Genomic DNA, 55227 nt, shown 5'->3' on the forward strand with positions numbered 1-55227 from the left:
GAACACGGAACACGGAACACGGAACACGGAACACGGAACACGGAACACGGAACACGGAACACGGAACACGGAACACGGAACACGGAACACGGAACGCCGCGTCCTCCCACGCTACTTGAGATTGAACTCCATGCCGTAGCTCACCTGCAGGGGGCAGGGCACCTCCTTCGGTGGCCTCGGCAGGGGCTGGGCCTTCAGCACAGCCTCCTCGGCGGCCTTCTGCAGCACGCCGTGGCCGCCGGCCACCTTCACGCCGCGCACACCACCGCCGCACTCGAGGGTGAAGGTGACCTGGATCACCCCCTCCAGTCCGCGGCGGCGGGCCAGGGTGGGATAGAACTTGTGCGCCTCGATGCGGCCCAGGAGCCGGCTGAGATACTGCTCCCGGAGCTGACTTACGCGGGCCGGATCCGGCAGTCCCGCCATTGTCTGCTCCGCCGCCACGGGCGCCTGGGACGGCTGTTGCGCGGGCGGGGGAGGCGTCGGTCTCGGCCTTGGCTTCGGTATTGGCTTCGGTTCGGGCTTGGGTTCGGGCTTCCGCTTCGGTTTCGGCGGCTCAGGCTCCGGTTCGGGCGCCGGTGGTTCCGGATCGGGTTCCGGGACCTCTTCCGGCACCGGCGCCGGCGGGGTTGGAAAGGTGAGGGTCACCCGGGTCTGCTGGGCGAGTATCGGCGCACGCGCCGCCGGCCGCATCACCGAGTCGGCGACCCAGAGCAGAACCCCGGCGTGAGCGAGGGCGGAGATGCCCACCGCCAGCAGGCGCGGCCAACCCTCCCGCCGCCTCATGGCTGCTCGGTGAGGATATCCAGTGACTGGGCGCCCGCCTTGCGGGCCGCGTCGATGACCGAGACGGCGTGTCCGAACCGGGCGGTGGTGTCGCCCCGCAGCCGCACCGATTTACGACCGGGGGCGTGGAGTGCGCCGCGCAGCGTCTCCTCCAGACGCTCGGGCGGAACCACCCGTCCGTCCACCCGCAACTCGCCCTCCGGCGACAGGATGACTTCCACCAGGGACTTGTCCTCGTCCATTGCAGCGGACTCCGCCTCCGGCAGCTCGATGTCGAGGCTCTCTTCCTGCACGAAGTGGGCGGTGAGCATGAAGAAGATCAGCAGCAGGAAGACAATGTCGATGAGCGGCGTCAGGTTCAACCCGGCGCGGGAGCGGCGGCGGTAGTCAGACCGCATTCGATGCCGCCTCCCGCTGCCGCGGGAGCTCCTCCGGGTTCTCCTGGCCGCCGTTGGCATGGTGATGGCCATTGCCGTTGCGCCCGGCCTGTTCCAACACCAGCGACACGCAGCGCTGCATGGCGTGGGCGCGGCGCTCGGCGGTGTTCTCCAGGAAGTGGAGCAGGATCAAAAGGGGAATGGCAACCGCCAGCCCGGCCCCCGTGGTGATCATCGCCTCCCAGATGCCGCCGGCCAGGGCCTGGGCATCCACCTTGCCCCCCGCCTGCTCGATGACCATGAAGGCCTTGATCATGCCGGTGATGGTGCCGAACAGCCCCAGCAAGGGGGCGGTGTTGCCGAGGATGGCCAGGGTGGCGAACCCCCCTTCCAGCCGGCGCAGCTCAACCGCCCGCTCCCGCAGCCCCACGTGGGTCAGGTCCTTGACCCCATCGGCGCGGGCCGCCAGCATCGCCCGCACTACCGCCACCTCCGGCCCCCGAACGCTTTCGAGGGCGCGCTCGTCACCGGCGATGGCGGTGTGGATGCGGGCCTCCAGGTCCGGTGGTGTCCGGCCCATGCGCAGGTAGTGGAAACAGCGTTCCAGGACGATGGCCAGGCCCAGCACCGAGTAGGCCGCCAGGACCCAGACCACAGGCCCCCCACGGAAGAAGAGATCGAAGATTGTCATGGTGCTGTCCAGTCCGTGGATTGACTTGTCGCCTCCAGTGGCGGTCAGCGTACCGGTCCTGCGGGCGAGATGCGAGTTGAACGTCTGCCGTGCCTATTTCAGGTTGAACTCCATGCCGTAGTTGACCTGCAGCGGACAGGCCACTTCCGGAGGCGGGGGCGGCATGGGCACGGCCTTCCTGAGCGCCTCTTCGGCCGCCTTCCGCAGCAGCTTGTGCCCACCGTTCACCTGCAGGCCGTTGATGGAGCCGTCCCGGCTCAGGTTGAAAGAGATATGGACCACGCCCACCAGCCCCCGCCGGCGGGCGACGGTGGGATAGAACTTGTGCGACTCGATGTGCCCCAGCAACTGACCCAGGTAGAGATCCCGGATCTTCAGGACCTTGGCCGGGCCCGGCTTGACGATCCCCGAAGCGGGAATCTGTGTCTTCGGGCCCGTGACCGGGCCGGCGGCGACCGGTGCCGGGCGCGGCTTGGCGGCGGGGCGCGGCTTGGGTTTCGGCTTCGGCTCGGGTTTCGGCTTCGGTGGATCGGGTACCACGACCGGCTCGGGCTCCGGTTCGGGCTCGGGCTCGGGTTCCGGTTCCGGTTCGGGCTCGGGCTCGGGCTCGGGCTCGGGTTCCGGTTCGGGCACCGGCTCTGGCTCAGCCTCCGGCTCGGGGGGGACCACAACCGGTACGGGTGCATAGACCTCGAACATGGCCAGCTCGAGGGGCACCAGTTCCAGTCCCGGGGCGGAGGCGGGAAGGGCCCTCGTCACGAAAAACGCCGCTGCGATGCCCATATGCAACAGGGCGGACGCGGTCAGGCCAAGGAAATTGCAATGGCTGCACTTCATTGGGGGCGCTGGGTGACGATGGACAGGCGTTCGAGTTTCTGGGTCTTCAGGATGTCCACGACGGAAACAAACCCGGCAAAAGGCACGGCCTCGTCCACCCGCATGACAATGGAGGTTTCCTTGTCGAGCCCGGACAGGCGCAACGACAGATCCTCCAGGGTCACGGCCTCATCGTTGTAGTAGGCGGCGCCATCCCGGTCGATGGAGAGGGTGATGGGAGGATCCTGGGGTGGTGCGGCCTCCTGGTTCGCCTTCGGAAGATTGATGTCGATCTTGCCCTGGGCGATGAAGGTGGCCGTGGTGAGCACGATGGCCAGCAGCACCAGCATGATGTCGATGAACGGGATGACGTTGATTGAATCAAACCGCTTCATAGCCATGGATTTTCTTCCATTCCGCGACAAGGACCTCGACGCGACGCAACAGGCCGTTGTAGAAGAGGATGGCCGGTATGGCCACGACCAGTCCGAGGGCGGTGGCCTTCAGCGCCAGCGCCAGTCCCACCATGATGGTCTTGACGTCGATATTTCCGCCCTGGCCGATCTCGTAGAAGGTGAGCAGGATGCCGAGCACGGTTCCGAGCAGGCCGACGTAGGGGGCGCTCGAACCGATGGAGGAGAGCTCGGTCAGATTCCGGGTGAGGGCCACGTTGAGTTCGTCGAGATGATCGAAGCCGCGTACGTCCACGCGGCGCAGGTAGAGATATCTTTCCACGGCGAACCAGACCATGAGAAAGCTCATGAATCCCAGTATGCCGATGATGCCGTAGTCGAGGTTGGACTTCAGAAGGTCCATCAGTGATTCCATCGTGTTCTCCGATACTATCCAGCCGATATCCGTATTGCCGCGGTTGTCAGGGTTGTATCCACCCCAGCGCCGTGGCGGTGCCGAGCCCGGCGATCATGAGGGCCGATACCCGGGTGAGGGTGGTTTCCCACGAGGCCAGATGCTCCCGCAGCTGCGCACCGAGGTGCGCCACGCCGAGGCCGAAGATCACTGCCGGCATCGCCACGGCGCCAATTCCGAATCCGAAGCCCAGCCAGGCGCCCGAGACGGCGCTGGCGGCAGCCGCCGCCGCCAGCATGATGGTGCTCAGGGGGGCACAGGGATTGAGCGCCATCCCCATACCCATCAGGTAGAGACCACCCGGCACCAGGCGCTTGTCCGGGCCGGGTTTGGCCCGCCGCTGCAGCCGCATCTCCACGGCGATCGGCTGTCCGTCCGGTTTGCGGCCCGGGCCGGTGGCAGCGCAATGTCCTTTCCGCCCGGTGGCGGATGAGCGCAGCAGCAGCCCGGCGGCCACCAGCAGCGTGGCGCCTCCCAGCACCCAGCGCACCACCGGGGATTCCAGCCAGCCCTGGGCGATGCCGCCGGCCAGCCCCGCCACCAGCCCCACCCCCGCGTAGCCGGTCAGCCGGCCGAGGGAGAAGGGCAGGAGGACCCGCCAGGCCTGCCGGACCCCGCCGCCACCGGCCACGAAGACCGGTCCGAGGAAGGGCAGGCAGGCGATGTTGCAGGGCCCGGCGCCGAAGCCGAGCCCCAGCAGCAGGGCCGCGCCGAAGCTGAGGCTGACTGCCGCGCCGTCCATCATGCCCGCTCCGTGGCCGGCGACCGGCGGCGACTCCACCAGCCGCGCAGGGTCCAGGACTCCCAGCGCTTCTGGGCCTGCTTGCGCTGCTTGAAGTAGCGGGGGCTGGCCGAGAAGACGGGGAAGGTGGCGTACTTCAGCTGCAGGACATCCTGGTCCGGGCAGAACTCCACGCAGCGGCCGCACAGGGTGCAGTCGGCGAAGGTGATGTCGCCCTGCTTCTCCGTGGTGTGGATCTCGCGGATGTCCATGGGGCAGGCCTTGGCGCACAGGCCGCACTTGCCGCAGCGGGGCGAAGGGTTCTTCACCAGCCGCGCCAGGCCCACCTTGCGGAAGGCGGCGTGCAGGGCCAGCAGCGGGCAGATGCGGCAGAAGGGCTGGCGGGTGGTCAGGCCCAGGGCCACCATGGCGCCGAACAGGAAGTCGGCGCTCACCGAGAGCACCATCACCGTCGGGTTGGCGCTGTCGAAGTAGAGCTGGGAGGTGTCGCCCACCGCCAGGGTGGTCATGATCCGGCTGGGACAGATGGCGCAGTAGGCGCCCACCAGGTCATGACTGGCGAAACCCAGGCCCGAGAGCAGCGGCAGGCTGAAGACCAGCACGCCGAGCATGAGCCACTTCACCGGACGCAGCCGGTCCACGATGCCCGGCGCCAGCGACTCCCGCTGCTGCAGGCCGAGCTTCTGGCCGATGACGCCGAGCAGCTCCTGGAAGAAGCCCAGCGGGCAGATCCAGCCGCAGAAGGCCTTGTTGAGCAGGACGAACAGCAGCAGGAAGGTGCCCAGGGTGGTCACCACCGGCAGCAGGCCCATGAGCAGCGATGTGCCGTTGCTGATCGACTCGCCCACCCGGTGGGCCATCTGGTGCTGGAAGGGAATCAGGGTGCAGTAGTCGGCCGAGCGCATGTCGTAGGCGCAGGTGAGCGCCGGGAAGGCGACGCTCAGCTTGTCGGCGGTGTAGTAGCCCACCACCACCGAGCCGTAGACGAGAAAGGCGAAGGCGGCCACCTGTACGAGCCTGCGGATGACGCTGAGATTGGTAAGCGGATTCATGGTTCAGGCGCTCCCGCGCTTCTTGTTGTCATGCCTGCGGCGGAAGCCGACCAGGCCGCCGACGAGAAAGCCGGCCCCGGCGATGGCCACGCCGGTGGGAAAGGACTGCCAGTGGGCCGGGTCGGCGTGGTAGGGAGCGGTGAGAACCGTCACGAACTCCAGCCCGTCCTCCCGGTGGCTGGCGGTGACGCTGAGCTCGGCCGGCGTGTTGTTCTCCCGTCCGGCCTCGACTTCAGGGAAGTCGTCGGGGAGGCGGAAGGTGACCCTGCCCGCGGCGTCGGTCACCGCTTCCAGCCGGCTGCCCTGGCTGGTCGCCAGCAGCACCGGCGTGCCGGCGAGCGGCTGGCCCTGGTAGCGGACCAGGAACGACCAGCGGTCGGCGGCCATGTAGCGGTAGTGCTCCCGCGGGATGGGGTCGGGCACCACCTCCAGCTCCGTCTTCACCGCCGCGGTCAGCTCGGCCGGGCTGTGGCCGCTGGGCTTGCCGAAGCTGTATTCGTAGCGGATGAGGGTGTCTTTCTCCGGGCCCCAGTCCTGTTCCACGACCAGGGCGTGGTAGTTGTCCATGCCCGTGGGCGGCAGGGTCAGGTGCCCATGCTCGGCGCTCAGCTCCATGCGGGTCAGATCGGGCTTCCAGTAGGTGATGCGGGCGCCGTCGGCGTTGGCCAGCATCAGCATCTTCGCGCGCCGGCCGCCACCGTGCCCGGCATGGCCGCCGGCGGGCTTCTGACCCGTTTCGGCTGCCGGCGCGGCGGCGTCGCCGTGGGCAGGCGGCTGGGCGAGGGCGACGGACACGCAGCAGCCGCTGGCGAGGAGTCCGGCTAGCAGGGTTTTCATTCGCATCGGTGTCTCCATGGGAGGAGGTTGTGCACCGGACCCTCCCTGGTCCGTGGCCAGCATCGGCCGGCCGGTGCACTCCCCTGTCCGGTCGGGCGGCTAGAAGGTGTACTTGTAGGTCAGCATCGCGGTGCGCGGGCTGGCCGGGTAGTAGTAGTACTTCTCCTGCCATGAGCCCATGGCGAAGTAGGTGCTCTTCTTCACCTCGGTGGCGTAGTGGTCGTCGAACAGGTTGTCGATGGTGAACACCAGCGCGTGCGGACCCTTCTCGTAGCCCAGCATCAGGTTGGTGACGAAGTCGAAGCCCTTGTAGGTATCCGAGTTGGCATTGTCCACGTAGTACTCGCTCCAGCTGTCGGCCTGCACGCGGGCCTTGAACCCGGAGGGGTGGTCGTACTCCAGGCTGAGGTTGTACTGGTGCCTGGGCGTGAAGGGGAGCTGGTTGCCGGAGCGGTCGAAGGTGAAGCCGCTGATGACCTCGGAGAACTCCTCGAACTTGTAGTCGCTGTAGGCATAGCCGAGCCCCGCCCACCAGCGCTTGCCGAGCCGCAGGCGGCCGCTGAACTCCAGGCCCTTCTTGTCGGTCTCGCCGGCGTTCTGGAAGGTGGTGTCGCCCCCGGTGTCCAGCACCGAGACGATCTCGTCGCTCACCTTGGTCTGGTAGACGGAGAGATCGAAGGTCCAGTTGTCGGCCCGTCCCTTGATGCCCACCTCCAGGTTGCGGGCGGTCGAGGCATCGAGTGCGCTGTTTTTCTTCAGCTCGGAGTCGGCCGGGATCTGATCGGCCTGGGCCAGAGAGGCGAACAGGTTGAGGGTGTCCGACAGTCGGTAGGTGACGCCCAGGCGTGGCGAGAAGAGGTTGAAGCTCTTCTTGGTGTCGTAGACCAGGGGATCGTAGACATAGGTGCTGCTGCCGTAGTCATAGACCCAGATCTGATCGGTGTGAATGTCGAACTCGGAGCGGTCGAAGCGGAAGCCGGCATCCACCAGCCAGCGCTCGGCCGGTTGCACGCTCTCCTGGAGGTAGAAGCCGTAGAGCGTGTTGAGGGTGTCCTCGGTCTGCATCAGGTCGCCGGGACGGTCCGAGAGGGTGGAGGTGATGCGCCCGCCGAAGCCGGTGGTGACATCAGCATACTTGTACTTGGCGGAATCCCGGGTGTCGTCGCGGCGGAAGGTGACGCCGCCCACCAGGGTGCTGTCGCCGATGAAGTGGTGGTTCCAGTTGAGCTCGAGGTCGGTGCCGAGGACGTTGGTGCCCGGGTTGTCGTTGATGGCGCCGGTGACCGGGTGGTAGTGCTCCCAGTGGTTGAAGTACACGCGCGGCTTGAAGGTCAGGTCGCCCCAGCTCTGCTCGAAGCGGGAGTTGAAGAACCAGATCTTCGAATAGCGGCCGGAATGCTTCCAGGGATCCTGGGTGTCGTCCACCTCGCCGGTGCGCTTGTACTCGTCGAACAGGGCCTTGTCGAGGGAACCGGGCAGCTGGATGTCGGCCTTGGAGTAGCTGAGCTCCGACTCCCACAGGCCGCCGCCGTCCAGCATCAGGCCGTGCTTGAAGCTCACCTGGTTGGTGTCGAACTTGTTCCAGTGGCGCCAGTCGTTGTCCATCACGCGGCGCGAGGCGGTGACGGAGAAGGCGTTGCTGTCGTTGATGTCGGCGCCGTAGCGGACGTGATAGCTCTCCGCCCCCTCGGTGCCGAGGCCGAGCTTGACCCGGTTGGTGGCGTCGAAAACCGACTTGGAGATGATCTGCAGGGTGCCGCCGGCCGCGCCGCTGCTGTAGAGGTTGCCCGGGCCCTTGGAGATCTCGATGCGCTCGATGTCCTGGGTGTCGATGTAGTCGAAACGGGAGAAGCTGTCCGGATCGGTCATGGGCACGCCGTCGCGGATCACCATGATCTCGCGCACGCCATAGTTCGCCTTCTGGCCCGCGCCGCGGATCACCAGGCGGACGTCGTAGCCGCCGTTCTTCGAATCGATGAGCACCCCGGGTGTCCCCTGGATGGCATCCTTCACGTTCATCATCTGCGCCTGCTCGATACGCTTCTCGTCCACCACTGCGATGGCGGCGGGCACCTCCCGGGTGGTGCGCTCTATGCGCGAGGCGGTGACGCTGATGGTGTCGAGATCGACCTTGTCGGCCGTCTCGGGCGTTTCCGCCCAGGCGGGGCTGGCGGCGGAGAGCGAGGTGGCGATGGCCACGACGAGAACCCGGCGCGCGATGGCCGGTTGATGTGAAGCGACGTTCATGTGTGCTGACCCCCGGATGTGTGCGCCAAGCAATTGATATTTGTCTTTTTTATGGTTCCGGTAACTCGTCCAGCAGGGGTCCGTCCCAAGCTGGTGGACCCCAAAGCAAGGAGTGGGCCAATCGGGCCTTGACGTTTATCAAGGGGTTAATCGGGGAGACACATGCCGCTGCAGGTGATTTGCCGCAAATATGTGGTATTTGCCGCATTCGTGCGTCCCGGGAGGAAGCCACGCGGTCTGCACCGAAGTGGCCCGGCCCTGTTGGCGGCACCCGGCCGGTACCGGCTGCCAGACGCGGGCGTCACCCGCCGGAAGGGCCGGCGATGTCCGCAGCGGACGGTGGCGGGGGCGGGGCGCGCCCTCCCTGGCGCATCCGGCGTTCCCTGCCGCCCCGCTGAAGGGGTCAGAACCGGGCCGACACGCCGACCGTGTAGGTGCGCCCCGGGTTCACCACGATGGAGATGTCCTCCATGTCGAAGATGCCGTCCGGTACCCCGCCGGTGCCGGGGCTGGCGCCGTCGGAGCTGCCGCGGGCCGTGTTCCAGTAGTCCGCGTCGAAGAGGTTGTCCACCCGGGCGAAGAGACTCCAGGTCTGGTTCTCGCCGAAGCTGCGCTCGTAGGTGGCCAGCAGGTTGAACACGGCGTGGCCGTCCACCTCGTTCCAGTTCAGCTCGTCGGCGTAGTAGGACGAGCTGGCGTCGATCTCCCCGGTGAGGGTCAGGTAGGGGGCGGCGCGCCAGTTCAGTCCCACGTTCAGGTGGTGCGCCGGCGCGCGGGGAACGTCGTTGCCCTCGAGGTCGTAGGATTCCAGGCAGTACTGGTTCTCCGTGTCGTACTCGCCCGGATCGCAGACGCCGTCGGCGTTGCCGCCCGTGGCGGGATCGAAGAAGCCGTTGCGGCCGTAGCGGTTGCCCAGCAGGAGGTTGAAGTTGTCGTACTGGGTGAAGAAGGCATCCAGGAAGGAGTAGGAGATGTTGACCCAGAACGGCTTCGCCGAATCGCTGCGCAGGACCAGTTCCAGTCCCCGGCTGCGCATGCCGCCGATGTTCTCGTAGCGCAGCGGCTCCCCGTCCGGGTCCACCACGCCATACTGGCCGGCGGAGGACATGATGTAGTCCTCGCGGTCGATCTGGAAGATGGCCGTGTCGAGGTCCCAGTTGATGCCGAAGGCGCTGAAGGTGCGGCGCAGGCCGAGCTCCAGGTTGAGCGCCTGCTCGGGGTCGAGGTCGGGGTTGTTCTCGACGTTGCCGTCGGGATTGGTGCTGCCGGCGAAGAGCTGCTCCACGGAGGGGGCGCGGAAGCCGGTGGAGGCGTTGGCGTAGAGGTCGGTGGTGTCGTTGAGGGCGTAGTTGCCGCCCAGGCGCCAGGAGGTGACGTTGAAATCCCGGCTCAGTTCGAGATCGGTGAGGTTGTCGCTGTAGTCCAGGGCGATGTGGTCGTAGCGGCCGTTGAGGGTCACCACCAGCGGGTCGGTCACCCGGAACTTGAGCTCGCCGTAGGCGGCCTGGATGCTCTCCTCGGTCTCGCCGTCCTCGTTGACCACGCCGGCCACGGCGGCCGGCCTGCTGCTGAAGCGGGAGTACTTGTAGGTGGTGATGTTCTCGTTGAGCTGCTCGTAGGTGTTGGCGCGCAGGTCCAGTGCGGCCAGCCAGGCCAGCTTCTCGCCGGCCTGGCGCAGCTCCGCCTTGATGCCGCGCTGCACCTGGTGGTAGTCGGTGGCGGTGGCGTAGGCGTCCGGGTCGGTGATCAGCGTCCCGTCCTCGTAGTAGTAGCCGTTGATGGGCTTGCTGACGAAGGCGGTGTCGTCGCTGAACTGGTAGGCGTTCAGCAGCAGGTTGCCCGTCTCACCCATGTCGCGGGAGTAGGTGACGAAGTACTTGGAGAGGTCCACGTCGTACATGCGGGTGTAGTCGTCGTTCTCGATCCACTCGCTCTTCGGGTCCAGTTTCGCGGCGGTGATGCCGTCCACCGTGCCGTGGCTGTCCTTGGCCCGTTCCGAGCGTTCGAAGCCGAAGGTCACGTCGCTGACGTCGTCGATGTAGTACTGCAGCTTGCCGTTGAGGTAGTCGGACTGGGAGTCGGAGTCCTTGTAGTACCCGTCGGTCTGGCGCCGGGAGACCTGGACGTGTCCCGACGCCTTCTCGCCGGCGAAGCCGGCCCGCCCCAGGTACTTCCGGAAGCCGAAGCTGCCCGCCTCCACCCCGGCCGTGTAGCCGGCCTGCTTGGCGCCGCGCTTGGTGGTGATGATCACCGCGCCGGAGAGGGCGTCGTCGCCGAACAGGTAGGAGGCGCCGCCCTTGACCACCTTGATGGACTCGATGTTGTCCAGATCGATGTTGACCCGGCCGGTGCGCTCGAACACCGGCACGCCGTCGATGACCACCGCCACGCCCGGCTTCTCGCCCATGTAGCGCTGGTTCTCCACGCCGCGGATGTGGATCTTGAGCTGTTCGCCGCTGTCGAACTCCGTGGTGATGCCGGGGATGGACTGCAGCACCTGGTGGATGTTCTCGGCATGGGCCTTGTCCACCTTCTCGCCGGAGACTACGGCGATGTTGGAGGGCTCCTCGCGCTTGGACTCGAAGCGGTCGTCGATGGTGGTGGACTCCACCGTGATCAGGCCGAGGTCCTCGGCGAGGACAGTGGCCGGGGCGGCGGCGGCGAGCGCTGCGGCGACGGCCGCGGCGAGACCCCGGCGACCGGCGGCCGGGTGGGTTGAAGCTGTGTTCATGCGTGTTGACCCCCGAGTTGGTGTGCGTCAAGTAATTGATATATGTCTTTTATTTTTGGGTGTTTCGGTAATCCGCCCGGCAGGGGGGTGTTCAACCGCGAAGGCCTACAGCAAGTAGTGGGCCAATGTTCGTGTGACCCTTTTCAAGGGGTTACACGAAGAGAATGTTGCGGAATCGGGTGTGTTGCCGCAGGCATGGGGGCATATGCCACAGTGCGGGAATGGGAGGCATTTGTTTTCAGCTTCGATTCAGGGCGCCGCCCTAGACTGGCCTCCAGCTTGGAATAGTCCGGAGGTCCGGTGCATGTCCGAATCCGAAATCAAGGTCTGGGATCCGCTGGTGCGCGCCATGATCACCGGCCGCAAGCGGGCCTGAAGGGGGCGGTGATGAACACCATCAATGTCACGGCCGCCCACGCGCCCCTGGACCGGATCCGGGTCCGGGTCTGGGACCTGCCCCTGCGGCTGTTCCACTGGCTCTTTGCCGGAGCCTTCGCGACCGCCTGGCTCAGCCGGGATGACCGCCTGCTCCATGTCCATGTCTTCGCCGGCTACCTGCTGGCGGGGCTGGTGCTGTTCCGCCTCGCCTGGGGGCTGGTGGGCAGCCGGCACAGCCGCTTCCGCGACTTCGCCTGCGGCCCGCGCGCCGCGCTCGGCTACCTGCGCAACCTGCTGGCGGGGCGTGCGCCGCGCATGCTGGGCCACAATCCGGCGGGGAGCTGGGCCATCTTCGGCCTGCTGGCGCTGGGCCTCGGCCTGGGCCTCAGCGGACTGCTGACCCTGGGCGGCGAGGAGGGGCATGGTCCCCTGGCGGGCTGGATCGGGTTTGCCGCCGGTGAACGGGCGCACCAGGTCCACGAGTTCCTGGCCTGGACCATGCTCGCCCTGGTGGCCGCCCACCTGATCGGCGTGGCGGTGGAGAGCCTGCTGCACCGGGAGAACCTGGCGGCGGCCATGATCCACGGCCGCAAGCGGCGGCGGGGCGATACGGCCGATGTGCCCGCCCTGCGCCCGATCGCGCTGGCCATCGCCATGGCCGTGGCCGGTGGCGCCTGGGCCAGCTTCGGCGGCTACCTGACGGCGACGCCTGAGCAGCCCTACCTGCCCTTCGCCGGGCCGGTTCTGCCCGACGATCCGGTGTGGCGGGAGGAGTGCGGGAGCTGCCACCTGGCCTACCACCCCTCCCTGCTTCCCGCCCGCTCCTGGGAGCGTCTCCTGGCGGGGCAGGAGAGCCATTTCGGCGAGGACCTGATGCTCGAGCCGGAAACCGTGGCGGTCCTGCGCGGGTTCCTGACTGCCAATGGGGCGGAAACCCTGCCCACCGAGGCGGCCTGGAAAATCCTGCGCTCGGTGCCGGCGGGCGAGGCGCCGCTGCGCATCAGTACGACGCCCTATTGGAAGGCGAAGCACGGCGGGATCGACGCGGCGGTGTTCGAGCGCGCGCCGGTGAACAGTCCGGCCAACTGCGGCGCCTGCCATGCGGATGCCGGTGCCGGAACCTTCGAGGATGCGGCCATGGGCGTTCCGGAACCCGAAGGCGGAACCACGGGCTGAATGCTGAACTGGAAACGACACCATCCTGATTGACGCGAGAGGAGCTGAACATGAACAAGGCAATGCTGATGCTGGCCGCGACCGCGGCACTGTGGGGAGCGGTGGCCCAGGCCGACACGGTGGCCGACCAGCTGGACCGCTATTACGCCGAGGGCGGCAAGGTGTTCAGCGCCGCCGCCGGCGAGGCGATGTGGGCCCGGGAGTTCCCCGATCCCGACGGCGGTCCTGCGCGCAGCTGTTCCACCTGCCACACCACGGACCTGAAGCAGTCCGGCACCCATGCCCGCACGGGCAAGGCCATCGAGCCGATGGCGCCGTCGGTCAACCCGGAGCGGCTCACCGATGCGAAGAAGATCGAGAAGTGGTTCCTGCGCAACTGCAAGTGGACCCTGGGCCGGGAATGCACGCCGCAGGAGAAGGGTGATTTCCTCGTCTACATCAAGCTGCAGTAATCCGGCAGCGCAACTTTCAGCCTTGGACAAGGGGTAGGACATGAAGAGAAACAGAGGTGGAATCCGGATGCTGCTGCCGATCGTGCTGGTGCTCGGCACCACGGCCGCGGCGGTCATGGCCTCGGACGATGAGCGGGGCGAATACGGAGAGCGGGGCGAGCGCGGGGAGACCTGGGTCTACGGCGGCCACGGGGCCGACGCCGTCCTGCCCTCCGGGGCCTTCATGGGGGAGCCGGTCGGTTCCAGCCGCCGCGGCGTGGCGCCGGTGGCCAACGAGCTCTACCAGGAGGATTGCGGCGGCTGTCATTTCGCCTACCAGCCCGGGCTGCTTCCCGCCCGCTCCTGGGATAGGATGCTGGGAGGGCTCGCCGATCACTTCGGCGAGAATGCCGAGCTGCCCGGGGACGAGGTGAAGGTCCTGCGCGACTACCTGATGGCCAATGCCGCCGATGCCAGCGACTACCGGCGCTCGCGCAAGATTGCCGGTTCCATCATGCCGGAGGAGGCGCCCCTGCGGATTTCCGCGACCCCCTATTTCGTCCGCAAGCACGACGAGCTGCCCCGGCGCGTGGTGCAGGACAATCCGGATGTGCGCTCCTTCAGCAACTGCAGTGCCTGCCATACCCGTGCCGAGGCCGGTTCATACCGCGAAGGCGAGATCCGGATCCCGGGCTATGGGCGCTGGGACGACGATTGATCCATCATGAAGCGCCTGTTCATACAGATCCTGATCGTCGCCATCCTGGGCGGTGGCGCGACCGGCGCCATTGCCCGGGGCGACGACGAGCGCCGCGACGGTGACATCGGCCACCGCGAAGCCCGGGCGCTGGTGCGCGAGGGGGTGATACTGCCCCTTGCCCAACTCATGGAGCGCATCCGCGAAGCCCGGGAAGGCCGGGTGATCGAGGTGGAGCTGGAGCGCAAGCATGGGCGATACATCTATGAAGTGGAGCTGCTCGACGAGCGCGGCCAGGTCTGGGAAATGAAGATCGACGCCGCCAGCGGCGAGATGATGAAGCTGGAACAGGAGGACTGAATCGGTGCGCCTGCTGCTGGTCGAGGATGATGCGGCCCTGTCGCGACGGCTGAAATCCGATCTCACCGCCGCGGGTTACGCCGTGGATGTGGCGGACAACGGCATCGACGGCGAGTTCATGGGCGACGAGGAGCCCTACGACGGGATCATTCTCGATCTCGGCCTGCCGGGGCGACCGGGGCTGGAGGTGCTGCGCAACTGGCGCAGCCGCGGCAATGCCGTGCCCGTGGTGGTGCTCACCGCCCGCGACGCCTGGCACGAGCGGGTCGACGGCCTGAAGGCGGGCGCCGATGACTACCTGGGCAAGCCCTTCCACGTGGAGGAGTTGCTGGCGCGGCTGGCGGCGGTGCTGCGCCGCCGCCACGGCCGGGCCGACGAGCAGATCAGCTGCGCGGGGCTGGTGCTGGACGAGGACCGGCAGACGGTCACCACCGCCGCGGGCGAGAGCTTCGACCTCACCGGCACCGAGTTCCGCCTGCTGCGCTACTTCATGCTGCACCCCGGGCAGGTGCTGTCCAAGACCCGCCTCACCGAACACGTCTACGAGGGCGATGCGGATCGCGACAGCAACGTCATCGAGGTCTACGTGAACCGGCTGCGGCAGAAGTTCGGCAAGGCGCTCATCGAGACCCGCCGCGGCCAGGGCTACATATTCGGGGACAACGGCCGGTGAATTCCCTCGAGCGGCGGCTCCAGGCCGGGCTGGCGGTCAGCCTGGTGCTGCTCATGGGACTGCTCTGGTGGCTGGTGAACATGGCCATCGGCCGGCTTACCGAGGACTACGTGGCCTCCCGGCTCAGCCATGACGGGGAGACCCTGCTCGCCGCCGTCGCCTTCGGATCCGACGGCGCCCCGGTCCTCGACGCGGGACGCCTCAACGTGATCTACGATCAGCCCTTCTCCGGCCACTATTACCTGATCCTGCCGGAGGCGGGCGAGGCGCTGCACTCGCCCTCCAGCTGGGATACGCCGCTGGAGGTGGCGGCCCTCGAGCCCGGGCGGCAGCGGGTCTGGCAGCTGGACGGCCCCGTCGACCAGCGCCTGCTGGCCTGGGCCGGGGGCTTCCGCAAGCAGGGACATACCCTCACCATCGCCGTGGCCGAGGACCTCTCTCCGCTGACCGACAGCCTGCGCCGCTTCAACGGCTATTTCGCCGCCCTGGTGGGGCTGGTGCTGCTGGTGACGCTCGGGGTGCAGCAGGTGGTCGTGCGCAGATCCTTCCGTCCCCTGCGCCGGGTGCGCGAGGAGATAAGGCGCCTGGAGGAGGGGGAGATCGGCCAGCTGCCGGAGAATGTGCCCGCCGAGGTGCGGCCCCTGGTGGCGGAGGTCAACAGCCTGCTCGACCTGGTCTCCCAGCGCCTGCAGCGCTCCCGCAATGCCCTGGGCAACCTGGCCCACGCCCTCAAGGGGCCGTTGCACCTGGTCACCCAGATTACCCGCGGCGAGGCGCTGGCGGACAAGCCGGAGGTGGCCGCCGAGCTGGAGCAGCACACCGACCGCATCCGTCAGCTGATGGAGCGGGAGCTGCGGCGGGCGCGGCTGGCGGGCAGCGGCGCGCCGGGGCGGCGGTTCCGGCCGATGGACGACCTCGAGGGGCTGGTGACCGTGCTGGAGCGCATTCACGACGAACACCGGGTCCATATCGTCCTGCAGTTCGATGGCCCCGACCGGGCGGTGCAGGGCGACCGCGACGACCTGCTGGAGCTGTTCGGCAACCTGCTGGACAACGCCTGCAAGTGGTCCGCCGGGCGGGTGCGCTGCCGGGTGGATTCCGGCGCCGGGCTGGCCGTGGACGTGGAGGACGACGGTCCGGGCTGCGACGGGGAGCAGCTCGACCAGCTCACCGGCCGCGGTGTGCGCATCGACGAGTCGGTGGCCGGACACGGCCTTGGACTGTCCATCGTCAAGGACATCGTCCAGCTCTACGGCGGCAGCCTCCGCTTCGATCGCTCCCCCGAACTGGGCGGCCTGCGGGTGCGCGTCCGCCTGCCGGGAATCTGAGTCGCGGATTCGGCAGCGGAGTCTCGGAAACGGACGGTGAGAAGGGTGAAGGGATAAAGGTGAAGGAGTTGCGCGGGCCCCGGATTTCCGGGGACACTCCTTACTGAAAACTGAAAACTGAAAACTGAAAACTGAAAACTGAAAACTGAAAACTGAAACGCCCGTTCTGACTCCAGCCACCCTTATCCATTATCCCTTATCCATTCACCCTTATTTCCTTATCCCGGCGCCCAAAGAAAAACCCGCACAGGCAAGGTGTGCCTGTGCGGGTCGGAGGCCCCAAATGGGGGAGGGAGGGGTCAGTGGGTGATCTTGTTCTCGTGGCACTCCACGCAGCCCACCTCCGTGCCCTTGGCCAGGGTCACGGTTCCGCCGCCTTCCTTCCGCGGCAGGGTGCGCTCGGCGGCCGTGCGCGAGAGCACGGTGCCCAGGCCGTCGGTGCCGTGACAGGTGGTGCACAGCTCCGGCTGCTTGTCACCCAGGTCCTCGTGACCATTGACCCAGCGGGTGTCGTTCACCGGGTGCATGCCGTGGGGACCGTCGAGGGTGATGCCGAGGCTGCCCGGCTCGTGGCAGGTGTCGCACTCGATGATGGTGCCCGAGTGGCCCTGGAGCTGCTTGGCCGTCACGTTGTCATTGGCCATGGGATTGGGGTTGGGGAAGATGGCGTGGGTGCTGCCGTGGCAGCCTTCGCACATCACTCCGCCGTGGCCGTTGCTGAGACGGTAGAGGCTCTCGTTCTCGGCGAAGCGTGAATCCGCCACCTTGATGGGCTTGGCATCCGGTTCGCCGAGGATGTAGGCCTGCAGCAGGCGGATGCCGTCCGGGGCCACCACCGCGCCGGCCGGGTGGTTGGGGCTGGCCGCGTCGCCGGTGTGGCACGATTGGCAGGCCGGCTCGCTGGCCCAGGGGATGCGCTTGCCCAGGTCGAGCCCGTCGGGCGCCGGGTTGGCGGCGCTGAGCTGGCCGGTGAAGTCGTTGCCCACCTGCTCCATGTTGCCGTGGCAGTCCTGGCAGACCACGCCGCCGGCGGCCATGGCGCCGCGCAGGCACTGGGTCTGCTTGCCCGGGTGGCACTGGTAGCAGGTCTCCTGCAGCACGTACTCGGTCACCGTCAGGCTGGCGTCCGCGCCCGGGTAGACGGTGTTGGCCGGCTGGTCGCGCGCCGGGTCGTCCGGCGTGGGCATCTGCGGGAACACGTCGCCGCCACCGAAGGTCAGGCTGCCGTGATGGCCGTGCATGGCCCGCGACATGCTGATGTGGGTGGTCTGCTGCCGGCCCGCGGCGTCATCCACCGGACCCACCTGGGCCAGGTCCAGCGCCGGGGAGTAGTGGCACTGGGAGCACTGCACCGGCCGCTGGTTGTCCAGGTCGGTGCCGTGCTTGGCATCGTGCAGGCGCAGGATGTTGACCTTGGCGGCATTGAGCAGGTACTGGGGCCCGAGGCCGTCGGCCAGCGCCTGGGCCTCGGTCATGACCATGAAGTCGTTGCCCGGATCGGCGTCGGTGTTGACGCCGGCGAAGTCGCTGGCCAGGCCGCTGTAGCCGTCGTCGGAAGCGGCGTGACAGGTCTGGCAGTCGGCCTCGGAGGCCACCGGCAGCACCACGTCGGTGGCGGCCAGCACCGCGTCGGTCGCCTTGTCGCGAGCCTCCACCTTCATCAGCGGATAGGCGTTGCTGCGGCCCTGGTCGTCCACCGGGAGGATCGGAATGCCGTCGGCGGCGAACCAGTTCACCCCGGGGATCACCTTGCCGATGGTCTGGCCCTGCACCGTCAGGCCGGCGAAGAAGGCCAGGTCGCGATCGAAGCGGCTGAACGCCTGCGGGGTGTTGGCGCTGCCCGGCATATCCTGCTGGTGGGGAACCAGGTTGCCGGCCAGCAGCTCGTTGATGTCCGGCACCGGCAGGCCCCGGTCGACGGGCAGCGGCTCGAACAGCGCCAGGATGCTGTCACCCACGCCACTGTCGTAGGGGTAGAGCACGGCGTAGGTGTCGTAGGCCAGGGTCTTGCCGGTGATGGCGCCGAGGTCCCAGAAGTTGGTCTTCGGAACACCGCCGGCGGTGTAGCCGCTGGTGGTGTTGATGGAGCCGGCGCCGGCCGGATCCAGCGGGCTGGAGCTGGCGGCGTAGGTCAGCCTCACGTCCGCGTCGCTGAGCAGCCGCGGTTCGCCGCCGCCCTGGCCGCGCTCCACCACCTGGGCGTGCAGGACGTTGAAGGGAGGCAGGATGCTGAAGACCTGGTAGTCCAGGTCGGCGCAGTGCATGCCGAGATCATTGGCGGCCAGCACCCGCAGCTCGCCCAGGTTGCCGCCGCTGGGCGGGGGCGGGGGCGGTGGGGGCGGCGGCGCGCTGCAGTCGGAGGGGGCGTGCTCGACAGCCTTCTCCACGCTGCTGCCATTGCTGCTGGCGCGCACCCGGCAGGGCGTCTCGTTCAGGCCGTAGATGCGTACCCGCCACTGGCCTCTCCGGTCCGCCGTCACGGTGGACAGGGTCTCGCCGCTGGCCGCGTCGGCCAGCACCACGGTGGCCCGGCGGCTGCTGCGGCCATCCACGTACAGACGGTTGCGCTCGACATCCCATTTCGCGTTGTCGATACGCAATGACTCATCCGCGGACGCCTGGATGCGGCTTTCGTCCTTGTTGACCCGCACTTTCTTGTGGTCCGACGCCTGGGCCTGGAGACCGGCGTAGCCGGCGCCCAGGACCAACGTCAACATCAGCAGCCAGAAGCCTGGCAGGCCTGCTCTTCTCATCATGACGGTCACCCCCATCGTGGTGGACCCGGACGCGTTCCGGGTGTCGTTCCCTGGCGGTCGGTTGGACCTGGTATCCGGTCCAGACCGGGTCTCTGTTCAGCCCCATTTATAAAACATGAATAAATTCATGCGCTTTTATGTTTTTCTATTGTCTGTCGCAGTATCTGAACAAGGGCCCGCCGTCCCTGGAAGGCCCTTGTTCTGATCCCACAACGGTTGGTTTCCGGGTTTTCCTCCATGAAAATTGTGACAAATGTCGCCATTCCGGGATCCAACCCCGTCGCCCGGTTCCGGCCGGGCGGCCCTGAAAGTGCCTCCCGGAGTGAAGTAGTACACTATTGGACTATGCGCGGCCTGATAGCTGGACTGCTGTTGCTCGCCGCCCTGTCGCTTGCGGCCTGCGGCGAGGAGTCATCCGCGCCGCCCGGCGCGGATGACGGGCCGGTCCGCCTGCGCGTGTGGGTCCACTCCGGGCAGCCCGGCGAGCGGGCGGTGATCCGGGACCAGGTGGCGCGCTTCAATGCCGCGGAGCCGGGGGTGCAGGTTGAGCTCACCGTCATTCCCGAGGGGGGCTACAACGCCCAGGTCCAGGCCGCGGCCCTGGCCGGCGATCTGCCCGATGTGCTCGAGTTCGACGGCCCGTTTCTCTACAGCTATGCCTGGCAGGGGCATCTGCGGCCCCTGGATGGGCTGCTGCCCGCGGCGGTCAGGGACGATCTCCTGCCCAGCCTCGCGGCCCAGGGCAGCTGGAACGGCAGGCTCTATGCGGTGGGCGCCTTCGACTCCGGTCTGGGGTTGTGGGGGCGGAAAAGCCTCCTCGAGGCCGTGGGGGCGCGTCTGCCCGCCGGGCCGGACGCGGCCTGGAGCGCGACGGAGTTCGCGCAGCTGCTGGAGCGCCTGGCGGAGCGGGACTCCGACGGGGCGGTGCTCGATCTGAAGCTCAACTACACCGGCGAGTGGTTCACCTACGCATTTTCCCCCGTGCTGCAGTCCGCCGGGGCCGACCTGGTCACCCGCGCGCCGCCGCTGCGCGCCGGGGGTGTCCTCGACAGCGGGGAGGCGGTCGCCGCGCTGCGGCGGGTGCAGGACTGGATCCGGGCCGGCCGGGTCGATCCCAACCTGGATGACGCCGCCTTCACCGGGGGCCGCGTGGCGCTCTCCTGGGCGGGGCACTGGGAGTATCCCCGCTACCGGAAGGCGGTGGGCGATGACCTGGTACTGCTGCCGTTGCCCGATTTCGGCGCCGGCAGCCGGACCGGGCAGGGCTCCTGGAACTGGGCCATCACCACGCGGTGCGACCGGCCGGAGGCCGCCGCCCGCTTCCTCGGGTTCCTGCTCCAGCCCGACGAGGTGCTGGCGATGACCGCCGCCAACGGCGCGGTGCCGGGGACCCGGCGCGCCGTCGCCCGCTCTCCCCTCTACGGGCCGGCGGGCCCCCTGCGGCTGTTTGTCGCCCAGCTCGGCGAGAACGCGGTTCCCCGGCCCCGCACACCCGCCTACCCGGTCATCACCTCCGCCTTCCAGAAGGCCTTCCAGGACATCCGCAACGGCCTCGATGTGGAGGAGGCGCTGCGGCGCGCCGCAGCGCTTATCGACCAGGATATCCAGGACAACCGCGGCTACCGGGCCGTGGAGTGACGGCCCGGTTCCGCACCATGCCCCGCCCCCTCACCGACCAGACTCCCGCCGCCTGGTCCATGGCCGCCCCGGCGGTCGCGGGGCTGGCGCTGTTCGTCGGCCTGCCGTTCCTGGTGGCCTTCGGGCTCGCCTTCACCAGCGCCCGCCTCGGCTCGCCCCTGCCGGTGGAGTTCCTGGGCTGGGAGCAGTTCCGCCGCATCCTCGCCGATCCCGCGTTCCTGCGCGCGCTGGCCAACAACGGGCTGTTCGCGATGGTGGTGGTGCCGCTGCAGACCGTGCTGGCCCTGGGGCTGGCGCTGCTGCTCAACCAGCCCCTGCGCGGCCTGCCCCTGTTCCGGACCCTGTTCTTCATGCCGGTGGTCTTCCCCATGTCGCTGGTGGCCGTGGTCTGGGTGCTGCTCTACGCTCCCGGCGGGACGGGGCCGGTCAACGCCTTTCTCGGCTGGCTGTCGTTCGGGGCCTGGAGTCCGCGGGATTTCCTCCACGATCCCGCCTGGGCCCTGCCGGCCATCATGCTCACCTCCATCTGGCAGGGGGTGGGGTTCCAGATGGTGATCCTCCTGGCGGGGCTCCAGGCCATCCCCGCCGAGCGCTACGAGGCCGCCGCCATCGATGGCGCCGGCGGCTGGGGACAGTTCCTCCACGTCACCCTGCCGGGGCTGCGCAACACGCTCATCTTCGTGGTGGTGGTCACCTCGATTCTCGCCTTCCGCCTCTTCGACCAGGTGCGCATCATGACCCAGGGCGGCCCCGGAGAGGCCTCCGCCACGGTCATCTACGCGGCCGTGCGCGCCGCCTTCGAGCGCCAGCAGGTGGCCCGCGGGGCGGCCATGACGGTGGTCTTCTTCCTCATCGTGCTGGCCGTCACCCTGCTGCAGCGGCGGCTGCTGCGCCAGGAACGGTGACCGGACATGGCCCACAGCCTCCGCCGCGCCATCCGTTACCTGCTGCTCGCCGCCGCCGCGGCGCTCATGGTCGCGCCGGTGGCGATCATGGTGGTGGGGGCGCTGAAGCCCGATGCCCGGGTGCTGCCCGAGGCGGGCACCCTGCAGGCGCTGTTTCCCGGGCGGCTGACGCTGGAGAATTTCGCCGACGTCCTGGGACGCACCCGCTTCGGCCTGTTTCTCTTCAACTCGCTGTTCATCAACGCCGCCATCGTGGCCCTGGGGCTGGCGGTGAACAGCCTGGCCGGCTACGCCCTGGCGCGGCTCCGGTGGCGGGGGCGCGGCGTGGTGCTGGCCGGGGTGCTGGCGCTGCTGGTGATTCCCTTCGAGGCCATCGCCGTGCCGCTGTTCTGGCAGGTGACCCTGCTCGGCTGGCGCGACACCTACCTGGTGCAGATTCTCCCCTTCACCGCCAATGCCTTCGCCATCTATCTCTTCTACACCTTCTTCCTGGAGCTGCCCCGGGAACTCGAGGAGGCCGCCCGGGTGGACGGGGCCGGCCCCTGGCGCACCTATCTCGCGGTGGTGGTGCCCAATGCCCGCCCCGCCTTCGCCAGCGTGGCGGTGCTCACCTTCCTGACCCAGTGGGGCGCATTCCTGTGGCCGCTCATGGTCACCAGCGGGCCGGCGGTGCGTCCCCTGCCCGTGGCCATCGCCACCTTCTTCACCCAGCCGCCGCTGCAGTGGGGCGACATCCTGGCCTTCGGGGTGATGATGGTGGCGCCGGTGCTGCTGCTGTTCCTGCTGTTCCAGGGCTGGTTCGTCCGCGGCGTGGCCGCCAGCGGCATCAAGGGCTGAGGCCGCACCCGCGGCGGGCCCGGGCAGGCACGAGGGACTTCTGACGATGGCGAGAGTGGAACTGGAGGGCCTCACCCGCATCTTTCCCGGCGGCGGCGTCGGCCTGGATGCCATCGACCTGACCGTGGAGGAGGGCGAACTGCTGGTCTGCGTGGGGCCATCCGGCTGCGGCAAGTCCACCCTGCTGCGCCTGCTGGCCGGCCTCGATGCGCCGACGCGCGGCACGCTGCGCTTCGACGGGACGGTGGTGAACCAGTGGCCGCCCCGGCGCCGCAACGTGGCCCTGGTGTTCCAGAACTACGCCCTCTACCCGCACATGACCGTGCGTGGCAACCTCGCCTTTCCGCTGCGGATGCGCGGCATCGGCAGGGCGGCGATCCGGGCGCGGGTGGAGGCGACCGCCGCACTGCTCGACCTGACACCGCTCCTGGAGCAGCGCCCCGCGCAGCTCTCCGGCGGCCAGCGCCAGCGGGTGGCCATGGGCCGCGCCCTGGTGCGCGAGCCGGCGCTGTTCCTCATGGACGAGCCGCTGTCCAACCTGGACGCCCGCCTGCGGGTGCAGCTGCGCGGCGAAATCGCGGCGCTGCAGCGCCGCACGGGCACCACCACCGTCTATGTCACCCATGACCAGGTGGAGGCGATGACCCTCGGTGACAGGGTCGCCGTCCTCGCCGCCGGCCGCCTGCGCCAGGTGGCCCCGCCCCGCGAGATCTACGACCGGCCCGCCGACACCTTCGTCGCCGGCTTCATCGGCAGCCCGTCCATGAATCTCCTGCCCGCGCGCCTGGAGGCGGGGAGCGGGGGAGTGGGGATCCGCATCGGGATGGCCCGTCTGCCCTTGCCGGATGCGGTGGTGAAACAACATCATTCGCTGCGGGAACAGGCGGGCAGGGATGTCATCGCCGGTCTGCGGCCCGAGTCCCTGCGGCCGGCACGGGAACGGCCCGACTTCCGGCTGGAGGTGGCGGCCGTCGAGACGCTCGGGCACGAGCAGCTCATCTACTGCCGGCCGCCGGTGGGGCTGCTGGACCCCGTTCGCCCGGGCCAGGCGCTCGCGGAGGCGTACCTGGCGGTGCGCATGACCGGGGCGGCCGTGGAACGCGGGCAGTGGATCGGGCTGGAGGTCGACAGCACGGCAATTCACTGCTTCGATCCGGAAGGGGGGCGCCGCCTGTAGCCGGGGAGCCGGGATTTTCCGCGCTCACCCCGGCCGTACCGGGTCGCCGACGCAGCGGCGGTCGCGCGCCCCCGCGGAAAACGTAACCTGGCGGAAACCGGAGGGACACAACCATGTACGGGATCGGAAGCCTTGTCATCCTGCTGTCGGCCGGCCTGTTGCTCCAGCCGCCCGCCGCCGTCGCCGCCGACGGGCGTGACGGGGAGTTTCTCTACGGCTTCCTGGCCGGCCGCTACCAGCTGGTGGGGAAGGGGCCGGAGAGCACGGCGACCTATGCCGGCCGGGTGACCCTCGCCCGCGGCGATTCCGGGCTGGTGGTGACAAGGGAGATCGGCGGCCGTAGCGTCACCGGCTCGGCACGGGTGGAGACCGCCGGCGAAAACGTCGAGGTGCTGCGGATACGTTTCGCCGAGGCGGGGGTCGAATACGAGGAGACCTGCCTCATCGGCTCGGATCTCGACAACTACGCCCGCCTCACCTGCCATCTCTACCGCCCCGGCGTGCGCACCGACGCACCCGGGCTGGAAGCGCTCTTCATCGATCCCGGCGGTCGGTAGAGGCGTGCAGCGGCTCCGGGTGTGAGTCTCCGCCCCGCCGGCTGTCCGGGAGGCGGGGACAAGGCGGGCGGGGACAATCGAGCGGGCGTCCGCTGCCGCGGGAAAGCGCTTCACGCGCGGCGGCGGACACGATTCCGGGCGGCCCCGGAACCAAGGGTGTGGAGGTGCCGTGTGCGCCATAACGGACGACTGACAACCTGGCACGAGGCGCGGGGCTACGGATTCATCACCCCGAGCGGGGGCGGTGCGCCGGTGTTCGTGCACATCAGCGCCTTTCCCCGCGGGCATGCGCGGCCCGTGGGGCGGGAGTTCGTCATCTATGAGCTGGCCACCGACGGGAAGGGGCGCAGCCGGGCGGTGCGGGCGGCCTTCGCCGGGGCGCGCAAACCTGCCGGGCCCGCCGGGAAGGGCGTCCGGTGGGCCTGGGCCGTGGTGACGCTGTTCTTCCTGCTGCTCGGCGTCGCGGTCCGCCTCGGCCGCCTGGCGGCGTTCGTGCCCGCCCTCTACCTGGCGCTCAGCCTGGTCGCCTTCGCGGCCTATGCCCTCGACAAGTCCGCGGCCCGCAACGGCCGCTGGCGGATCCCGGAAAGCGCGCTGCACCTGCTCGGCCTGCTGGGCGGCTGGCCGGGGGCGCTGGTGGCCCAGCAGACCCTGCGCCACAAGTCGCGCAAGGCGGAGTTCCTGGCGCTGTTCTGGATCCTGGCGCTGGTCAACTGCGCCGCGCTGGGGTGGCTCTTCAGCGCCCCCGGGGCGGCGTTCCTCCGATCACTGGGCCGGCTATGGGCATGACGGCCTGAACGCGGGGCGCAAGGCGGCCCGCGGCCGGACCTCCAGCCAGAGAGGGGATGAATCATGCTGCTCGAAGGTTCCTGTCACTGCCAACGGGTCCGGTTCTCGGTCCGCTCACGCCACCCCTACCCCTACAACCTCTGCTACTGCTCCATCTGCCGCAAGACGGCGGGCGGCGGCGGCTTTGCCATCAACCTCGGCGGGGAGTCCGCCTCGCTGGCGGTGGAGGGGCGGGAGCATGTCGCCGTCTACCGGCCGCGGGTCCCCGACCCGGAGACCGGCGAGCCGCGACAGAGCCCGATGGAGCGCCATTTCTGCCGCCACTGCGGCAGCGCGCTGTGGGTGTGGGACCCGCGCTGGCCGGAGTTGGTGCATCCCTTCGCCTCGGCCATCGACTCCGGGCTGCCGGTCCCGCCGGAGCGAACCCACCTCATGCTCGGTTCGAAGGCGGGCTGGGTGGAGGTGCGCGCCGACGCCCGGGACCGGCTGTTCGAGGCCTTTCCGGACGAGTCCATCGCCGCCTGGCACCGGCGCCTGGGACTCGAGCAGGAGGCGTGAAGGTCCCGGCGGCGGAGGTTCAGCCCATGGGTACCTCGATGGCGAGCACCCGGGCCTCCCCGTCCGCCGCGATCTCCACGGCGCCGGCCTCCTCGAGTCCCAGGGCATCCCGCCGCCGCAGCCGCTCTCCCGCCGCCTCCACGCTGCCCTCGATGACGAACAGGTAGACGCCGTTGCCGGGCTGGTGCGGGGTGTAGGTGACCCGGCCCCCGGCCTCCAGGTCGGCCAGGGAGAAAAAGGCGTCCTGGTTGATGACGATGGAGTCCTCGCGTGCGGCTCCGGGACGTGTACGGTTTCTGACCCCGCGGACCGGCACTGATTCAGGGGGCATTGATTCCGGGGCCCGGGGTGTCGTACACCTGTACGGATTTTCGGACCGGCAAGGAGAGAAGATGAAGGAGAGCCTCAGGCCCGGCATCGAGTACGAGCACCGCTTCACCGTCACCGATGCCAAGACCGTCCCCGCCCTCTATCCCGAGGCGCCCGAGTTCCAGGCGATGCCCGCGGTATTCGCCACCGGCTTCATGGTGGGGTTCCTGGAGTGGGCCTGCATCAGGGCGGTGAATCCCCACCTCGACTGGCCCGCCGAGCAGACGGTGGGCACCCATGTGGACGTGAGCCATACCGCCGCCACGCCGGCGGGATTCGAAGTGACCGCGAAAGTCCGGCTGGTGGAGGTGGACGGCCGGCGGCTGGTGTTCGAGGTGGAGGCCCACGACGGGGTCGACCTGATCACCAAGGGGACCCACGAGCGGTTCGTCATCGACAGCCGGCGCTTCGGCGAGCGGCTGGCGCGCAAGGCCGGCGGCGGAGACGGGGCATGAGCCGGTTCGACCGCGTGCGCCTGGTGGTGCTGGTGGTCGCCGCCGCCGCGGCGCTCGCCTCCTGCACATTCCGGTTCGGCGCCCGGGAGCAGGGGGCGGAGGCGGTGGACGTGGAGCAGCGGAGTGCCGAGGCGGCCTCCGGCACCCCGTCGGCCTCCGGCGCCGCCGCGGCCCCGGCCCCGGCGAAGGTCGAGGCGGAGGCCGCGCCCGCTCCGGCGGCCGGCCCGGCGGACGGCATCGTGGCCTATGCCTGTCCCGACGGATTCACCTTCGCCGCCCGCATCCTGCCGGAGCGGGCCTGGCTGTTCCTGCCCGGCGAGGTCCGTGAGCTGCCGGCCGCGCCCGCCGCCTCCGGCGCCCGCTATGCCGAGGGGGGGACCGACTTCCGGAGCGAGGGCGGGGAGGTGCTGCTGCAGTCGGGCGCCACGGTCCACAGCGGCTGCCGGCCCGATCCGGCGCGCACGCCCTGGGAGAAGGCGAAGCTGGAGGGGGTGGATTTCCGGGCCGTGGGCAACGAACCCGGCTGGAGCCTGGAGATCACCCTGGACGGCGCCACGCGCTTCGTCACCGACTACGGCCAGAGCTGGTACACCTTTCCCACCCCGGAGCCCCGGGTCGACCGGATCCGCGCCCAGAGCTGGTACCAGGCCAGCGCCGGCGGACACACCCTGGAGGTGCTGCTGGAGGGGCGCGAATGCGCGGACAGCATGAGCGGCGAGGTCTTCGCCGTCACGGTCCGGGTCACCCTGGACGGGCGCGACTACAACGGCTGCGGCCGGGCGCTGTTCTGAGTTCCGCCTCCTCTACGCTCGTTTTCGAACGTGCCCATGGTGCGGCAGGGGCGGGCGCGGCATCCCCGGCTCAGGCGGACAGGCCGGGCTTTCAGCGCGGTTTCAGGTGCCTGCGGTATGGTCTCCTCCAGAACCTGCAAGACAATCCCGGGAGGGAGCTTCCATGCCATATCGAGCGCTATTCATTTTCCTTGTCCTGTCCGGCGCCCTGGTCGGCACCGCGGCGGCCCAGACCGCCGGCGGCGAGGCCGGCGAGACCTACTCCCTGCATGACAGCAACCGCGACGGCTACGTGGATCGGGAGGAGTTCCGGGGCTTTCTCGAGCGCCGCCGCCAGCCCGATCCCTATGCGCACCTGTGGGTCTTCGAACAGGTGGACGCCGACGGTGACGGGCGGCTCTCCGGAGAGGAGATGTCCCTGACCCTGCAGAAGGAGCTGGCCGAGCGCCTCCAGCGGCGCAAATAAACCATTATTGCCATGGGGTTGCGTGTCGCTGGCGCCTCCGCCCGGAGTTGCGGGCGCACCGGGGATGGCCTATAAGTCGAGACAGTGGATGCAGGTGGCCGCGGGTGATTCCAGCGCAAGGAGGGTGCCATGCAGGACGCGGAGGCGGTGCCGGCGGATATGCTCGACAGGATTACCGGCGCGCTGGATGCCGCCCTGCGTGTGCGTGACGGCTATACCCATTCCCACTGCGGCCGGGTGGTGACGCTGGCCCTGGAACTCGGCCGGACGGTGGGGCTCAGCCGGGCCGCGCTGCGCCTGCTCGGGACCTGCGCCCGTTTCCACGATATCGGCAAGATCGGGATTCCGGACGAGATACTGCGCAAGCCGGGCCCCTTGAGCGGGGCGGAGTACGAGCGCATCAAGAGCCACTCCCGCATCGGCGCCTCCATCATCGGCCAGGTGGATGCGCCCGACATGGACGAGTGCGCCCGCATCATTCTCCACCACCACGAGCACTTCAACGGCAACGGCTACCCGGACGGGCTCACGGGCGACGAGATACCCCTGTGCTCGCGCATCATCGCCCTCGCCGACACCTACGACGCCCTGACCAGCAGGCGCAGCTACCGGGATTCCATGCCCGCTGGAGGGGCGCTCGCCGCCATGCGGGGGGAGGTGGGGCTGCAGTTCGATCCGCGCTTCGCGGAACGCTTCTTCCGCATGCTGGGAGCCTGAGCAGGGTCCCGCCCGGCCATGGGGCCATGGCCGGCGGGAGCCCGTCGCGGGTCAGTCGAGGCGCTTCACGCCGTCCTTCGTGCCCATCAGCAGCAGGTCGGCGGCGCGGCAGGCGAAGATGCCGTTGGTGACCACCCCGGTGATCATGTTGAGGGTCTCCTCCAGCTTCACCGGCTCCATGATGCGCAGGCCGTGGACATCGAGGATGACATTGCCGTTGTCGGTGGTGAAGCCCTCGCGCAAAACCGGCTCGCCGCCCAGCTTGACCAGCTCGCGGGCCACGTAGCTGCGCGCCATGGGAATCACCTCCACCGGCAGCGGGAAGGCGCCGAGGACGTCCACGAGCTTGGTCTCGTCGGCCACGCAGACGAACTTCCTCGCCACCGCGGCCACGATCTTCTCCCGGGTGAGGGCCCCGCCGCCGCCCTTGATCATGTGCATGTGGCGGGTGATCTCGTCGGCGCCGTCCACGTAGACGGAGAGCTCGTCGACGCTGTTCAGGTCCAGTACCGGGATGCCGTGGGCCTTGAGCCGGTCGGCGCTGGCCACCGAGCTGGCCACGGTGCCCTCGATGCGGCCCTTGATGCTGGCCAGCGCATCGATGAAATGGTTGGCGGTGGAGCCGGTGCCCACGCCCACGATAGTGCCGCTCTCCACGTACTCCAGGGCCGCCCAGCCCGCGGCCTTCTTCAGTTCGTCCTGGGTCATGTCTGGTGTTCGTCCTCTGCAGTGGTCTGGCCACCCCGGCCATGCCGGCCCGGGTTGGCGGATAGGGAAACGTTGATTCGATCCCGTTGCGGCCGCGCTGGCGCCGGTCCGACGGGCTCCCGGGGGCTGAAAAGAGTACGGGCCCGCAGCCGCCGCGCCAAGCTGCGGCGCACAAAGGGGCCGCCGGCCGGCCCGCGCCGCCCCGGATTCCGGGCGGCCGGCTTTGTGCCGGGGGGGCTGCATCCTGTATCTTGTCAGGCTTGGCTGATATTCCATCTTAAACGCATGTCCACCAGATACCTCAAGAAAATCCTCTCCGCCCGCGTCTACGACGTGGCGCACGAGACCCCGCTGGACGAGGCGCCGCTCATCTCCCGGCGCCTGGAGAACCGCGTGCTCATCAAGCGCGAGGACCTGCAGCCGGTCTTTTCCTTCAAGCTGCGCGGCGCCTACAACAAGATCATCGGCCTGTCCGAGGAGGCCCGGGAGCGGGGGGTCATCGCCGCCTCCGCGGGCAACCATGCCCAGGGCGTGGCCCTGGCGGCGAAGCGCCTCGGCATCAAGGCGCTCATCGTGATGCCGCGGACCACGCCGGACATCAAGGTCAACTCGGTACGGGCGCGCGGGGCCCGGGCGATCCTGCACGGCGACGTCTACGACGAGGCCTACCAGCATGCCATGGCCCTGGCGGAGGAGAAGGGGCTCACCTTCATCCACCCCTACGACGACCCGGAGGTGATCGCCGGCCAGGGCACCATCGGCATGGAGATCCTGCGCCAGCACAACGGTCCGCTGGACGCCGTGTTCGTGCCGGTGGGCGGCGGCGGGCTCATCGCCGGGGTGGCCGCCTACATCAAGTACGTGCGCCCGGAGGTGAAGGTGATCGGGGTGGAGCCCGAGGACGCGCCCACCCTGCACCACGCCCTGCGCGCCGGCCGGCGGGTGGTGCTGGACCAGGTGGGCATCTTCGCCGACGGCGTGGCCGTGCGCCAGATCGGCAAGGAGACCTTCCGCGTGGCGCGCAAGACCGTGGACGAGGTCATCCTGGTCTCCACCGACGAGATCTGCGCCGCCATCAAGGACATCTTCGACGACACCCGCTCCATCGCCGAGCCGGCCGGGGCCCTGGGCGTGGCGGGACTGAAGAAGTACGTGGAGCGGACCGGCGCCAGGGAGCAGACGCTGGTGGCCATCGACAGCGGCGCCAACGTCAACTTCGATCGCCTGCGCCATGTCTCCGAGCGCGCCGAGCTGGGCGAGCGGCGCGAGGCGGTGGTGGCCGTCACCATCCCCGAGCGGCCCGGCAGCTTCAAGCTCTTCTGCCAGGCCATCGGCCGCCGCGGCATCACTGAGTTCAACTACCGCATGGCAGATCCCGACCAGGCCCACATCTTCGTGGGCGTGCAGCTCTCCCGCGGCGACGAGGAGCGCGAGGAGCTGCTGGCCATGCTCGCGGAGAAGGGCTTCCCGGTCCTGGACATGACCGACAACGAGATGGCCAAGCTGCACATCCGCCACATGGTGGGCGGGCGCGGCCACCAGGTGACCGACGAGGTGCTCTACCGGTTCGAGTTCCCGGAGCGGCCCGGGGCCCTGCTCAAGTTCCTCTCCACCCTCGGCACCCGCTGGAACATCAGCCTGTTCCACTACCGCAACCACGGCGCCGCCTATGGCCGGGTGCTGATGGGGGTGCAGGTGCCCGCGGAGGAGCGGGACCAGTTCCAGGTCTACCTCGACCGCATCGGCTACCCCTGCCAGGAGGAGACCGGGAACCCCGCCTACCGGATGTTCCTGAGCTGAGTGTCTCCAGGGCGTTAACGCAAAGACGTAAAGACGCCGAGACGCAAAGGCGCCAAGCAAGAAGATTGACTGTTTGTGTTGGACCGCCTGGCAGGGCCGTGCCGGGGGCGATGGCCGGAGCTTCGGTCGACGCCGTCCGATTCACCACGAAGACACGAAGTGCACGAAGCAACACGAAGAAAGAGGCAAATGCCGATCGAGGCCCTGTCGACAGGTCTTCCGACTCCCTTCGTGACCTTCGTGCCTTCGTGGTGGAGTGCTTCTTTCTGGAAACGTCCCCCGTTACACCTAACCCGCCCCGGGCAAGGCAGGTCGTTCAACTCGGGTGCAAAAAAACCTCGTTTCCCTTGGCGTCTTCGCGCCCTTGCGTCTTCGCGTTGAATCTCTATCCACGCCGGCCTACTCGAGGCCGAGAATGAACTCCCAGTGCTCCGGGGCCACCGGCATCACCGACAGGCGGTTGCCCTTGCGCACCAGGGGCATCCCCTCCAGCTCCGGGTGCTCCTTCAGCTCGGCCAGGGTGATGGTCCGCTCGAGCCGGCGCTTGAACTTCACGTCCACCATGTACCAGCGGGGATTGTCGGGATCGCTCTTCGGATCGAAATACTTCGTGTCCGGATCGAAGGCGGTGAAGTCCGGGTAGCCCTCGCGGACGATCTCGACGATGCCGACGATGCCGGGTTCCGCGCAGTTGGAGTGGTAGAGGAACGCCAGATCCCCTTTGCGCATCCCGTCGCGCATCATGTTGCGGGCCTGGTAGTTGCGCACCCCGTCCCAGTGCTCGGTGCGCTTCGGCATCTTCATCAGGTGATCGATGCCGAACACATCGGGCTCGGACTTGAACAGCCAGTAATTCACGTCGCCTCCTGTCATGGATGCCCCGCCGGGGGGATGAAATGCGGGCAGTATAGGGGATTTCCGACTTTCCCACTCGGTTGGCCGTGCCGGGCTGTGCCGGATATGGCGCAAACAGTGAACCTGCCTGTTGCATAGCCCCGGGGTTGTGTATATATATAAACCCGTTTTATGTCCGGTTGCTCCAGGGTGCGCAGAGACCCGGAGCGGACATCGGAACAGTGCGGGACTCTGTCGGTGGATTTCATGGAGTGAAGCCCGGCGGCAGGCAGATGCGGGGACGAAGAGCGGCATGACAGCCGCCTGTAACCCTGCGGGTTGGCGTAACAAGGCATCATTCTGGAGGCGTGTACGGATGAAACGGCGCAAACCCGATCTGTTGTTCCTGCTGGCCCTGATCGTGGGGCTGGGGGTCGTGGTGACCGGTTATACGCAGGAGTTGATGGAACGGCCTGCACCAACGGTCAGCGCGAGCCGGTAGGAACAATCACGAAAAAACCCGCTCCGGCGGGTTTTTTCTTGGCCCCGGCCGCTCTTCCGCCCTCAGCCGGCGCGCGGCGCGCCGCCGGCGTAGCACTCCGCTTCCGTCACGATCCCCTCCAGCGGTATGTCCCAGCCGGCGTGTGGCAGCGCCGCGACCTTCTGCAGCTCGTAGGCCATCCCCACCAGGCGCGGCTTGAGCCAGCGCCGGCGCCGGCGCAGGTAGGCGAAGGTGCGGTCATAGTAGCCCCCGCCCATGCCGAGCCGGTTGCCCAGCGGATCGAAGGCCACCAGCGGGGTGAGCACCAGGTCCAGGGCCCAGGCCGGCTGCAGGCGCCAACTGGCGTGGACCGGTTCCGGGATGCCGAAACGGTTGCCGGCCAGCGGTTCCCCCGGGCGCCAGTCCACGAACCAGAGGCGGTTGCCGGTGACCGGCGAGAGGACCGGCAGGTAGCAGGTCTTGCCGGCCGCCCAGGCCCGCTCCATGACCGGCCAGGGATCGAGCTCGCCGTCGTTGGCGAGATAGCAGGCGATGCGGCGGGAGTTGCGGAACCAGTCGGTGCGGGCCAGGTTGCCGGCCAGCCGCTCGGCGGCCTCGCGGCGTTCGCGTTCACTGAGGCCGCGGCGCGCGGCACGCATCTGTCGGCGCAATTGGGCGCGGGTGGTCATGGGGTGATGTCGGTGCAGGGGCAAGGCTTCGCGTCTGACCGCCCAGCGACTCGCTGATGGCCGATTTGCGGGTCAAGGGCAGGGCAAGGCAGGAATGGAGACACTCCCCGGAGGCGCCGCTGCAGGTATCGGCCTTGAACCCAGAGGTTCAGGTGGGGGCCGTAGCCGTGTATCAGGCTGCCCGCGCGCAGCGGGTGTGCACAACAACACTGCAAGGTGGCCCCCAAGGCGTTACTTATCGGCTCAAGAGACTTAGTCCTGCTGGCGAACGTCCCAGGGAGTGCCTGGTTCCTTTATAACTCGATCTGCCTGCCTTTGTTAAGTGCATCTTCGATTTTGTTCTGCAGGATCTGGATGCGCGACTGCATGGTGTCCGTGTAATCGGACTTCTGTCCCTTCAGATCCAGCAGCTCGTGGGCGATGTTGAGCGCCGCCATGACGGCGATGCGATCCAGCCCGATCACCTTGCCGCGATCGCGGATCTCGCGCATCTGCCGGTCCAGGTAGTGGGCCGACTTGAGCAGCGCGTCGCGTTCGTCTTCCGGGCAGACCACCCGGAACTCCTTGTCGAGGATGTTGACGGTGACGGCGGTGGCGTCAGAGGGCTGCATCACTCGCGCTCCATGGATTTCAGCCGCTGCAGGATGCCTTCCACCTTCATGCGCGCCTGCTCGTTCTTCTCGATGAGGTGCGCCCGCTCGGTGGTCAGGCTTGCCTGCTGGGAGCGCAGGGAGCGGTTCTCCTCGCGCAGCCGCTCGCACATCTGGATGAGCTCGTGGATGCGGAACTCCAGGGTCCTGAGATCGATCTCTGCCATGGCGTCTGACCGTGGTCCGGGGGGTGGGTTCGGGGCATGGGTGACAGGCTTTCAATATAGAAGGGCGCCGAAGTGGGGTCAATCCGGGCCGGCCCGGACCCGGTTCAGCCGGGTGGTGCAGGGTGATACGATAAGCCTCCGACCCGACCGCACCCGGAACAGTGACCCGCCATGAGCTCCGAGCACACCCTCCTGATCGAACGCGTGGCCACGGCCCTCGCGCAGCCCCAGGCCGTCGCCGCGGAGGCCCAGGGGATGCTGTGCGGCCTCATCTGCGCACTCGGCGAGAAGGTCAGCCCCCACGGCTGGCGCGACCAGGTGCTGGAGGGGCACCAGGGCGTGGCGCCGGGCCAGGAGCAGGCTCTCCAGTCGCTGTTCGAGACGACGCGCAAGGAGTTCTTCAGCGAGGACCTCTCCTTCCAGCCCCTGCTGCCCGGCGACGGTGTCGCGCTGGAGCAGCGGGCGGAAGCGCTCGGCCACTGGTGCGAGGGGTTCCTCATCGGGCTCGGGCTCGGCGGCGTCTCCCGCACCGAGAGGCTTCCCGCCAGCGCCCGCGAGGCGCTTACGGACATGGGCGAGATCGCCCGCCTCGACTTCGACACCGGCGACGGGGACGAGGAGCAGGAGTCCGCCTACGCCGAACTGGTGGAGTACGTGCGCATGGGCGCGCTGCTGGTCTATGACGAGCTTGCCGATGTGCGCCGCCGCGCCGCCGCCAAGACCCACTGAGCAATGCCGGACCCCATGATGAACAGCAAGGAATTCGCCCGCCGCCGCCGCCGCCTGATGCAGATGATGGGGCGCGGCAGCATCGCCATCCTGCCCACCGCGCCGCAGAAGCACCGCAACCGCGATACCGAGTATCCCTATCGCCCCGACAGCGACTTCTACTACCTGACCGGGTTCCCCGAGCCGGAGGCGTGCCTGGTGCTGGTGCCGGGGCGCGGGCACGGCGAGTACATCCTCTTCAACCGCGAGCGCGATCCGGAGCAGGAGACCTGGACCGGGCGCCGGGCCGGCCAGGAGGGCGCCTGCGAGCGCCACGGGGCCGACGACGCCTTCCCCATCACCGACATCGACGACATCCTGCCCGGGCTGATGGAGGACAAGGCGCGGGTCTACTACGCCATGGGCTGCGACCCGGAGTTCGACCGGCGGGTGATGGAGTGGCTCAACCGGGTGCGTTCCAAGTCCCGCGCCGGGGTGCACACGCCGGCGGAGTTCGTGGCCCTGGATCACCTGCTGCACGACATGCGCCTGTACAAGAGCCGCGGCGAGCTGAAGGCCATGCGCACCGCCGCCCGCATCTCCGCCGACGCCCACATCCGGGCCATGCGCGCCTGCCGGCCGGGGCTGATGGAGTACCAGGTGGAGGCGGAGATCCTGCACGAGTTCATGCATGGTGGCGCGCGCTCGCCGGCCTACCCCTCCATCGTCGCCGGCGGCGACAACGCCTGCATCCTCCACTACACGGAGAACAGCGCCGAGCTGCGCGACGGCGACCTGCTGCTCATCGACGCCGGCGCCGAATACGACTGCTATGCCGCCGACATCACCCGCACCTTCCCGGTGAACGGCCGCTTCAGCGGACCGCAGAAGGCCCTCTACGATCTGGTGCTGGCCGCCCAGGCCGCCGCCATCGCCCAGGTGCGCCCGGGCAACCACTGGAACGCGCCCCACGAGGCCGCGGTGCGGGTACTGACCGAGGGGCTGGTGGAGCTGAAGCTGCTCAAGGGCTCGGTGGACGGGCTCATCGAGAACGGCGCCTTCCGGCGCTTCTACATGCACCGCACCGGCCACTGGCTGGGCATGGACGTCCACGACGTGGGCGACTACAAGGTGGGCAACGCCTGGCGCGAACTGGAGCCGGGGATGGTGATGACCGTGGAGCCGGGACTCTACGTGGCCGCGGGCAGCAGGGGCGTGGCCAAGCGCTGGCAGGGGATCGGCATCCGCATCGAGGATGACGTGCTGGTGACGCGGGAGGGCGGCGAGGCGCTGACCGACGCCGCGCCCAAGGCGGTGGACGAGATCGAGGCATTGATGAAGGGCTAGTTTCGGATCGCGGGCATGGAGTGGCGGGGCCGATCCCACATGCCGCCCTCGTGGCCCGAACAGAACTGGCGAACGGCTAATCAAAGCAATCGGAAGCGGCTCAAGCGCCGCGGAGTACCGGAACATGCAGGCGGATCCTCGCAACTCGCAACTCGAAACCGGAAACCCGGCCTACGACATCGCCATCGTGGGCGGCGGGCTCTCGGGCAGCAGCCTGGCCTGCGCCCTGGCCGGGTGCGGGCTGCGCATCGCGGTCATCGAGTCGGCCCCGCCGGCGGAGGACGGCGCCCCGGCGGCGTTCGACGAGCGGGTGCTGGCACTGGCCTACGGCAGCCGCCGGATCCTCGACGGGCTGGGCGTGTGGGCCGGGCTGGCCGCCGCGGCCGCGCCCATCCGCCGCATCCACGTCTCCGACCGCGGCCACTTCGGCTGCGTGCGCCTCGATGCGGCGGAGGAGGGGGTGGAGGCGCTCGGCTACGTGCTGCCCATGCGGCCGCTGGGGCGGGCCCTGGCCGCCGCGGCGCGGGCGGCCGCCGGCGTCGACTACCTCAACCCCGCCCGCTGCACCGCCGCCGGGCTGACCCCGGAGCTGGCCACCCTGACCCTGGAAACCCCGGCGGGTGAGCGCACCCTGACCGCCCGGCTGCTGGTGGTGGCCGACGGCGGCCGCACGGGGCTGCAGGAGAGTCTCGGCATTCGCACCAGCGTGCGCGACTACGGCCAGAGCGCCATCATCGCCAACGTGGCGACGGAGTATCCCCACGAGGGGGTGGCCTACGAGCGCTTCACCGACACCGGCCCCCTGGCGCTGCTGCCCCTCGACGGGCACCGCTGCGCCCTGGTCTGGAGCGTGCCGCCGGACCAGGCCGGGGAGATCGCGGCGCTGCCCGACGCGCGCTTCCTGGAGCGGCTCCAGGCGCGCTTCGGAGAGCGCCTGGGCCGCTTCACGGCGGTGGGCGAGCGCCACGTCTATCCGCTGCGCCTGACGCAGGCGGGCGAGTGGGCCCGGCCGCGCCTGGTGCTGGTGGGCAACGCCGCCCACACGCTGCACCCCATCGCCGGGCAGGGATTCAACCTGGGGCTGCGGGACGTGGCGGTGCTGGCGGAGGTGCTGGCCGAGGCCGCCCGGGCCGGCGACGATCCGGGCAGCGCCGCGGTGACCCGCGCCTACGCCCGGCGCCGGCGCGTGGACCTGCGCCGCACCATCGGCCTGACCGATGCGCTCGCCCGGCTCTTTTCCAACGACCTGCCGCCGCTGGTGCTGGTGCGTGACCTGGGGCTGGTGGGCATGGGGCTCGTCCCGGGGCTGCGTCACTGGCTGGCGCGGGTGACCATGGGACTGGCCCGCCCCATCCCGCGCCTGGCGGGGGGGCGGCCCCTGTGCCACGCCGGGGACGCGGGCGATATCAGTGGCCAGTAGCCGGTAGCCAGTGGCCAGTGACGGTTCTTCCTGGCGTGATTGGCGCCTGGGTGAGAGCGACCGCGGTTTTCGGCTGATTGAACGACATAATGACCGGCCCGGCATGACCGGCCGTGGAGCGGACCATGCAGGCGAACCCTCAGAACCAGAAACCCGAACCCCGGAACTCCACCTATGACATCGCCATCGTCGGCGGCGGCATGGTGGGCGCCGCCCTTGCCTGCGCCCTGGGCGGCAGCCGCCTGCGGGTGGTGCTGGTGGATGCCGGGCCCGAGCCGGAGCCGCCCGCGGGCGGGGAGTACGATCTCCGCGTCTCGGCCGTCACCCGGGCCTCCGAGCGGATCTTCCGCGCCCTGGGCGCCTGGGAGGGGATGGTGTCGCGGCGCGTGGCCCCCTACCGCGAGATGCATGTCTGGGACGCCGTCGGCGGGTCCGGCGGCATCCACTTCGACTGCGCCGAGCTCGGCGAGGACAACCTCGGCTACATCATCGAGAACCGGGTGATCCGCGCGGCGCTGCTGGAGCGCCTGCGCGAACACGGCAACGTGGAATGCCGCTTCGGCACGTCCCTGACCGGGCTGCGCCGCCTCGACGAGGAGGCGGTGCTGAGGACCGGCGGCGGCGAGATCCGCGCCCGGCTGGTGGTGGGGGCCGACGGCGCCCGCTCCTGGGTCCGCGACCAGGTCGGCGTGGCGGTGGAGGGGTGGGACTACGGCCACACGGCCATCGTGGCCACCGTGCAGACCGCCGAGCCCCACGGCGAGACCGCGCGGCAGCGGTTCCTGCCCGAGGGCCCGCTCGCCTTCCTGCCCCTCGGCGAGCCCCGCACCTGCTCCATCGTCTGGTCCACCGGGCACGCCCACGCCGAGGCGCTGCTGGCCCTGGACGAGGGGGAGTTCCGGGCCGAGCTCGAGGGCGCCTTCGGGTCAGCGCCGGGCGCCGTGACCCGGGTGGGGCCGCGGGCGGGATTCCCGCTGCGCATGCGTCACGCCGAGCATTACGTGGTGGAGCGCGTGGCCCTGGTGGGCGATGCGGCCCACACCATCCACCCGCTCGCCGGGCAGGGGGTGAACCTGGGGCTGCTCGACGCGGCCACCCTGGCCGAGGTGCTGCTGGCGGGGACCGCCGCCGGGCGCGACCCGGGCGGCCTCGCCACCCTGCGCCGCTATGAGCGCTGGCGGCGCGGCGACAACCTGCTCATGATCGCCGCCATGGAGGGATTCAAGCGGCTGTTCGCCGGCAGCCTGTCGCCGCTGGCCTGGGCCCGCAACCTGGGGCTGGAGATCACCGATCGGCTGCCGCCGCTCAAGGCGCTGTTCATGCGCCGCGCCCTGGGGCTCGGCGGCGACCTGCCGCGGCTGGCGCGGGGACTGCCGCCGGGCGAGGCCGCCTGAAACCGCCCCGGGCAGGTGAACATTTGTTTCAGGCCGTCACGGGATTCACCATGGAGGCACGGAGCCCACGGAGAATGGCGGTGTATTGATGCACCGTTGTCGACTGTGATGGTTCCGGCCCGAAGCGTGTGTTCTCCGGCACTTTTATCCTCCGTGGGCTCCGTGTCTCCGTGGTGGATGGCTGCTTTATCCGAATCGAACGGACAGGCATCGGCCGCGGCGGACGGGAATGGGCCGAAGGCGTACCGGCGCACTTTGACCGGGGGCGGGGCTCCGCTATAGTCGCGGATCTACAATCTGGCGGAAGGGGACCGATGGACAAACGTACCGTGCTCTACGACCGGCATGTGGCGCTGGGCGCCCGGCTGGTGGATTTCGCCGGCTGGGCGATGCCCGTGCACTACGGCTCCCAGATCGAGGAGCATCACGCCGTGCGCACCGCCGCGGGCATGTTCGACGTCTCCCACATGACCATCGCCGACCTGCGCGGGGAGCGGGTGCGGGAGTTCCTGCGCCACCTGCTGGCCAACGATGTGGAACGGCTCCAGGTCCGCGGCAAGGCCCTCTACAGCTGCATGCTGAATGAGCGCGGCGGCGTGGTGGACGACCTCATCGTCTACTATCTGGAGGACGACTTCTTCCGCATGGTGGTCAACGCCGCCACCCGCGACAAGGACCTGGCCTGGATCGGGGCGCGCGCCCGGCCCTTCGACGTGGAGCTGCGGGAGCGGCGCGATCTCGCCATGATCGCCGTCCAGGGCCCCGAGGCCCGGGAGAAGGTCTACGCGGCGCTGGACCCGGCGCAGGCCGATCGCGCCCGCACGCTGCGTCCCTTCAGCGGCGTGGATGCCGGCGGCGTGTTCGTCGCCCGCACCGGCTATACCGGCGAGGACGGCTTCGAGATCCTGCTGCCCGAGGAGCGGGCCCCGGCCCTGTGGACCGACCTCCAGGAGGCGGGTGTACGGCCCTGCGGGCTCGGCGCGCGCGACACCCTGCGGCTGGAGGCGGGCATGTGCCTCTACGGCAGCGACATGGACGAGGAGACCTCGCCCCTGGAGTCGGGCCTGGGCTGGACCGTGGCCTGGGAGCCGGCCGAGCGGGATTTCGTCGGCCGCGCCGCGCTGGAGGCGCAGCGCGCGGCGGGCGTGGAGCGCCGCCAGGTGGGGCTGGTGCTGCAGGATCGCGGCGTGCTGCGCGGCCACCAGCGGGTGGTCGTGGAGGGCGCGGGGGAGGGCGAGGTCACCAGTGGCGGCTTCTCCCCGACCCTCGGCGTGGGGATTGCGCTGGCCCGCGTGCCGGCGCGGATCGGCACCGAGTGTCAGGTGGAAATTCGCGGCCGGCTGCATCGGGCCAGCGTGGTGAAGCCGCCTTTCGTGCGGCATGGCAAGCGTGTCTACAGTGTCTGAGACGACCGGAGAGTCATCATGAGTGAAGTGCCTGAGGGCCTTAAATATACCAGCAGCCACGAGTGGGTCCGCGCCGAGTCGGACGGCACCGTGACCGTGGGCATCACCGACCATGCCCAGGAGCTGCTGGGCGACCTGGTGTTCGTGGAGCTGCCGGAGGTGGGGCGCGGCGTCGGCGGCGGCGAGGAGTGCGGGGTGGTGGAGTCGGTGAAGGCCGCCTCCGATGTCTACAGCCCGCTGGCCGGCGAGATCACCGCGGTCAACGGGGCGCTGACCGACGCGCCCGAGCTGGTGAACCAGTCCCCGTTCGCCGACGGCTGGCTGTTCCGCCTGCGTCCGGCCGACAGCGCCGCGCTGGACAAGCTGCTGGACGCGAAGGCCTACCAGGCACAGCTGGACGACGAGGCCTGACACCGGTGCGCCGCCCTGCCGCGGCGCACCCGCCCTGAAAAGCGCCGGAACGCGACCATGCCCTTCATTCCCCATACCGACACCGACATCCGCGCCATGCTCGAGGCCATCGGGGCCGCCGACGTGGAGGCGCTCTTCGACGAGATCCCCGCCGCACTCCGGGCCGAAGTGCCGGAGAGCGTGCCCGGGGCGGCGGTGGAGATGGAGGTGGGGCGGCTGCTGCGGGATCGGGCCCGGCAGGACGGCACGCCGCTGTGCTTCATCGGCGCCGGCGCCTACGAGCACCACATCCCCGCGGCGGTCTGGGAGATCGTCACCCGCGGCGAATTCATGACCGCCTACACCCCCTACCAGGCCGAGGCCAGCCAGGGCACCCTGCAGGTGGTCTACGAGTTCCAGAGCATGATGGCGGCGCTGACCGGGCTCGAGGCGGCCAACGCCTCCCTCTACGACGGCGCCTCGGCCCTGGCCGAAGCGGTGCTGATGGCGGTGCGCGCCAACCGCCGCTCCAGGTCCCGGCGGGTGCTCCTGCCCGCCAGCGTGCACCCGGCCTATCGCAGCGTGGTGCGCACCATCGTCCGCCACCAGGGCATCGAGCTGGTGGAGATACCCTTCGATCCCGCTCACGGCCATGTGGATCCCGCGGCGCTGGACGGGTACGCGGGCGGCGAGGTCACCGCCGTGGTGATCCCCCAGACCAACTTCTTCGGCGTGCTGGAGGAGGTGGACGCCCTGACCGACTGGGCCCACGCCAACGGCGCGCTCGCCATCGCGCTGGCCAACCCCGTGGCGCTGGCCCTGCTGAAGCCGCCGGGGCAGTGGGGCGGCAAGGGCGCGGACATCTGCTGCGGCGAGGGCCAGCCGCTGGGGGTGCCGCTCTCCTCGGGCGGCCCCTACTTCGGCTTCATGACCTGCCGCATGGAGCACGTGCGGCAGATGCCGGGCCGCATCGTCGGGCGCACCGTGGACCTGGAGGGGCGGCCGGGCTTCACCCTGACGCTGCAGGCGCGCGAGCAGCACATCCGCCGCGCCAAGGCCACTTCCAACATCTGCACCAACCAGGGGCTGATGGTCACCGCCGCCACCATCCACATGGCGCTGCTGGGCGCCGAGGGCCTGCGCCGGGTGGCCGCGGCATGCCACGCCAATACCCGCGCGCTGGCCGAACGGCTCACCGCGCTGCCGGGGGTGGAACCCGTCTTCGACCGGCCCTGTTTCCACGAGGTGGCCCTGCGCCTGCCGCTGCCGGTGGGCGAGACGCTGCGGGCGCTCGGCGCCCAGAACCTGCTCGGCGGCTACGACCTCTCCGGACCCTACCCGGAGCTGGGCCAGTCGCTGCTGGCCTGCGCCACCGAAACCAAGACCCCGGCCGACCTCGACGCCTACGCCGAGCATCTCGGCCGCATCATCCAGAAGCGCAACCCGGTGAAGTGCCCCATCCAGCCCAAGTGGTAGGCGCCGGAAACGGGCGCGCACCCGCGCTGACTGCAACCCGACCGATGGACAAAGGAGAGACCCGATGGCAACAGTGACACTGCAGGGCAACCCCATCCACACCAACGGCGACCTGCCCGAGCTGGGCAGCACCGCGCCCGATTTCGTCCTGGTGGACAAGGACCTGGCCGATCGCTCCCTGTCCGACTACGCCGGCAAGACCAAGCTCATCAACATCGTCCCCAGCCTGGACACCCCGGTGTGCGCCATCTCCACCAAGAAGTTCAACGAGGCCGCCGCCGGCCGTGACGACCTGGCGGTGCTGGTGGTCTCCGCCGACCTGCCCTTCGCCTCCGGCCGTTTCTGCACCAGCGAGGGGGTGGAGAACGCGGCCACCCTGTCCATGATGCGCAGCCGCAACTTCGCCAAGGACTACGGCGTGCTGATCACCGACGGCCCCCTGTCCGGCATCACCGCCCGCGCCGTGGTGGTGCTGGATGGCGACAACAAGGTCGTCTACACCCAGCTGGTGCCCGAGATCGCCCAGGAGCCCGACTACGAGGCCGCCCTGGCGGCCGCCAACGGGTAACGGATGCAGGCACAGCGAGGCGTGACGGGGGGCGTCCGCGCTTCCCCGTCACGCCTCGATGCGGATGGCCCGACGCCACAACCGATACATTCCCGACGGAACACCGGATCCCGGCCCCTCAACCGACCGACGCCATGCTCATTTTCGACCAGTCCAGCCCGGGCCGCCGGGCCACCTCACAGGCGCCGTCGGCCGTTGCCGCGGTCGACGACATACCCGCGGCCTTTCTGCGCAGCGAACCCCCCGGCCTGCCGGAGGTTTCCGAGCTGCAGGCGGTGCGCCACTACACCCGGCTGTCGCAGAAGAACTTCTCCATCGACACCCACTTCTACCCGCTGGGGTCGTGCACCATGAAGTACAACCCGCGGGCGGCGAACCGCTTCGCGCTGCTGCCGGAGTTCCTGGCCCGCCACCCGGAGGCGCCGGAGAGCCACAGCCAGGGCTTCATGGCCTGCGCCTTCGAGCTGCAGGAGATGCTGCGGGCGATCACGGGCATGGCGGCGGTGTCGCTGGCGCCCATGGCCGGCGCCCAGGGCGAGTTCGCCGGGGTGGCCATGATCCGCGCCTACCACGACGCCCGCGGCGACACGGCGCGGGCGGAGATGCTGGTGCCCGACGCGGCCCACGGCACCAATCCCGCCTCGGCGGTGATGTGCGGCTACAAGGTCCGCGAGATTCCCACCGACGACCAGGGCGACGTGGACCTCGAGGCCCTGCGCGCGGCCGTGGGGCCCCAGACCGCCGGCATCATGCTCACCAATCCCTCCACCCTGGGGGTGTTCGAGCGCCGCATCACCGAGATCGCCCGCATCGTCCACGAGGCCGGCGGCCTGCTCTACTACGACGGGGCGAACCTCAACGCCATCCTCGGCAAGGTGCGTCCCGGCGACATGGGCTTCGATGTCATCCACCTGAACCTGCACAAGACCTTCGCCACCCCCCACGGCGGCGGCGGGCCCGGCGCCGGGCCGGTGGGGGTGAGCCGGCGGCTGGCGCCGTACCTGCCCATTCCCATGGTGGCCCGCGACGATGACGAGTACCGCTGGCTGGACGAGGACGACCGGCCGGAGAGCATCGGCCGCATGGGCGCCTTCGCCGGCAATGCCGGCGTGATCCTGCGCGCCTGGGTCTATGCGCGCCTCATCGGCCGCGGGGGCCTGACCCGGGTCGCCGATTTCGCCACCCTGAACGCCAACTACCTGCAGGCGGGCCTGCGCGAGGCCGGCTTCGAGCTGGCCTTCCCGGAACGGCGCGCCACCCACGAGTTCATCGTCACCCTGAAGCGCGAGGCCCGTTCCTTCGGCGTCTCCGCCATGGATTTCGCCAAGCGGCTGCTGGACTACGGCCACCATGCGCCCACCACCTACTTCCCGCTGCTGGTGCCCGAGTGCCTGCTCATCGAGCCCACCGAATCGGAGAGCAGGGAGGCCCTGGACGCCTTCGTGGAGGCGCTGGTGAAGATCCGGGCCGAGGCGGAGAGCCAGCCGGAGCTGGTGAAGGGCGCGCCCTACACCCTGCCGGTGCGGCGCCTCGACGACGTCCGCGCCGCCCGCGATCTCGACCTGGCCTGGAAGCCGGGGACGGGTCACGAGTGAGGATGGCGCGCCATCATTCCCGGCACCCGGGAGTGCGAATCCGCCCGTTGGCGCAGGGGACGCGCCGGCTCCGGAACCTCGACCCGAAAACTGGCACTAACAACTGAATACCGATGGCATCGTCCGCTACCGGCCTGACCCGCATCATCAACGCCGCCGGCTATTCGCTGGCCGGGCTGCGGGCGGCGTTCCGCAACGAGGCGGCGTTCCGCCAGGAGTTGCTGCTGGTGGCGCTGGCGGTGCCCCTGGCCTGCTGGCTGGGCGACACCGGCATCGAGCGGGCCCTGATGATCGGCGCGGTGGGCAGCGTGCTGGTGGTGGAACTGCTCAACTCGGCGGTGGAGTCGGTGGTGGACCGCATCGGCCCCGAGCACCATGAGCTGGCCGGGCGCGCCAAGGACCTGGGATCGGCGGCGGTGCTCGTGTGCCTGCTGCTGGCCGCAGTGGTGTGGGGACTGGTCCTGCTCGGCTAGTCCGACCCGGCGCGCCGGACCGCCCGGGCATCTTACCGACCGGCGGCTCGCCCGCAGGGAGTCCCCCGAAAGCGCCATGACTGCGTTGCAGCGCTTGACAAGGGAACAACCATTGCCTGCGCACCGCGCCTTGTCCTGGCACTTTCGGGGGGCTCTGAAAGTACTCTCCAAGAGTGACGCAGCACACTAGCTGCCCATTTTCCAATCTGGGAACCGAACATGGCCCTGCAACGGAAGCTCTCACCGACGCGCTCAGCCGCCGTCCTGGCGCTGACCCTCTCCGTTCTCTCCCTCGTCGCCTGCAAGTGGCCCTGGTCCGACGCGGCCACCGACGGCGCCATCCGCCTCTCCGGGACCGTGGACGCCCGTGAATACGACCTGGCCTTCCAGGTGGGCGGGCGGATCAGCGAGCTCGCGGTGGACGAGGGGGACGCGGTCAACGCCGGCCAGGTGGTGGCGAAGCTCGATGATCACGATTTCACCCTGGCGCTGGAACGTGCCCGCGCCGAGGCCAGGGCGGCGGAAGCGGCGCTGGCGGCCCTGCGCGCCGGCAGCCGTAGCCAGGAGGTGGCCGCGGCCCGGGCCACCCTGGACCGGGCCCGGGCGGAGCAGCGCTATGCCGAGGCGGAGGTGAAGCGCATGCGGGACCTGGTGCCGCGCCAGCTGGCCTCACGGGAGGACCTGGACCGGGCCGACCGGCAGCGGGACGTGGCCGCGGCGGGGGTGGAGGAGGCGCGCCAGCGCCTGGAGCTGCTGGTGGAGGGGACGCGCCAGGAGGATATCGACCGCGCGGCGGCGGAGGCGGCGGCGCGCCGGGCCGCGGCCGAGAGCGCCGCGCGGCAGCTGGAGTACGCCACCCTGGAGAGCCCCGCGGCGGGCGTGGTCAGCGTGCGCATGGCCGACCTCGGCGAGGTGTGGCAGCCGGGCCAGACGGCGCTGCGGGTCACGCAGCTGGAGCGGCCCTGGGTGCGGGCCTACCTCACGGAGCCGGATCTGGCGCGGGTGCGGATCGGGATGCCGGCCGAGGTGCGGGTGGACGGCCAGCCCGACCGGGTCTTCTCCGGGCGCCTGACCTTCATCTCGCCCGAGGCGGAGTACACCCCCAAGACCGTGGAGACCCGCGCCCTGCGGGTGGACCTGGTCTACCGGGTCAAGGTGGAGGTGGACAACCCGGAGGGGCTGCTCAAGGTGGGCATGCCCGCGGATGTGAGCCTGGAGCCCGTGGCATCGCCGTGAGCGCGCCGCTCATCGAGCTGGAGGATCTCCGCTTCGCCTACGGCGCCGAGGCGGTGTTGCACGGCGTGGCCTTCCGGGTGGAGCGGGGCGAGGTGTTCGGGCTGGTGGGCGCCGACGGCGCCGGCAAGACCACGCTGCTGCGCCTGGCGGTGGGGCAGCTGGCCCCGGCCGGCGGGCGGGTCCGGGTGCTGGGCGGCGCGCCCGCCGATCCCGGCCTGCGGGCGCGCGTCGCCTACATGCCCCAGGGCTTCGGCCTGTATGCCGATCTCTCCGTGGCCGAGAACCTCGCCTTCTTCGCCGATCTCCACGGCCTGCGCCGCGACGATGCGCAGGCCCGGGCGGCGGATCTGCTCCGGCGCACCGGGCTGGCGGGTTTCGAGGCGCGGCGGGCCGGCCAGCTCTCCGGCGGCATGATGCAGAAGCTGGCGCTCGCCTGTGCCCTGATGAGCCGCCCCGAGGTGATGTGCCTCGACGAGCCCACCACCGGCGTGGATCCCCTCTCCCGGCGGGCCTTCTGGGAGCTCCTGGACGGGGTGCGCGCCGAGGGCATGACCATTCTCTACGCCACCGCCAACATGGACGAGGCGGAGCGCTGCGACCGGGTGGCCATCCTGGAGGCGGGGCGCATCGTGCACCAGGGGGCGCCGGAGGCGCTGGCCCGGGTGGAGGGCTCCGTCCTGGTGGCGGTCTCCGGTCCCGGGGCGCGCGGGCGCCGCGGGGAGGTGGCGGCCCTGGACGGGGTGGAGCAGGTGTTCCCCGTGGGGGCGCGGCTGCATGCCTGGCTCTCCGCCTCCACCCCGCCGGTGGCCTTCGCCGCGGCGCTGGCGCGGATCGATCCGGCGCTCGCCGCGGAGCCGGCGTCGCCCACGCTGCAGGACGCGGTGCTGCGCCTGGCGCTGGGCAACGGACGGGAGGACGGGGCGTGACCCGCGCGGCCGCCACCGCAGCCACCGGGACGATGATCGCCGCCGAGGGGCTGACGCGCCGCTTCGGCAGCTTCACCGCGGTGGACGGCGTCGCCCTGGCGGTGGCTGCCGGCGAGGTGTTCGGGCTGCTGGGCGCCAACGGCGCCGGCAAGACCACCACCATCCGCATGCTCTGCGGCCTGCTGCCGCCCACGGCCGGGAGCATGGAGGTGGCGGGGGTGGACATGGTGCGCCACCCGCGCCGCGCCCGGGCGCGCATCGGCTACCTGGCCCAGCGCTTCGCCCTCTACGGCGAGCTCAGCACGGCGGAGAACCTGGCCCTGCAGGCGGGGCTCTACGGCCTGACCGGGCGCCGGCGCCGGGAACGGCTGGCCTGGGGGCTGGAGCACATGGGGCTGGCGGAGCATGGCCGGACCCTGGCCCGGGATCTGCCCCTGGGCTTCCAGCGGCGCCTCTCCCTGGCCGCGGCCCTGCTGCACCAGCCCGACGTGCTGTTCCTGGACGAGCCCACCTCGGGCGTGGATCCCCTGGCCCGCCAGCAGTTCTGGGAGCTCATCTACGAGCTGGCCGAGGGGGGAATGGGCATCCTCGTCACCACCCACTACATGGACGAGGCGGCCTTCTGCGACCGCCTGGCGCTGATGGATGCCGGGCGCATCGTGGCCGAGGGCAGCCCGGCGGAGCTGGTGGCGCGGCCGCTGCCCACCCCCATCCTCGAGGTGCGCATGGCCCGCTGCAACGAGTGCGCCGGCGCGCTGGCCCGCTGGGAGGAGGTGCGCGAGGTGATCCCCCACGCCGGTTCCCTGCGCGTGCGCCTGGAGCCGGGCGCGGACCCGGCGGCGGTGCGGGCGCGGATCGCCGCGCTGGCGCGGGAGCGCGGCCTGGAGCTGGAGCGGGTGGCGGCGGCGGAGCCCGACCTGGAGGATGTCTTCGTGGCCGTGCTGGAGGGGCAATGAACCTCCAGCATGTCCGGGCCATGGCGCGCAAGGAGTGGTGGCACCTGCTGCGCGATCCCCGCAGCCTGGCGCTGATGCTGCTGATGCCGGCCATGCTCCTGTTCCTGTTCGGCTACGCCATCCGGCTCGATGTGACCGAGGCGCCCATCGGCGTGCTGCAGGAGTCGAACGACGCCGTGTCGCGGGATTTCACCGCCCGTCTCGACGCCAGCCATGCCTTCGCGGTGGTCGATCGCTTCCACGATCGCCGCGCCCTCACCGACGCCGTCCAGCACGGCGAGATCTGGGCCGGGCTGGTCATCCCCCGCGATTTCGCCGCGGCGCTCGGGCAGGGCGATGCGCGGCTGCAGCTCATCCTCGACGGGGTGGATGCCAATACCGCGCGCCTGGTGCGCAACTACACCCTGGCGCTGGTGAACGACTACGCCATGGAGCAGGGCGGCGTGCCGCCGCTGGAGATCCGCAACCGGGTCTGGTTCAACGAGGCGAGCGAGAGCCGGCTGGCGGTGGTGCCCGGGGTCATCGCGGTGGTGATGGCGGTCATCGGCGCGCTGATGACCGCGCTCACCGCGGCGCGGGAGATGGAGCTCGGGAACATCGTCATGCTGCGCACCACGCCGCTCACCCGCGGGGAGTTCCTGGCCGGCAAGCTGCTGCCCTATTTCGTCATCGGCATGGCGGACTTCCTGGTGGCCGCCGGCGCGGCGGTGTGGCTGTTCGAGGTGCCCCTGCGCGGCTCCTTCCCCGGGCTGCTGGCGGTCTCGGCCCTGTTCCTGCTGGTGGTGATGCTGCAGGGCATGCTCATCTCCATCGCCGCCGGCCAGCAGGTGCTGGCGAGCCAGATCGCCCTCATCAGCTCCTTCCTGCCCGCGTTCCTGCTCTCCGGGTTCATATTCGCCATCGAGAACATGCCCGTGGTGCTGCAGTGGTTCACCCGCATCCTCCCGGCCCGCGCCTATACCACCCTCTCCAAGGCGGTGTTCCTCAAGGGGGTGTCGCCGCTGCTGCTGTGGACCGAGGTGCTGGTGCTCGGCGTCCTGCTGCTGGTGCTGATGCGGGTGGTGCTGCTGCGGGCGCGCAAGCTGGGGCTGCAGTCGTGACCGGCTTCCCGGGTGCCCTGGCGGTGGGGTGGGTGCGGCTGCGGGCGCTGCTGGGCAAGGAGTTCCTGGCGCTGCTGCGGGAGCCGCGCATGCGCTTTTTCGTGCTGGTGCCGCCCCTCATCCAGCTGTTCCTGTTCGGCTACGCCGCGACCTTCGACGTGCGCGAGGCCAGCGTCGGCGTGGTGGACCAGTCCCGGAGCCTCGCCAGCCGCGAGCTGGTGCAGGCCCTGGCGGCGGGCGGCGAGTTCGTGCTCCGGACCTACCCGGACATGGGGGCGGCGGAGGAGGCCATGGACCGCAGCGAGGTGCGCGCCCTGGTGCGCCTGCCCCAGGACTTCGCCACCCGCCCCGTGGTGCAGCTGGTGGCGGACGGCTCCGACTCCAACAGCGCGCTGCTCATCGTCAGTCAGCTCAGCCAGCGCCTGCGCACCCACGCGGCGATTCTCTCCGGCGCCGGCCCGCCGGTGCAGGTGGAGGAGCGGGCCTGGTTCAATCCGAACCTGGACGACCGGCCCTACTTCATGCCCGGCATCATCGCCAACGTGGTGCTCATCGCCACCATGATCCTGACCGCCATGACGGTGGTGCGGGAGCGGGAGGTGGGCACCCTCGAGCGGCTGCTGGTCACGCCCATCGGGCGCTTCGAGTTCCTCATCGCCAAGCTGCTGCCGGTGGCGGCCGTGGGGCTGTTCGACGTGGTCCTGGTCTCCGTCATCACGGTGTACTGGTTCGACGTGCCCTTCCGCGGCAGCTCCACCGCCCTGATGGCGGGCAGCATCCTGTTCCTCACCAGCAGCCTGGGGCTGGGGCTGCTCATCTCCACCTGGTCCAGTACCCAGCAGCAGGCGATGCTGCTGGCGGTGTTCCTGGTGATGCCCATGATCATGCTCTCGGGCTTCGCCTTCCCCATCCGCAACATGCCCGAGGGAGTGCAGCTGGTCACCTGGCTCGACCCCCTGCGCTTCTACCTGGTGGTCATCCGCGACCTGTTCCTGAAGGGCGGGGGGCTCACCGATCACCTGTTCGAGTACGGCATGATGGGCCTGCTCGGCACCGTCTTCCTCCTCCTCAGCGCTCTGCGCCTGCGCTGAGTCTGATGGCCCGGTCAAGATAAAAAACGTGAATAGACAGGATTCACGGGATTTACGGACTTAAGCCTCTCTGCGTCTTCAGGTGAGGTGTGCGTTCGCAGCGGCAGTTCCTGCTGCGCAGCCATCTGCAGGCACCACGATATATCTGCGTAATCCGTGTAATCTGCGGGTAAAAGTCTTTTTGTCCTGGAATCCTGTCCATCCTGTAAATCCTGTCTATTAACTACTGTAGGTGTTTCCGATCGGAGCGAGGCGGCGATGCGACTCTACCTGGCGCAGCATGGCGACGCGGTACCCGAGGCGGAGGATGGCAAGCGGCCCCTGAGCGAGCGGGGGCGCGCGGACGTGGCGCGGCTGGCGGAGTTCCTGCAGCGGGCCGGGGTGCGGGCCGGGCACGTGCACCACAGCGGCAAGCTGCGGGCGCGGCAGACCGCGGAGCGGCTGGCCGAGGCGGTGATGCCCGGGGGGCGGACCACCGTGGTGGCGGACATCGCCCCCAACGATCCCGTCGCGCCCCTGGCCGAGCTGGCCGGGCGCTGGAGCGTGGACACCCTGGTGGTGGGCCACATGCCCTTCGTGGGGCGCCTCGCGGCGCGCCTGCTGACCGGCCGCGAGGAGCCCCCGGTGGCGGCCTTCCGCCCGGGCGCGCTGGTCTGCCTGGAGCGGGATGCCGCCGGCGCCTGGCGGATCGCCTGGATGGTGGCGCCGGAGCTGCTCTCCCCGCCGGGATGAAAGGGACACCGCCGTCGTCCCTGCCGGCCGGCTGTGTCGCCGATGAACCGGCTATGCCCGCGCCCGGTCCAGGCACCAGGACGGTGCCGCCGCCCGCCTTCCCGAACCGGGATGGTGCGGCGGGGCGCCCGGGGGGCGGTGCGCCGACCGGCCTGAACCGGCGCCGGGGTGCGGCCCGCCCGTGGGGCGCTGGTCCGGCACGCAATTTGCTGGATTTCACGGAACGCGGATTCGACACAGGCGGGAACCGCTGCCATCGATCCGCCGACCTGCTGCGCAGGTTCTTTCCCGGAGCACCGCACATGAACCAAAGGCATCGCCTGAACGCCGTGCCGGCGAACTACCTGGGCCTATGGGGCCGGATCTCGCTGGAGGACGACCGGGGGCTGGATACCGCTTCCCAGGTGGTGTGGCTGCAGTCCCGCAGCTTCTGCTGCGATCTGCGCGTGCCGGCGGAGCGGCCCGATTTCAGCGGGGTGGAGAGCCTCGATGGGTGCACTGACAGGCAGCTGCGCTGGCTGATGGGACAGCAGGGCTTCGCCGGCCAGCTGCTGGTGGAGGAGAGCACCTGCCACTGGCTGCGGGCCATAGACTTCCAGCCGGATCGCGCCCTGAGGGATGTGGGCCGCATGCGCTTCTCGCCGGACTACGTGGTCGAAGAGGGGGTGCATGCCCCGTACCGGGAGGTGTGGCGCCGCCTGCCCCCGGCGAGCGGCGAGCAGGCGGTGCTGGAACTGATGCCCGAGGACGGCGATCTGCGCCGCAGTTTCCTGGTGGTGGTGGGCGACTGGTTCATGTACGCCCGGGAACGGGGCTGGCGTCCGCCCCAGGCGCCGGATCTCGCCCACCTGGTGGACGCGGCGCCCGAACGGCGCGCGCTGCTGCTGCGGCTGGCGGACTTCGAGATCAGCTTCGGCCTGCGCCGCGGCGGGATGGGGCCCTGGGAGATCCGGCTCTCCACCCTGCCGTTCCGCGAAGGCCGCTCCCTGGACCTGGCTGGCCGGTTGTCCCCCGCCCGGCGGGAATCCGGCGGGCTCTACTGCCACGAGACGACGGGCGCGGGCCGTCGGCGCTGGCGGGTGATGGAGTGGAGCGGCGGGTTCCAGTGGGCCTGAAACCGGTACAATAGCCGCCGCTCCCCGGACTCCCGCCGGGCCAGTCGAGGTCAATTGCGTGCGCAAGTCGTTGCCGGTCGCGGTCCTGGTGCTGAGCGCGATCATGTGGGGCCTTACCTGGTGGCCCCTGAAGCATTTCCACCAGCAGGGGCTGCAGGGGCCGCTGCTGATCCTGCTTGGCTACGGCGTGGTGGCGCTGGTGCTGCTGCCGTGGCTGTGGCGCGAGCGCGCGGCCTGGCGGCGGGAAGCCCGCTACATGTGGCTGATGCTGCTGCTGGGCGGCTGGGCCAACCTGGCGTTCGCCGGCGCCATGATCTACGGCGAGGTGGTCCGGGCGATGATGCTCTTCTACCTCGCGCCGGTCTGGGGCGTGCTCGGCGGCCGGCTGTTCCTGCGCGAGCCCATCGACCGCCGGCGCGGGCTCGGCCTGGGACTGGCGCTGGCCGGCGCCTTCCTGGTGCTGGGCGGCTGGGAGATCCTGCGCCAGCCGCCCGCGGCGCTGGATCTCCTGGCCCTCAGCGCCGGCATGGCCTTCGCGCTCAACAACATCACCTGCCGCGCCGCCCAGGCGGTTCCCGTCACCAGCAAGAGCGCCATCAACTTTCTCGGCGTCGGCCTGATGGCGCTGGCCGTGGTCCTCACCCAGGGGCTGCCGCTGCCGCCGCTCTCCCTCTCCACCTGGGGCTGGCTGCTGTTCTTCGCGCTGGGCTGGCTGCTGCTGGCCACCGTCTCGGCGCTGTGGGCGGTGACCCACCTGGAGGCGGGCCGCGCCGCGGTCATCCTCATCGTGGAGCTGCTGGCCGCGGTGGTCTCCGCCACCCTCGTCGGCGGCGAGACCCTCGCGGCCAACGAATGGGCCGGGGGTGCCCTCATCCTCGCCGCCGCCGTGCTGGAGTCGCGGCGTGGCGGGGAGCACCTGGAACCGGTGATTCCCCCCGCGGCGGAGCGGGTGTGACCGGCGCTCCCAACCGCCGCTGAGGCCGGAGCGCCCGCTCCGGCACCCCGCCCCAAATCCGCTCATCCGTCCCTGCCCGTGCACCCGGGTGGTGCGCCCCCGGCCCGCGCCGCCCCGGCTCCGCTTGCGGAATCCGGCGAGCAACCAGTTGTATTGACGGGCTATTCGCTGATTCATTCCAGTTGGCACAGCCCTTGCCCTGTCGTTAATACCAATTTCCCATTTCGTATTAACAAGAGGGCTCACCATGAAAATCAGTGTCCGCAGGATGTTCGGCGCGCTGGCCGGCGCCATGCTGCTGGGGGCGTCCGCGCTGGCGTCCGCAGAACCGTTGAAGATCGGCTACAGCGACTGGCCCGGCTGGGTCGCCTGGGAGGTGGCCATCGAGAAGCAGTGGTTCAAGGAGGCCGGGGTCGAGGTGAAGTTCGAGTGGTTCGACTACGTGGCCTCCATGGACGCCTTCGCCGCCGGCCAGCTCGACGCCGTCACCATGACCAACGGCGACGCCCTGGTCACCGGCGCCACCGGCGCCAAGAGCGTGATGATCATCATCAACGACTACAGCAACGGCAACGACATGATCGTGGGCGCGCCGGGCGTCGAGTCCATCGCCGATCTCAAGGGCAGGAAGGTGGGCGTGGAGATCGGCTTCGTGGATCACCTGCTGCTGCTCAACGGCCTGGCGAAGGCCGGCCTGACCGAGGCGGACGTGGAACTGGTGAACGTCCCCACCAACGAGACTCCGCAGGTGCTGGCCTCCGGTGACGTGGCGGCCATCGGCGCCTGGCAGCCCAACTCCGGCATGGCGCTGAAGCTGGTGGCCGGCTCCAGTCCCATCTACACCAGCGCCGACGAACCCGGCCTCATCTACGACGTGCTCGCCGTCTCCCCCGAGAGCCTCTCCGCCCGCCGCGACGAGTGGCGGAAGGTGGTGGATGTCTGGTACCGGGTGGTGGACTACATCCTCGACCCCGAGACCCACGCCGATGCGGTGCGCATCATGGCATCGCGGGTGGGCGTGTCGCCCGCGGAGTACGAATCCTTCATCAACGGCACCCGGATCCTGACCCTGGACGAGGCGAAACAGTTCTTCGTCAAGGGCGAGGGCTTCGGCTCCCTCTACGGCTCCTCGAAGATCGTCGACGAGTTCAACCTCGCCAACGACGTCTACAAGGATGCCCAGGACGTGGACGCCTACATCGACGGTTCCCTCACCAACGCCCGGTAAGCCGCCCAGGAGCGCGTCCACCGGCACCGGATCAGCAGCGTGGAGACGAGATTGATGACCAGCCAGCCATGGTTCGCCGCCCGCAGGGAACTGGCGCCCAACCGGCGCCTCACCCTCGCGATCATGAGCTTCGTCCTGCCGCTGCTGGTCTGGTGCCTGGTGAGCTACGTGCCCTTCATCTGGCATCCCATGGTGGAGGTGAGCGATCCGGGGGCGGTCTCCTACTTCAAGCCGGGGATGCTGGTGGAGCGGGAGGTCTTCGACCGGGAGCGGGAGAAGGTGCGCGGGGAGGGCGCTGCGCTGCCCGCGGGCGAGCCGGCCAACCCGGTCTACCTGCCGGCGCCCCACCAGGTGGCCCGGGCGATGTTCACCGCCTTCACCACCGAGCCCCAGCGGCGCAACGAGAAGTGGCTGCACGAGAGCCTCGGCGACAGCATCACGGTCATCGCCCTGGGGTTCCTCATCTCCTCGCTCATCGGTGTGCCGCTGGGGATCCTGGCCGGAACCTACGACGCCGTCTCACGGCTCAACGAGCCGTTCATCGAGTTCTTCCGCTACCTCCCGGCGCCCGCCTTCGGCGCCCTGGCGGTGGCGGTGCTCGGCATCCATGAAGCGCCCAAGATCGCCATCATCTTCATCGGCACCTTCTTCCAGCAGGTGCTGGTGGTCTCCAACACCACCCGCAAGATCGACCCCTCGCTCCTGGAAGCGGCCATGACCCTCGGGGCTAAGCGGCTGAACCTGCTGTTCCGGGTGGTGATCCCGGGCATCATCACCGACCTCTACAAGGACCTTCGCATCCTGCTCGGGTGGGCGTGGACCTACCTCATCGTCGCCGAGATGATCGGCACCAGCTCCGGCATCACCTGGTTCATCACCCAGCAGGCCCGCTACAAGAACTTCGAGAACGTCTACGCCGCCATCATCATGATCGGCATCATCGGGCTCTCCACCGACCTGGTGCTCGCCTGGCTGGGGCGGCGCATCTTCCCCTGGCAGCGCGCCTCCGCGGCCTGATGGAACGGGCGTTCCACAAGAACGGGACATTCCCATGAGCCATATCGAGCTGCCCAGCTACCTCGACCAGTCCGAGGCCGTCCGCGAGCGCTTCACCCGCCTGAAGCAGCGCCCGGTGATCCTGGAGGTGAAGGGGCTGGGCAAGGATTTCGAGTCGCCCCAGGGCCGGGTCACCGCCCTGCGCGACATCAACTTCAAGACCCACCGGCGCGAGTTCGTCTGCGTCATCGGGCCCTCCGGCTGCGGCAAGTCCACCCTGGTGCGCATTCTCGCCGGGCTGGAGAGCCACAGCAGCGGCGAGGTGCTGCTGGACGGCCGGCCGGTGCACGGCCCCGGCCCCGACCGCGGCATGGTGTTCCAGGGCTACACCCTGTTTCCCTGGCTCACGGTGAAGCAGAACGTGATGTTCGGCCTCAAGATGTCCAGGCGCACCGGCATGGAGGACCAGGAGGCGATGCAGTGGATCGACCTGGTGGGCCTGGCCAGGTTCGCCGACAGCTACCCGCACCAGCTCTCCGGCGGCATGAAGCAGCGCGTGGCCATCGCCCGGGCGCTCGCCAA

At 69.5% G+C, this 55227-nt stretch carries 58 protein-coding genes and 1 other RNA gene (1 of these 59 only partly in view); 40 read left to right on the plus strand and 19 right to left on the minus strand.

Annotated elements, in window-relative coordinates:
- Positions 1–111: 111 nt before the first annotated feature.
- From DFQ59_RS19650 to DFQ59_RS18275, 11 genes are all read right to left on the minus strand, one after another.
- Positions 112–786 carry an energy transducer TonB family protein gene (locus DFQ59_RS19650; RefSeq protein WP_147275283.1) on the minus strand — a complete coding sequence of 225 codons (675 nt, stop codon included), beginning with the start codon at positions 784–786 and terminating at the stop codon, positions 112–114.
- Positions 783–1184, minus strand: a complete 402-nt coding sequence (locus DFQ59_RS18225) for an ExbD/TolR family protein (protein ID WP_170142216.1) — start codon at positions 1182–1184, stop codon at positions 783–785. The genes DFQ59_RS19650 and DFQ59_RS18225 overlap by 4 nt, the downstream gene beginning before the upstream one ends.
- Positions 1174–1854, minus strand: coding sequence for a MotA/TolQ/ExbB proton channel family protein (locus tag DFQ59_RS18230; protein ID WP_114281173.1), 681 nt, complete (start codon positions 1852–1854; stop codon positions 1174–1176). The genes DFQ59_RS18225 and DFQ59_RS18230 overlap by 11 nt, the downstream gene beginning before the upstream one ends.
- Positions 1855–1947: 93 nt before the next feature.
- On the minus strand, positions 1948–2613 hold the full coding sequence (locus DFQ59_RS18235) for a TonB family protein (protein ID WP_170142217.1): 666 nt from the start codon (positions 2611–2613) through the stop codon (positions 1948–1950).
- A gap of 74 nt (positions 2614–2687) precedes the next feature.
- Entirely contained in the window at positions 2688–3071 is a 384-nt protein-coding gene (locus DFQ59_RS18245; protein ID WP_245937321.1) for an ExbD/TolR family protein, read from the minus strand.
- Positions 3052–3486 carry a TonB-system energizer ExbB gene (exbB, locus tag DFQ59_RS18250; RefSeq protein WP_114281176.1) on the minus strand — a complete coding sequence of 145 codons (435 nt, stop codon included), beginning with the start codon at positions 3484–3486 and terminating at the stop codon, positions 3052–3054. Before exbB ends, DFQ59_RS18245 begins: the two co-directional genes overlap by 20 nt.
- Before the next feature lie 58 nt (positions 3487–3544).
- Positions 3545–4279 (minus strand): sulfite exporter TauE/SafE family protein, encoded by a 735-nt coding sequence (locus DFQ59_RS18255; protein ID WP_170142218.1) that lies wholly within the window; start codon positions 4277–4279, stop codon positions 3545–3547.
- On the minus strand, positions 4279–5331 hold the full coding sequence (locus DFQ59_RS18260; RefSeq protein ID WP_114281178.1) for a 4Fe-4S binding protein: 1053 nt from the start codon (positions 5329–5331) through the stop codon (positions 4279–4281). The genes DFQ59_RS18255 and DFQ59_RS18260 overlap by 1 nt, the downstream gene beginning before the upstream one ends.
- Before the next feature lie 3 nt (positions 5332–5334).
- On the minus strand, positions 5335–6168 hold the full coding sequence (locus DFQ59_RS18265; RefSeq protein ID WP_114281179.1) for a hypothetical protein: 834 nt from the start codon (positions 6166–6168) through the stop codon (positions 5335–5337).
- Positions 6169–6267: 99 nt separating this feature from the next.
- A complete protein-coding gene (locus DFQ59_RS18270; RefSeq protein ID WP_114281180.1) occupies positions 6268–8415 on the minus strand; it encodes a TonB-dependent receptor in 2148 nt (715 codons plus the stop codon).
- A gap of 403 nt (positions 8416–8818) precedes the next feature.
- Positions 8819–11146, minus strand: a complete 2328-nt coding sequence (locus DFQ59_RS18275; RefSeq protein WP_114281181.1) for a TonB-dependent receptor — start codon at positions 11144–11146, stop codon at positions 8819–8821.
- A gap of 387 nt (positions 11147–11533) precedes the next feature.
- Here DFQ59_RS18275 and DFQ59_RS20565 point away from each other — a divergent pair, with 387 nt between their 5' ends.
- The 6 genes from DFQ59_RS20565 to DFQ59_RS18305 are packed head-to-tail and all read left to right on the plus strand — an operon-like array spanning position 11534 to position 16189.
- Positions 11534–12700 carry a cytochrome b/b6 domain-containing protein gene (locus DFQ59_RS20565; protein WP_170142219.1) on the plus strand — a complete coding sequence of 389 codons (1167 nt, stop codon included), beginning with the start codon at positions 11534–11536 and terminating at the stop codon, positions 12698–12700.
- A 50-nt stretch (positions 12701–12750) separates the two neighbouring features.
- On the plus strand, positions 12751–13152 hold the full coding sequence (locus DFQ59_RS18285; protein ID WP_245937322.1) for a DUF1924 domain-containing protein: 402 nt from the start codon (positions 12751–12753) through the stop codon (positions 13150–13152).
- Between the two features lie 40 nt (positions 13153–13192).
- Entirely contained in the window at positions 13193–13849 is a 657-nt protein-coding gene (locus DFQ59_RS18290) for a diheme cytochrome c (RefSeq protein ID WP_114281182.1), read from the plus strand.
- Positions 13850–13855: 6 nt separating this feature from the next.
- Positions 13856–14188 (plus strand): PepSY domain-containing protein, encoded by a 333-nt coding sequence (locus DFQ59_RS18295; protein WP_114281183.1) that lies wholly within the window; start codon positions 13856–13858, stop codon positions 14186–14188.
- A gap of 4 nt (positions 14189–14192) precedes the next feature.
- Positions 14193–14861, plus strand: a complete 669-nt coding sequence (locus DFQ59_RS18300; protein ID WP_114281184.1) for a response regulator transcription factor — start codon at positions 14193–14195, stop codon at positions 14859–14861.
- Entirely contained in the window at positions 14858–16189 is a 1332-nt protein-coding gene (locus DFQ59_RS18305; RefSeq protein WP_114281185.1) for a sensor histidine kinase, read from the plus strand. Before DFQ59_RS18300 ends, DFQ59_RS18305 begins: the two co-directional genes overlap by 4 nt.
- 299 nt (positions 16190–16488) lie before the next feature.
- Here the strand turns inward: DFQ59_RS18305 and DFQ59_RS18310 are convergent, their stop codons facing one another.
- Positions 16489–18945, minus strand: a complete 2457-nt coding sequence (locus DFQ59_RS18310) for a hypothetical protein (protein WP_211315001.1) — start codon at positions 18943–18945, stop codon at positions 16489–16491.
- 345 nt (positions 18946–19290) lie between these two features.
- Here DFQ59_RS18310 and DFQ59_RS18315 point away from each other — a divergent pair, with 345 nt between their 5' ends.
- From DFQ59_RS18315 to DFQ59_RS18345, 7 genes are all read left to right on the plus strand, one after another.
- Positions 19291–20583: an ABC transporter substrate-binding protein gene (locus DFQ59_RS18315; RefSeq protein ID WP_114281186.1), complete on the plus strand. Its 1293-nt coding sequence runs from the start codon at positions 19291–19293 to the stop codon at positions 20581–20583.
- Positions 20584–20600: 17 nt separating this feature from the next.
- On the plus strand, positions 20601–21488 hold the full coding sequence (locus DFQ59_RS18320; protein ID WP_211315002.1) for a carbohydrate ABC transporter permease: 888 nt from the start codon (positions 20601–20603) through the stop codon (positions 21486–21488).
- A gap of 6 nt (positions 21489–21494) precedes the next feature.
- Complete coding sequence (locus tag DFQ59_RS18325; protein ID WP_114281187.1) at positions 21495–22325, plus strand: carbohydrate ABC transporter permease; 831 nt, start codon at positions 21495–21497, stop codon at positions 22323–22325.
- 46 nt (positions 22326–22371) lie between these two features.
- Positions 22372–23502 carry an ABC transporter ATP-binding protein gene (locus DFQ59_RS18330; protein WP_114281188.1) on the plus strand — a complete coding sequence of 377 codons (1131 nt, stop codon included), beginning with the start codon at positions 22372–22374 and terminating at the stop codon, positions 23500–23502.
- Between the two features lie 113 nt (positions 23503–23615).
- Positions 23616–24059 (plus strand): hypothetical protein, encoded by a 444-nt coding sequence (locus DFQ59_RS18335; protein WP_114281189.1) that lies wholly within the window; start codon positions 23616–23618, stop codon positions 24057–24059.
- Positions 24060–24230: 171 nt separating this feature from the next.
- Entirely contained in the window at positions 24231–24848 is a 618-nt protein-coding gene (locus tag DFQ59_RS18340; RefSeq protein ID WP_114281190.1) for a DUF1294 domain-containing protein, read from the plus strand.
- Between the two features lie 63 nt (positions 24849–24911).
- On the plus strand, positions 24912–25406 hold the full coding sequence (locus DFQ59_RS18345; RefSeq protein ID WP_114281191.1) for a GFA family protein: 495 nt from the start codon (positions 24912–24914) through the stop codon (positions 25404–25406).
- Between the two features lie 19 nt (positions 25407–25425).
- Here DFQ59_RS18345 and DFQ59_RS18350 read toward each other — a convergent pair whose 3' ends face one another.
- Positions 25426–25737: a pirin family protein gene (locus tag DFQ59_RS18350; RefSeq protein ID WP_147275284.1), complete on the minus strand. Its 312-nt coding sequence runs from the start codon at positions 25735–25737 to the stop codon at positions 25426–25428.
- A gap of 61 nt (positions 25738–25798) precedes the next feature.
- On the opposite strand from DFQ59_RS18350, the gene DFQ59_RS18355 reads away from it, so the two are divergent.
- From DFQ59_RS18355 to DFQ59_RS18370, 4 genes are all read left to right on the plus strand, one after another.
- Entirely contained in the window at positions 25799–26230 is a 432-nt protein-coding gene (locus DFQ59_RS18355) for a thioesterase family protein (protein WP_114281193.1), read from the plus strand.
- On the plus strand, positions 26227–27021 hold the full coding sequence (locus DFQ59_RS18360; protein ID WP_114281194.1) for a COG3650 family protein: 795 nt from the start codon (positions 26227–26229) through the stop codon (positions 27019–27021). The genes DFQ59_RS18355 and DFQ59_RS18360 overlap by 4 nt, the downstream gene beginning before the upstream one ends.
- A 163-nt stretch (positions 27022–27184) precedes the next feature.
- A complete protein-coding gene (locus DFQ59_RS18365; RefSeq protein WP_114281195.1) occupies positions 27185–27487 on the plus strand; it encodes an EF-hand domain-containing protein in 303 nt (100 codons plus the stop codon).
- 129 nt (positions 27488–27616) lie between these two features.
- A complete protein-coding gene (locus DFQ59_RS18370) occupies positions 27617–28204 on the plus strand; it encodes an HD-GYP domain-containing protein (protein WP_114281196.1) in 588 nt (195 codons plus the stop codon).
- Between the two features lie 51 nt (positions 28205–28255).
- Here DFQ59_RS18370 and rpiA read toward each other — a convergent pair whose 3' ends face one another.
- Entirely contained in the window at positions 28256–28912 is a 657-nt protein-coding gene (gene rpiA, locus DFQ59_RS18375) for a ribose-5-phosphate isomerase RpiA (RefSeq protein WP_114281197.1), read from the minus strand.
- 285 nt (positions 28913–29197) lie between these two features.
- Here rpiA and ilvA point away from each other — a divergent pair, with 285 nt between their 5' ends.
- The gene (gene ilvA, locus DFQ59_RS18380) at positions 29198–30712 is read left to right on the plus strand and encodes a threonine ammonia-lyase, biosynthetic (RefSeq protein ID WP_114281198.1); all 1515 of its coding nucleotides are present in this window, start codon (positions 29198–29200) and stop codon (positions 30710–30712) included.
- Positions 30713–31111: 399 nt separating this feature from the next.
- On the opposite strand, the gene DFQ59_RS18385 is transcribed toward ilvA, so the two are convergent.
- Positions 31112–31570 carry an EVE domain-containing protein gene (locus tag DFQ59_RS18385; protein WP_114281199.1) on the minus strand — a complete coding sequence of 153 codons (459 nt, stop codon included), beginning with the start codon at positions 31568–31570 and terminating at the stop codon, positions 31112–31114.
- A 352-nt stretch (positions 31571–31922) separates the two neighbouring features.
- On the opposite strand from DFQ59_RS18385, the gene DFQ59_RS20570 reads away from it, so the two are divergent.
- Positions 31923–32048: a hypothetical protein gene (locus tag DFQ59_RS20570; protein ID WP_281268271.1), complete on the plus strand. Its 126-nt coding sequence runs from the start codon at positions 31923–31925 to the stop codon at positions 32046–32048.
- Positions 32049–32110: 62 nt separating this feature from the next.
- Here the strand turns inward: DFQ59_RS20570 and DFQ59_RS18390 are convergent, their stop codons facing one another.
- The 4 genes from DFQ59_RS18390 to DFQ59_RS18405 form a co-directional block, all read right to left on the minus strand.
- Positions 32111–32716 carry a 5-formyltetrahydrofolate cyclo-ligase gene (locus DFQ59_RS18390; protein WP_114281200.1) on the minus strand — a complete coding sequence of 202 codons (606 nt, stop codon included), beginning with the start codon at positions 32714–32716 and terminating at the stop codon, positions 32111–32113.
- A 100-nt stretch (positions 32717–32816) separates the two neighbouring features.
- Positions 32817–32999, minus strand: a non-coding RNA gene (ssrS, locus tag DFQ59_RS18395) — 6S RNA.
- Positions 33000–33009: 10 nt separating this feature from the next.
- Complete coding sequence (locus DFQ59_RS18400) at positions 33010–33327, minus strand: cell division protein ZapA (RefSeq protein ID WP_114281201.1); 318 nt, start codon at positions 33325–33327, stop codon at positions 33010–33012.
- Positions 33327–33533, minus strand: coding sequence for a TIGR02449 family protein (locus tag DFQ59_RS18405; RefSeq protein ID WP_114281202.1), 207 nt, complete (start codon positions 33531–33533; stop codon positions 33327–33329). Before DFQ59_RS18405 ends, DFQ59_RS18400 begins: the two co-directional genes overlap by 1 nt.
- 171 nt (positions 33534–33704) lie before the next feature.
- Here DFQ59_RS18405 and DFQ59_RS18410 point away from each other — a divergent pair, with 171 nt between their 5' ends.
- The 21 genes from DFQ59_RS18410 to DFQ59_RS18510 form a co-directional block, all read left to right on the plus strand.
- Positions 33705–34262: a UPF0149 family protein gene (locus tag DFQ59_RS18410; RefSeq protein ID WP_114281203.1), complete on the plus strand. Its 558-nt coding sequence runs from the start codon at positions 33705–33707 to the stop codon at positions 34260–34262.
- 18 nt (positions 34263–34280) lie between these two features.
- Positions 34281–35588, plus strand: coding sequence for a Xaa-Pro aminopeptidase (gene pepP, locus DFQ59_RS18415; protein ID WP_114281234.1), 1308 nt, complete (start codon positions 34281–34283; stop codon positions 35586–35588).
- 124 nt (positions 35589–35712) lie between these two features.
- On the plus strand, positions 35713–37008 hold the full coding sequence (gene ubiH / locus DFQ59_RS18420) for a 2-octaprenyl-6-methoxyphenyl hydroxylase (RefSeq protein WP_114281204.1): 1296 nt from the start codon (positions 35713–35715) through the stop codon (positions 37006–37008).
- Positions 37009–37133: 125 nt separating this feature from the next.
- Entirely contained in the window at positions 37134–38402 is a 1269-nt protein-coding gene (locus DFQ59_RS18425; protein WP_114281205.1) for a UbiH/UbiF/VisC/COQ6 family ubiquinone biosynthesis hydroxylase, read from the plus strand.
- A gap of 314 nt (positions 38403–38716) precedes the next feature.
- On the plus strand, positions 38717–39808 hold the full coding sequence (gene gcvT, locus DFQ59_RS18430; protein WP_114281206.1) for a glycine cleavage system aminomethyltransferase GcvT: 1092 nt from the start codon (positions 38717–38719) through the stop codon (positions 39806–39808).
- Between the two features lie 18 nt (positions 39809–39826).
- Entirely contained in the window at positions 39827–40219 is a 393-nt protein-coding gene (gene gcvH, locus DFQ59_RS18435) for a glycine cleavage system protein GcvH (protein ID WP_114281207.1), read from the plus strand.
- Positions 40220–40276: 57 nt separating this feature from the next.
- On the plus strand, positions 40277–41674 hold the full coding sequence (gene gcvPA, locus DFQ59_RS18440; RefSeq protein ID WP_114281208.1) for an aminomethyl-transferring glycine dehydrogenase subunit GcvPA: 1398 nt from the start codon (positions 40277–40279) through the stop codon (positions 41672–41674).
- 64 nt (positions 41675–41738) lie between these two features.
- Complete coding sequence (tpx, locus tag DFQ59_RS18445; protein WP_114281209.1) at positions 41739–42242, plus strand: thiol peroxidase; 504 nt, start codon at positions 41739–41741, stop codon at positions 42240–42242.
- 134 nt (positions 42243–42376) lie between these two features.
- Positions 42377–43837, plus strand: a complete 1461-nt coding sequence (gene gcvPB, locus DFQ59_RS18450) for an aminomethyl-transferring glycine dehydrogenase subunit GcvPB (RefSeq protein WP_114281210.1) — start codon at positions 42377–42379, stop codon at positions 43835–43837.
- A gap of 113 nt (positions 43838–43950) precedes the next feature.
- Positions 43951–44310: a diacylglycerol kinase gene (locus tag DFQ59_RS18455; protein WP_114281211.1), complete on the plus strand. Its 360-nt coding sequence runs from the start codon at positions 43951–43953 to the stop codon at positions 44308–44310.
- 219 nt (positions 44311–44529) lie between these two features.
- A complete protein-coding gene (locus DFQ59_RS18460) occupies positions 44530–45546 on the plus strand; it encodes an HlyD family secretion protein (protein ID WP_114281212.1) in 1017 nt (338 codons plus the stop codon).
- Positions 45543–46472 carry an ABC transporter ATP-binding protein gene (locus tag DFQ59_RS18465; protein ID WP_170142220.1) on the plus strand — a complete coding sequence of 310 codons (930 nt, stop codon included), beginning with the start codon at positions 45543–45545 and terminating at the stop codon, positions 46470–46472. Before DFQ59_RS18460 ends, DFQ59_RS18465 begins: the two co-directional genes overlap by 4 nt.
- A complete protein-coding gene (locus DFQ59_RS18470) occupies positions 46469–47428 on the plus strand; it encodes an ABC transporter ATP-binding protein (RefSeq protein WP_245937323.1) in 960 nt (319 codons plus the stop codon). Before DFQ59_RS18465 ends, DFQ59_RS18470 begins: the two co-directional genes overlap by 4 nt.
- The gene (locus tag DFQ59_RS18475; protein WP_114281214.1) at positions 47425–48528 is read left to right on the plus strand and encodes an ABC transporter permease; all 1104 of its coding nucleotides are present in this window, start codon (positions 47425–47427) and stop codon (positions 48526–48528) included. The genes DFQ59_RS18470 and DFQ59_RS18475 overlap by 4 nt, the downstream gene beginning before the upstream one ends.
- On the plus strand, positions 48525–49619 hold the full coding sequence (locus DFQ59_RS18480) for an ABC transporter permease (protein WP_114281215.1): 1095 nt from the start codon (positions 48525–48527) through the stop codon (positions 49617–49619). Before DFQ59_RS18475 ends, DFQ59_RS18480 begins: the two co-directional genes overlap by 4 nt.
- Positions 49620–49877: 258 nt before the next feature.
- Entirely contained in the window at positions 49878–50351 is a 474-nt protein-coding gene (sixA, locus tag DFQ59_RS18485) for a phosphohistidine phosphatase SixA (protein WP_114281216.1), read from the plus strand.
- A gap of 302 nt (positions 50352–50653) precedes the next feature.
- A complete protein-coding gene (locus DFQ59_RS18490) occupies positions 50654–51466 on the plus strand; it encodes a hypothetical protein (RefSeq protein WP_114281217.1) in 813 nt (270 codons plus the stop codon).
- Between the two features lie 58 nt (positions 51467–51524).
- Positions 51525–52421, plus strand: coding sequence for a DMT family transporter (locus DFQ59_RS18495; RefSeq protein WP_211315003.1), 897 nt, complete (start codon positions 51525–51527; stop codon positions 52419–52421).
- Between the two features lie 247 nt (positions 52422–52668).
- Entirely contained in the window at positions 52669–53649 is a 981-nt protein-coding gene (locus DFQ59_RS18500; protein WP_114281218.1) for an ABC transporter substrate-binding protein, read from the plus strand.
- A 54-nt stretch (positions 53650–53703) separates the two neighbouring features.
- Entirely contained in the window at positions 53704–54666 is a 963-nt protein-coding gene (locus tag DFQ59_RS18505) for an ABC transporter permease (RefSeq protein WP_114281219.1), read from the plus strand.
- A 34-nt stretch (positions 54667–54700) separates the two neighbouring features.
- Positions 54701–55227, plus strand: partial view of an ABC transporter ATP-binding protein gene (locus DFQ59_RS18510; RefSeq protein WP_114281220.1) — the 5' portion only. It continues 388 nt past the right edge of the window; 527 of the gene's 915 nt are visible here — the first part of the coding sequence; it begins with the start codon at positions 54701–54703; its stop codon lies beyond the right edge, outside the window.

Source organism: Thioalbus denitrificans (assembly GCF_003337735.1).
GTDB classification, from domain to species: domain Bacteria; phylum Pseudomonadota; class Gammaproteobacteria; order DSM-26407; family DSM-26407; genus Thioalbus; species Thioalbus denitrificans.

Coding starts and splice junctions, on each gene's coding strand:
- DFQ59_RS19650 (WP_147275283.1), bottom strand. CDS start 786: ATGAGGCGGCGGGAGGGTTGGCCGCGCCTGCTGGCGGTGGGCATCTCC.
- DFQ59_RS18335 (WP_114281189.1), top strand. CDS start 23,616: ATGTACGGGATCGGAAGCCTTGTCATCCTGCTGTCGGCCGGCCTGTTG.
- DFQ59_RS18345 (WP_114281191.1), top strand. CDS start 24,912: ATGCTGCTCGAAGGTTCCTGTCACTGCCAACGGGTCCGGTTCTCGGTC.
- DFQ59_RS20570 (WP_281268271.1), top strand. CDS start 31,923: ATGAAACGGCGCAAACCCGATCTGTTGTTCCTGCTGGCCCTGATCGTG.
- DFQ59_RS18400 (WP_114281201.1), bottom strand. CDS start 33,327: ATGCAGCCCTCTGACGCCACCGCCGTCACCGTCAACATCCTCGACAAG.
- ubiH (WP_114281204.1), top strand. CDS start 35,713: ATGCAGGCGGATCCTCGCAACTCGCAACTCGAAACCGGAAACCCGGCC.
- DFQ59_RS18320 (WP_211315002.1), top strand. CDS start 20,601: ATGCCCCGCCCCCTCACCGACCAGACTCCCGCCGCCTGGTCCATGGCC.
- DFQ59_RS18255 (WP_170142218.1), bottom strand. CDS start 4,279: ATGGACGGCGCGGCAGTCAGCCTCAGCTTCGGCGCGGCCCTGCTGCTG.
- DFQ59_RS18350 (WP_147275284.1), bottom strand. CDS start 25,737: ATGCCCCCTGAATCAGTGCCGGTCCGCGGGGTCAGAAACCGTACACGT.
- DFQ59_RS18370 (WP_114281196.1), top strand. CDS start 27,617: ATGCAGGACGCGGAGGCGGTGCCGGCGGATATGCTCGACAGGATTACC.
- DFQ59_RS18285 (WP_245937322.1), top strand. CDS start 12,751: ATGAACAAGGCAATGCTGATGCTGGCCGCGACCGCGGCACTGTGGGGA.
- DFQ59_RS18225 (WP_170142216.1), bottom strand. CDS start 1,184: ATGCGGTCTGACTACCGCCGCCGCTCCCGCGCCGGGTTGAACCTGACG.
- DFQ59_RS18265 (WP_114281179.1), bottom strand. CDS start 6,168: ATGAAAACCCTGCTAGCCGGACTCCTCGCCAGCGGCTGCTGCGTGTCC.
- tpx (WP_114281209.1), top strand. CDS start 41,739: ATGGCAACAGTGACACTGCAGGGCAACCCCATCCACACCAACGGCGAC.
- DFQ59_RS20565 (WP_170142219.1), top strand. CDS start 11,534: ATGAACACCATCAATGTCACGGCCGCCCACGCGCCCCTGGACCGGATC.
- DFQ59_RS18355 (WP_114281193.1), top strand. CDS start 25,799: ATGAAGGAGAGCCTCAGGCCCGGCATCGAGTACGAGCACCGCTTCACC.
- DFQ59_RS18365 (WP_114281195.1), top strand. CDS start 27,185: ATGCCATATCGAGCGCTATTCATTTTCCTTGTCCTGTCCGGCGCCCTG.
- DFQ59_RS18315 (WP_114281186.1), top strand. CDS start 19,291: ATGCGCGGCCTGATAGCTGGACTGCTGTTGCTCGCCGCCCTGTCGCTT.
- DFQ59_RS18330 (WP_114281188.1), top strand. CDS start 22,372: ATGGCGAGAGTGGAACTGGAGGGCCTCACCCGCATCTTTCCCGGCGGC.
- DFQ59_RS18455 (WP_114281211.1), top strand. CDS start 43,951: ATGGCATCGTCCGCTACCGGCCTGACCCGCATCATCAACGCCGCCGGC.
- DFQ59_RS18405 (WP_114281202.1), bottom strand. CDS start 33,533: ATGGCAGAGATCGATCTCAGGACCCTGGAGTTCCGCATCCACGAGCTC.
- sixA (WP_114281216.1), top strand. CDS start 49,878: ATGCGACTCTACCTGGCGCAGCATGGCGACGCGGTACCCGAGGCGGAG.
- DFQ59_RS18275 (WP_114281181.1), bottom strand. CDS start 11,146: ATGAACACAGCTTCAACCCACCCGGCCGCCGGTCGCCGGGGTCTCGCC.
- ilvA (WP_114281198.1), top strand. CDS start 29,198: ATGTCCACCAGATACCTCAAGAAAATCCTCTCCGCCCGCGTCTACGAC.
- gcvH (WP_114281207.1), top strand. CDS start 39,827: ATGAGTGAAGTGCCTGAGGGCCTTAAATATACCAGCAGCCACGAGTGG.
- DFQ59_RS18390 (WP_114281200.1), bottom strand. CDS start 32,716: ATGACCACCCGCGCCCAATTGCGCCGACAGATGCGTGCCGCGCGCCGC.
- DFQ59_RS18245 (WP_245937321.1), bottom strand. CDS start 3,071: ATGGCTATGAAGCGGTTTGATTCAATCAACGTCATCCCGTTCATCGAC.
- DFQ59_RS18505 (WP_114281219.1), top strand. CDS start 53,704: ATGACCAGCCAGCCATGGTTCGCCGCCCGCAGGGAACTGGCGCCCAAC.
- DFQ59_RS18475 (WP_114281214.1), top strand. CDS start 47,425: ATGAACCTCCAGCATGTCCGGGCCATGGCGCGCAAGGAGTGGTGGCAC.
- DFQ59_RS18360 (WP_114281194.1), top strand. CDS start 26,227: ATGAGCCGGTTCGACCGCGTGCGCCTGGTGGTGCTGGTGGTCGCCGCC.
- DFQ59_RS18500 (WP_114281218.1), top strand. CDS start 52,669: ATGAAAATCAGTGTCCGCAGGATGTTCGGCGCGCTGGCCGGCGCCATG.
- DFQ59_RS18460 (WP_114281212.1), top strand. CDS start 44,530: ATGGCCCTGCAACGGAAGCTCTCACCGACGCGCTCAGCCGCCGTCCTG.
- DFQ59_RS18425 (WP_114281205.1), top strand. CDS start 37,134: ATGCAGGCGAACCCTCAGAACCAGAAACCCGAACCCCGGAACTCCACC.
- pepP (WP_114281234.1), top strand. CDS start 34,281: ATGAACAGCAAGGAATTCGCCCGCCGCCGCCGCCGCCTGATGCAGATG.
- rpiA (WP_114281197.1), bottom strand. CDS start 28,912: ATGACCCAGGACGAACTGAAGAAGGCCGCGGGCTGGGCGGCCCTGGAG.
- DFQ59_RS18270 (WP_114281180.1), bottom strand. CDS start 8,415: ATGAACGTCGCTTCACATCAACCGGCCATCGCGCGCCGGGTTCTCGTC.
- DFQ59_RS18490 (WP_114281217.1), top strand. CDS start 50,654: ATGAACCAAAGGCATCGCCTGAACGCCGTGCCGGCGAACTACCTGGGC.
- DFQ59_RS18410 (WP_114281203.1), top strand. CDS start 33,705: ATGAGCTCCGAGCACACCCTCCTGATCGAACGCGTGGCCACGGCCCTC.
- gcvPB (WP_114281210.1), top strand. CDS start 42,377: ATGCTCATTTTCGACCAGTCCAGCCCGGGCCGCCGGGCCACCTCACAG.
- exbB (WP_114281176.1), bottom strand. CDS start 3,486: ATGGACCTTCTGAAGTCCAACCTCGACTACGGCATCATCGGCATACTG.
- gcvT (WP_114281206.1), top strand. CDS start 38,717: ATGGACAAACGTACCGTGCTCTACGACCGGCATGTGGCGCTGGGCGCC.
- DFQ59_RS18310 (WP_211315001.1), bottom strand. CDS start 18,945: ATGATGAGAAGAGCAGGCCTGCCAGGCTTCTGGCTGCTGATGTTGACG.
- DFQ59_RS18325 (WP_114281187.1), top strand. CDS start 21,495: ATGGCCCACAGCCTCCGCCGCGCCATCCGTTACCTGCTGCTCGCCGCC.
- DFQ59_RS18230 (WP_114281173.1), bottom strand. CDS start 1,854: ATGACAATCTTCGATCTCTTCTTCCGTGGGGGGCCTGTGGTCTGGGTC.
- gcvPA (WP_114281208.1), top strand. CDS start 40,277: ATGCCCTTCATTCCCCATACCGACACCGACATCCGCGCCATGCTCGAG.
- DFQ59_RS18260 (WP_114281178.1), bottom strand. CDS start 5,331: ATGAATCCGCTTACCAATCTCAGCGTCATCCGCAGGCTCGTACAGGTG.
- DFQ59_RS18290 (WP_114281182.1), top strand. CDS start 13,193: ATGAAGAGAAACAGAGGTGGAATCCGGATGCTGCTGCCGATCGTGCTG.
- DFQ59_RS18295 (WP_114281183.1), top strand. CDS start 13,856: ATGAAGCGCCTGTTCATACAGATCCTGATCGTCGCCATCCTGGGCGGT.